The sequence below is a fragment of the Halomonas alimentaria genome (assembly GCF_009902005.1).
Taxonomy (GTDB): Bacteria; Pseudomonadota; Gammaproteobacteria; order Pseudomonadales; family Halomonadaceae; genus Halomonas; species Halomonas alimentaria.
Map to the genome: position 1 here is coordinate 316,167 of NZ_WUTT01000001.1, position 44,381 is coordinate 360,547.

The window sequence follows — 44,381 nt, forward strand, 5'->3', positions numbered from 1 at the left end:
GGCCCCATCGTCATCGGCCAGGCGTGCGAATTCGACTACTCCGGCGCCCAGGCCTGCAAGGCGCTGCGCGAGGAGGGCTACCGGGTCATCCTGGTCAACTCCAACCCGGCCACCATCATGACCGACCCGGCCATGGCCGATGCCACCTATATCGAGCCGATCACCTGGCAGGCGGTGGAGAAGATCATCGAGGCCGAGCGCCCCGACGTCATCCTGCCCACCATGGGCGGCCAGACCGCGCTCAACTGTGCGCTGGAGCTGGACAAGCACGGCGTGCTGGCCAAGTACGGCGTGGAGATGATCGGCGCCAACGCCGACGCCATCAACAAGGCCGAGGACCGCGACCTCTTCGACCAGGCCATGAAGCGCATCGGCCTGGAGTGCCCCAAGGCCGAGGTGGCCCACAGCATGGAAGAGGCCTGGCGCATCCAGGGGGATCTGGGCTTCCCGGTGATCATCCGCCCCTCCTACACCATGGGCGGTTCCGGCGGCGGCGTGGCCTACAACAAGGAGGAGTTCGAGGAGATCTGCCAGCGCGGCTTCGAGCTCTCCAACAACCACGAGCTGCTGATCGACGAGTCGCTGCTGGGCTGGAAGGAGTACGAGATGGAGGTCGTTCGTGACAGGAACGACAACTGCATCATCGTCTGCGCCATCGAGAACTTCGATCCCATGGGTGTGCACACCGGCGACTCCATCACCGTGGCCCCGGCCCAGACGCTGACCGACAAGGAATACCAGATCATGCGCGACGCCTCGCTGGCGGTGCTGCGCGAGATCGGCGTCGAGACCGGCGGCTCCAACGTGCAGTTCGGCATGGATCCGAAGACCGGGCGCATGGTGGTCATCGAGATGAACCCGCGGGTGTCGCGCTCCTCGGCGCTGGCCTCCAAGGCCACCGGCTTCCCGATCGCCAAGATCGCCGCCAAGCTGGCCGTGGGCTACACCCTGGACGAGCTTTCGAACGACATCACCGGCGGCCAGACCCCGGCCTCGTTCGAGCCCTCCATCGACTACGTGGTCACCAAGATTCCGCGCTTCACCTTCGAGAAGTTCCCCCAGGCCAACGACCGCCTGACTACCCAGATGAAGTCGGTGGGCGAGGTGATGGCGATCGGCCGCACCTTCCAGGAGTCGCTGCAGAAGGCGCTGCGCGGCCTGGAGACCGGCAACGATGGCCTGGACCCCAAGGTGACCCGCTTCGATGCCGATGGGATGGCCCATATCAAGGGTGAGCTGCAGGCCGCCGGGGCCGAGCGCATCTTCTTTATCGCCGATGCCATGCGCGCCGGCATGACGCGCGACGAGATCTTCGCGCTGACCAATATCGACCCCTGGTTCCTGGTGCAGCTCGAGGACCTGATCGCCACCGAGGGCGAGGTCGCCAAGCGCTCGCTCTCCGAACTCGACGCCCGCGAGCTGTTCCGCCTCAAGCGCAAGGGCTTCTCCGACGCCCGCCTGGCGTCGCTGCTCGGTGTCTCCGAGAAGGAGTTCCGCAAGACGCGTCAGAAGGCCGGTATCCGTCCGGTCTACAAGCGGGTCGACACCTGTGCCGCCGAGTTTGCCTCGGACACCGCCTACATGTACTCCACCTATGAGGAGGAGTGCGAGGCGGAGGTCTCCGACCGCCAGAAGATCATGGTGCTGGGCGGTGGGCCCAACCGCATCGGCCAGGGCATCGAGTTCGACTACTGCTGCGTCCACGCCGCCTTCGCCATGCACGATGACGGCTACGAGACCATTATGGTCAACTGCAACCCGGAGACCGTCTCCACCGACTACGACACCTCGGATCGCCTCTACTTCGAGCCGGTGACCCTGGAGGACGTGCTGGAGATCGCCGACAAGGAGCAGCCGGTCGGCGTGATCGTGCAGTTCGGCGGCCAGACCCCGCTGAAGCTGGCTCGCGAGCTGGAGGCCGCCGGCGTGCCGATCATCGGCACCACCCCGGATGCCATCGACCGCGCCGAGGATCGCGAGCGCTTCCAGCAGATGATCGACAAGCTGGGTCTCAAGCAGCCGCCCAATGCCACCGCGCGCAGCTTCGAGGAGGCCTTCGCCAAGGCCGAGACGATCGGCTACCCGCTGGTGGTGCGACCCAGCTATGTGCTGGGCGGGCGCGCCATGGAGATCGTCTACGACGCCTCCGAGCTCGAGAACTACATGACCCACGCGGTCAAGGTCTCCAACGACTCGCCGGTGCTGCTCGACCACTTCCTCAATGCCGCCGTCGAGATCGATATCGACGCGGTCAGCGACGGCCAGCAGGTGGTGATCGGCGGCATCATGCAGCACATCGAGCAGGCCGGCGTACACTCCGGTGACTCTGCCTGCTCGCTGCCGCCCTACTCGCTGCCCGCCGAGGTGCAGGACGCGATGCGCGAGCAGGTCCGCCAGATGGCGGTGGAGCTGGGCGTCAAGGGGCTGATGAACGTGCAGCTGGCCTGGCAGGACGGCGAGATCTACATCATCGAGGTCAACCCGCGCGCCTCGCGTACCGTGCCCTTCGTCTCCAAGTGCATCGGCACCTCGCTGGCCCAGATCGCCGCGCGCTGCATGGCCGGTACCACCCTCGCGGAGCAGGGCTTCACCCGCGAGATCGTGCCGCACTTCTTCAGCGTCAAGGAGGCGGTCTTCCCGTTCAACAAGTTCCCGGGGGTCGACCCGATCCTGTCGCCGGAGATGAAGTCCACCGGTGAGGTGATGGGCAGCGGAGACACCTTCGCCGAGGCCTTCTACAAGGCGCAGCTGGGGGCCGGCGAGGCGATTCCGCCGCTTTCCGGGCCGCGCAAGGCGTTCCTCTCGGTGCGTGAGCCGGACAAGGCGGGTGTTATCGGGGTGGCCCGTTCTCTGATAACATTGGGCTTTACACTGTGCGCGACCGGCGGTACCGCGGCGGCCCTGAAGGCCGAGGGTATCGACGTCGAGGTCGTGAACAAGGTCTTTGAAGGCCGCCCGCATATCGTCGATCTGCTCAAGAACGACGAGATCGCCTATATCGTCAATACCACCGAGGGTCGCCAGGCGATCAACGACTCCTCGGTGATCCGTCGCACCGCGCTTGCCCGCAAGGTTCCCTACGCCACCACGCTGGCGGGGGCGAACGCCGTTTGTCTGGCGCTCGAGTACGGCAACGAGATCACGGTGCGGCGGCTACAGGAATTGCATGCAGGAGCTGCGCAATGAACAAGGTCCCGATGACCGTCGCCGGAGAGTCGCGTCTGCGCGAGGAGCTCGAGCACCTCAAGGGCGAGGCGCGTCCCAGGGTGATCGCCGCCATCGCCGAGGCCCGCGAGCATGGTGATCTCAAGGAGAACGCCGAGTACCATGCGGCCCGCGAGCAGCAGGGCTTTATCGAGGGGCGTATCCAGGAGATCGAAGGCAAGCTCTCCAACGCCCAGGTGATCGATGTCACCAAGCTGCCCAGAACGGGCAAGGTGATCTTCGGCGTTACCGTGGAGCTGCTCAACCTCAACAACGACGAGGAGGTGACCTACCGGATCGTCGGCGAGGATGAGGCGGATATCAAGCAGGGCAGGATCTCCGTGACCTCGCCCATCGCCCGTGCCCTGATCGGCAAGGAGGAGGGTGATGCGGTGGTGGTCAAGACCCCGGGTGGCGACGTCGAGTATGAGATCTCGGGCGTGGAGCACCTCTAGCCCTTCGGGCAGCTGTAAGCCATAAGCTTTAAGCTATAAGAAGAACACCTCCAGCTCAGGTTTGAGCTGGAGGTGTTCTGGTTTTGACTTACGGCTTAAAGCTTACAGCTCTGAGCGGCAGCTCAGCGGCGGCCGTGGTGTCCCTCGTAGCGCTGCACGTTGGAGAGCTTCGGATTGGCCTGGGGGTTGCGCCGGTAGAGCAGCGCCATCTTGCCGATCTTCTGCACCAGCTCGGCGCCGCACGCCTCGATCAGCTCCTCGAGCATGGCGCTGCGTTCGTCGCGTTCCGGCAGGGCGAACTTCACCTTGATCAGCTCGTGGTCGTTGAGGGCCCGGTCGAGCTCCGCCAGCACTCCTTCGGAGATGCCGTTCTCGGAGATCATGACCACCGGGTTCAGGTGGTGACCGATGCTGCGAAATGCTTTCTTTTGTGCCTGTGACAAGCTCATGGTATCTTGCGTCTTCTCGGTTGCGCGCAGCCAGCCATGGTACGCGCAAATCGTCACGCCGAAAACGTCTTCGGTGAAAGCGCCGGACCAACCGGCCATTCTTCGGCGCTTCAGTACCGCATTCCGCTCCGCGCCAGTCACACCCCCGCTACATTCCAGGTGATGCCGTGGCTCGTTCCCGCACCCCATCTCCCGCCTCCAGCAAGCACTCCGCCAGCAAGACCAGCAAGGGCTGGCTGAAGGAGCACTTCGACGACCAGTACGTGCAGCGCTCCTGGCAGGAGGGCTACCGCTCGCGGGCCAGTTACAAGCTGTTCGAGCTCGACGAGAAGGACCGGCTCCTGGCGCCGGGCATGACTGTGATCGACCTGGGAGCGGCGCCCGGCGGCTGGAGCCAGGTAGCGGCCGAGAAGGTAGGCCCCGAGGGGGTGGTGATCGCCTCCGATATCCTCGAGATGGATGCCCTGGCCGGGGTCGACTTCATCCAGGGCGACTTCACCGAGGAGGCGGTCCTCGAGGCGATCCTCGCCACCCTGGGCAGCCGCCCGGTGGACCTGGTGATGTCGGATATGGCCCCCAACATGAGTGGCATGGCCGCCATCGACCAGCCTCAGGCGATGTACCTGGTGGAGCTGGCACTGGACCTGGCCGGCCAGACCCTGCGCCCCGGCGGCACCTTCCTGGCCAAGGTGTTCCAGGGCGAGGGCTTCGATGAATACCTGAAGGCGCTGCGCAGCGCCTTCACGCGGGTGGTGACCCGCAAGCCCGGCGCCTCACGGGCGCGCTCCCGTGAGGTCTACCTGCTGGCCCAGGGCTTTCGCGGCTGAGCCTGAGGAAACCAAGGGGCGCTGGGGGCAAGCCGTAGAGGAGGTCCTACGCCAGGGGTGAGGAGCATTGCTCCGAACGGGCTGGCCAAGGATGGCCAGCACCGGACCTGCAAGCGGAGCGGGACGCGAGAGCGCAGCAGGGCGTCGGTAGCGCCCATGGAGGGGTTCACAGCGCCTCCTCGAAGGCTTGTCGCCAGATCAGCCCCGGACGACAAGCTATCCGCGATAGCCCTGGCCTACCGGGGCGATTGCCGGACAGCGCAGCACAAAGTGTGTCACAGTGCCTGCTGCGGTGGACCGCCCGGCGGGCGGTGGCCGAACGCGGCCGGCTCCTGTAGTGTCCAAGGTGCCAGGTCCCTGCGGCCGACAGATTTCAGATATTGAGGGTAGTCCCTTGAACGATATGGCGAAGAACCTGATCCTGTGGTTGGTCATCGCGGCAGTCCTGCTGACGGTGTTCAACAACTTCAGTGTCGATAGTTCACCTCAGGCGATGAACTACTCCCAGTTCGTCCAGCAGGTGCAGAACGAGCAGGTGCGCAGTGTCACCATCGATGGCTATACCATCACCGGTGAGCGTACCGATGGGTCGCAGTTCCGGACCATCCGCCCCGCGGCGGAGGACCCCAAGCTGATGGACGATCTGCTCTCCAGCAATGTCACCGTGGTGGGCAAGGAGCCCGAACAGCAGAGCCTGTGGATGCGGCTGCTGATCGCCAGCTTCCCGATCCTGCTGATCCTGGCCATCTTCATGTTCTTCATGCGCCAGATGCAGGGCGGTGGTGCCGGCAAGGGCGGGCCCATGAGTTTCGGCAAGTCCAAGGCCAAACTGCTCTCCCAGGATCAGATCAAGACCACCTTCGCCGACGTCGCCGGCTGTGACGAGGCCAAGGAGGAGGTCGAGGAGCTGGTCGACTTCCTGCGCGATCCCACCAAGTTCCAGCGCCTGGGTGGCACCATTCCCCGCGGCGTGTTGATGGTGGGCCCGCCGGGTACCGGCAAGACGCTGCTCGCCAAGTCCATTGCCGGCGAGGCCAAGGTGCCGTTCTTCTCCATCTCTGGCTCCGACTTCGTCGAGATGTTCGTCGGCGTGGGTGCTTCCCGCGTGCGTGACATGTTCGAGCAGGCCAAGAAGCAGGCGCCCTGCATCATCTTTATCGACGAGATCGATGCCGTGGGCCGCTCCCGCGGTGTCGGCATGGGTGGCGGCAACGACGAGCGCGAGCAGACCCTCAACCAGCTGCTGGTGGAGATGGACGGTTTCGAGGCCAACGAGGGCATCATCGTCATCGCCGCCACCAACCGTCCCGACGTGCTCGACCCGGCGCTGATGCGTCCGGGCCGCTTCGACCGCCAGGTGGTCGTGCCGCTGCCCGATATCCGTGGCCGCGAGCACATCCTCAACGTGCACCTGCGCAAGGTGCCGCTGGCCGACGACGTCAAGCCGTCGCTGATCGCCCGCGGTACCCCCGGCTTCTCCGGCGCCGACCTGGCCAACCTGGTCAACGAGGCGGCCCTGTTCGCCGCGCGTCGCAACAAGCGCCTGGTGGGCATGGAGGAGCTGGAACTGGCCAAGGACAAGATCATGATGGGCGCCGAGCGCCGCTCCATGGTCATGACCGAGAAGGAGAAGCTCAACACCGCCTACCACGAGTCGGGCCACGCCATCATCGGCCTGGTGGTGCCGGAGCACGATCCGGTCTACAAGGTGACCATCATCCCCCGCGGCCGCGCCCTGGGCGTGACCATGTTCCTGCCCGAGCAGGACCGCTACAGCCTGTCGCGGCAGCAGATCATCAGCCAGATCTGCTCGCTGTTCGGCGGCCGTATCGCCGAGGAGATGACGCTAGGTCCGAATGGTGTCACCACGGGTGCCTCCAATGACATCAAGCGCGCCACCGAGCTGGCCCACAACATGGTCGCCAAGTGGGGTCTCTCCGAGGAGATGGGGCCGATCATGTACGACGAGGACGAGTCCCACCAGTTCCTCGGCGGCCCGGGCCAGGGCGGCGGCAAGATGAAGTCCGGCGAGACCATCTCCAAACTCGACAAGGAGGTGCGCAAGGTCATCGACGGCTGCTACGCCGAGGCCCAGCGCATCCTCGAGGAGAACCGCGACAAGCTCGACGCCATGGCCGAGGCGCTGATGAAGTACGAGACCATCGACGCCGACCAGCTCAAGGACATCATGGAGGGACGCACGCCGCGTCCGCCCAAGGACTGGGAGGACGGCGACTCCTCCGGCCCCGGTGCCCCGGTGACCGAGTCTCCCCAGGCCGAGGCTACCCCGGATGAGCCGGAACAGGTCGACGGCGACGAGGACGACGACGAGGAGCCGCGGCGGCGGCCCTCCGACCCGCTGGGCGGGCCGGCCGGCTCCTGAGCCCGCCGCGACACTGCCTGTCAGGCGCCCCCGCGGGGGCGCCTTTGCCTTTCTGGTCCACCCCCTTACCCCAGCTAGCCGAGAGAAGATGAACCCGACAGCCTCCCTGATGTGCGGCCGACACCGGCTCGACCTCTCCTATCCCCGCGTCATGGGGATCCTCAACGTCACCCCCGACTCCTTCTCCGACGGCGGCCGCCATGTGGCCCTGGACGACGCCCTGCGCCACGCCGAACGGATGCTGGCCGAGGGCGCGGCGATGATCGATGTCGGTGGCGAGTCGACCCGTCCGGGGGCCGATCCGGTCTCGCCCCAGGAGGAGCTCGAGCGCGTGGCGCCGGTGGTGGAGGCGCTGGTGCGCGAGCTCGACGCCCTGGTCTCGGTGGACACCAGCTGCCCCGAGGTGATGCGCGAGAGCGCGGCGCTGGGTGCGGGAATGATCAACGACGTGCGCTCGCTGGAGCGCGAAGGGGCGCTGGCCGCGGCCATCGGCAGCGGACTGCCGGTGTGCCTGATGCACCGCCAGGGCGAGCCTCGCGACATGCAGCAGGCGCCCCGCTATGATGTGCCTATCGAGGAGGCGGTGGCCGACTATCTTGCCGCCCGCGTCGCCGAGTGCGAGGCGGCCGGCCTGCGCCGGGAGCGCCTGCTGCTCGACCCGGGCTTCGGCTTCGGCAAGACGGTTGAGCATAACCTGCGCCTGCTCCACCGCATGGGTCGCCTCAGCGAGCTCGAACTGCCGCTGCTGGTGGGCATGTCGCGCAAGAGCATGATCGGCAAGGTGCTGGAGCGTCCGGTGGAGGAGCGCCTGCCCGGTGGCCTGGCGCTGTCGACCCTGGCGGTAGAGCGCGGTGCCCGCATCCTGCGTGTCCACGACGTGGCCCCCACCGTGGATGCGGTGAACATGACCTGGGCCGTACTCAAGGAGGGATGCTGATGGCTCGACGCTACTTCGGAACCGACGGGATTCGCGGCACGGTGGGCGAGCCGCCCATCACTGCCGACTTCATGCTCAAGCTGGGCTGGGCCACCGGCCGCGTGCTGGCCTCGCGCAACCCCAAGCGCCGCCACCGGGTGCTGATCGGCAAGGATACCCGTATCTCCGGCTACATGTTCGAGTCGGCCCTGGAGGCCGGGCTCTCTGCAGCGGGGGTGGACGTGGCCCTGCTCGGCCCCATGCCGACCCCGGGCATCGCCTACCTGACCCGCACCTTCCGTGCCGACGCCGGCATCGTCATCTCGGCGTCGCACAACCCCTTCGCCGACAACGGCATCAAGTTCTTCTCCACCGAGGGCGCCAAGCTCGGCGACGAGCTCGAGGCGGAGATCGAGGCGATGCTCGACGAGCCGTTGACCACCGTGGCCGCCGACCGGCTCGGCAAGGCCGCGCGCATCGACGATGCCGCCGGGCGCTATATCGAGTTCTGCAAGTCGACCATTCCCGATCGGGTCAGCCTCGCGGGGCTCAAGGTGGTGCTCGATTGCGCCCACGGCGCCACCTACCACATCGCCCCCAGCGTCTTTCGTGAGCTGGGCGCCGAGGTGAGTCTGATCGGTGCCGCCCCCGACGGCCTCAATATCAACCGCGAGGTGGGCTCCACGCACCCCGCGGCACTGCGTGCGGCGGTGATCCAGCAGGGCGCCGACCTGGGGGTGGCCTTCGACGGCGACGGCGACCGCGTGCTGCTGGTCGACAGCGACGGTCGCGAGATCGACGGCGACGACATCCTCTACCTGATCGCCCGGGACCGCCACGCTCGCGGCGAGCTGGGCGGTGGCGTGGTGGGGACCCTGATGACCAACTTCGGCCTCGCCGCGGCACTGGAGGCGATGGGCGTACCCTTCGAGCGCGCCAAGGTGGGTGACCGCTACGTGATGGAGCGCCTCGCCGCCAACGACTGGCAGCTGGGTGGCGAGTCCTCCGGCCATATCGTCTGCGGCCACGTGCAGACCACCGGCGATGGCATCGTCTCGGCGCTGCAGGTGCTGGCCTTCATGGTGCGCGAGGGCAAGTCGCTGCAACGCCTGCTGGATGGCCTGGAGAAGGCGCCCCAGGCTCTGGTCAATGTGCGCCTCACGCCGGGCAGCGATGCCCGGGCGGTGATGGCCATGCCGGCCCTCCAGGAGACGGTGAGCGAGGTCGAGGGTGAGCTGGGCGACGAGGGGCGGGTGCTGCTGCGACCCTCCGGTACCGAGCCGCTGATCCGGGTGATGGTGGAAGGGCGCCCGCACCTGGACGTGGACGGCCTGGCGCGGCGTCTCGCCGAGCGGGTCGAGGCACTGCTCGACGCCTGAGCGCGCAAGACCACCGGTTGTCTTGACAGGGCCTCTCCTATACCATTTCGCTCCACCTTGAAAGAGGACAGTCGATGCGCACGCCGCTGATTGCCGGCAACTGGAAGATGAATGGCTCGACCGAGCTGGTCGAGGCCTTCGGCCGGACCTTCTCCAGTGCCGCGCTGCCGAGTTCGCTGGAAGCGGCGATCTTTCCGCCCTATCCCTATCTGGAGGCGGCGCGGCGTGCCTTCGCCGAGACGCCATTGCGACTCGGCGCCCAGACGCTCAATCCGCTCCACTCCGGCGCCCATACCGGCGAGGTGAGCGGGCGCATGCTGCGCGAGTTCGGCGTCTGTTATGCGTTGGTGGGCCACTCCGAGCGACGCCAGCTCTACCGCGAGAGTGATGAGCAGGTGCACGACCGCCTGCTGGCCGCCCTCGGTGTCGACATCACGCCGGTGCTCTGTGTCGGCGAGACCCTCGAGGAGCGTGATGCCGGTCACACCATGCAGGTGGTGCTGCGCCAGGTCGGTTATGTGATGGCGCGGCTGGAGCCGGAGCAGCGTGAGCGCGTGATCATCGCCTATGAGCCGGTATGGGCCATCGGCACCGGCCGTACCGCGACGCCGGAGCAGGCTCAGGAGGTGATGGCCGGCATCCGCGACTACCAGGCCGGCTTCGATCGCGACCTGGCGGCCGCTCTGCGGCTGCTCTACGGCGGTAGCATGAACGCGGGCAATGCGGCGGAGCTGCTTGCCCAGCCCGATATCGACGGCGGCCTGGTGGGCGGTGCCTCGCTCAAGGTCGACGATTTCCTAGCCATCTGTCAGTCAGCAGGTTGATTCCATGCAAGTTGCCATTCTCATGATCCACGTGGCGATCGCCATCGCCCTGGTCGTCCTGATCCTGCTGCAGCAGGGCAAGGGGGCCGAGGCCGGTGCCGCCTTCGGTGGCGGTGCCTCCCAGACCGTGTTCGGCTCCCGCGGCAGCGGCGGCTTCCTGTCGAAGTTCACCGCCTTGCTGGCAGCGGCCTTCTTCGCCACCTCCCTGACTCTGGCCTGGTTCGCCAGCCAGGCCGGTGATGCCCCCGAGGCGGGAATTCCCGACTCGCGGCTGATCGAGCAGCAGAACAGTGTGCCGACCCTTGACGACGAGGGCTCGAGCATGGATAATGCTGCGCCAGTGCTGGAGGGCAGCGACGAGTAGCTCGCTGCGCAGTTTCCAGCCTCCCCTGATGCCGAAGTGGTGGAATTGGTAGACACGCTATCTTGAGGGGGTAGTGACCTTACGGTCGTGCGGGTTCAAGTCCCGCCTTCGGCACCATCTGATTCATCGCGACGCCCATGCAGTTTTCGAGCGTCGACGATCCTTCAGAAGCAGGATTGGCAACGCGGTGTGCGCCCCTTGACGGATTCGTCAGTGGCGTGTAATATCACCGACCTAGATTGATGCGGGGTGGAGCAGTCTGGTAGCTCGTCGGGCTCATAACCCGAAGGTCATCGGTTCAAATCCGGTCCCCGCTACCATCTTCCGGCAGGTGCCTGGCGAACAGTAGCATGTTCGTGTGAAGGGGCAGCTATATTACCGGAGTGGTCTACAGGTTTCTTGTGAAAGCCCCTTCCTGTGAAGGGGCTTTTTGTTAGCAGCTTGCCCAGGGCGCCAGGCGCCAGGGCACTGTTCCGGGCAATGCCAATCAGCCACCTGACTTCCCAGTTCACTCCCGGCCAGGTGCCTGATGCAACGGCTGTAGGAGTCTATTCCGTGGCTACCAAGGATGCAGCGCTACACGCATTGATCGACCCCGTGGTCACCGCCATGGGCTTCGAGCTGTGGGGCATCGACCATCTCTCCCAGGGCAAGCACTCGCGTCTGGTGATCTACATCGATCACGAAGACGGCATCAACGTCGACGACTGTGCGGATATCAGCCGCCAGGTCAGTGCCCTGCTCGATGTGGAGGATCCGATCCACGGCGAGTATCGCCTCGAGGTCTCCTCCCCGGGGATGGATCGCCCGCTGTTCACCCTCGATCAGTTTTCCCGCTATCGCGGCCACGAGGTGGCGCTGAAGTTGCGCGCACCCTTCGAGGGGCGTCGCAAGTTCCAGGGCCTGCTGGCCGGCGTGGAGGGCGATGAGGTGCTGCTGCAGGTCGATGGCGAGGAGTATTGTTTTCCCGTCGATGGCATCGATCAGGCCCGCGTGGTGCCCCGTTTCGAGGACTAGCCCGCGGTTCAAGGATTCGGCCTCCCCCGGGAGGCATGTTGAGCAACAGCTCGAGAACAGGTTTTCTGGCGAGGCAAAGGCATGAGTAAAGAGATTCTGGCGGTCGTCGATGCGATCTCCAACGAGAAGGGGGTTCCCCGCGAGGTGATCTTCGAGGCCGTCGAGGCGGCCCTGGCCAGCGCGTCGCGCAAGCGCTTCGAGGACGAGGAAGCCAGCGTACGGGTGCATATCGATCGCAGCACCGGCGATTATGAGACTTTCCGCCGTTGGGAAGTGGTCGAGGACGATGACTTCGACGGCCCCGATCACCAGATCAAGCTCACCTTCGCCGAACGTCGCGACCCGCCCCTGGGCTTGGGCGACGTGGTCGAGGAGAAGATCGAGAACGCCGACTTCGGCCGCATCGCCGCCCAGACTGCCAAGCAGGTGATTGTGCAGAAGGTCCGTGAGGCCGAACGCGCCGAAGTGGTGCGCCTCTACGCCGACCGCGAGGGCGAGCTGGTCTCGGGCATCGTCAAGAAGACCACCCGCGACGGGCTGATCATCGATCTGGGGGATAACGCCGAGGCGTTCCTACCGCGCAGCGAGATGATTCCCGGCGAGCGCTATCGCATGAACGAGCGGGTGCGTGCCCTGCTGATCAAGGTCGACGCGGAGGCTCGCGGTGCGCAGCTGATCCTGTCGCGTACCTGCCCCGAGCTGATCATCGAACTTTTCAGCATCGAGGTCCCGGAGATCGCCGAGCAGCTCATCGAGATCAAGGGTGCCGCCCGCGATCCGGGCTCGCGAGCCAAGATCGCCGTCAAGACCAACGACCGCCGCATCGATCCGGTGGGCGCCTGCGTCGGCATGCGCGGCTCGCGGGTCCAGGCGGTCTCCTCGGAGCTGCAGAACGAGCGTGTCGATATCGTGCTGTGGGACGACAATCCGGCCCAGCTGGTGATCAACGCCATGGCACCGGCGGATGTCGCCTCCATCCTGGTCGACGAGGATGCCCACGCCATGGATGTGGCCGTCGCCGAGGACAACCTGGCCCAGGCCATCGGCCGCAGCGGCCAGAACGTGCGCCTGGCCTCCGAACTCACCGGCTGGCGGATCAACGTCATGACCGAGGCCGAGGCGGAGGACAAGCGCGACCAGGAGATCGACAGCCTGGTGGAGCACTTCGTGCAGCACCTCGACATCGACGACGATGTGGCGCGCCTGCTGGTGGAGGAGGGCTTCACCACCCTGGAGGAGATCGCCTACGTCCCGGTCGAGGAGATGCTCGAGATCGAGGAGTTCGACGAGGAGACCATCGAGGAGCTGCGCGCTCGCGCCAAGGACGAGCTCCTCAACCTCGCCATCGCCTCCGAGGAGGAGCTGGACGGTGCCCAGCCGGCCGACGACCTGCTGGAGATGGAAGGCATGGAGCGCCACCTGGCCTTCATCCTGGCCAGCCGCGGGATCGTCAGCATGGAGGATCTGGCCGAGCAGTCCGTCGATGACTTGCTGGATATCGAGGGCATTGACGAGGAGCGTGCCGCGTCACTGATCATGACTGCCCGTGCGCCCTGGTTTGAGAACGAGTAGTTCGCATACGAACCGCTCGAAGGCGAATAGCGTGCAGACAAGGGTCCGATGCCCCGCGCTCGGACCGGCAGTATTCGAAGCGAACAGAATTGGGGTCACGGGCTCAGGAGGGTCTACATGTCAGACATGACCGTTAAGGATTTTGCAGCTAAGGTGGGACGCGACGTTCCCCGCCTGCTGGAACAGATGAAAGAAGCCGGGCTCAAGCACAAGTCCGAGGGTGATGCCGTGTCCGAGGAGGACAAGCGTCAGCTGCTCGACTACCTGACCAAGAGCCATGGCGGCGACGCCGAAAAGGCCGCGCCGAAGAACCGCATCACCCTGACGCGCAAGACGCGCAGTCGCATCAACACCGGTGAGCGTGGCAAGACCATCGAGGTGCAGGTGCGCAAGAAGCGCACCTACGTCAAGCGCGCCGAGGAAGAGAGCAAGCCGGAGCCGGTGGAGGACACCGGGCCGCGTCAGCTGGTCGGTGACATGGCCGACTCCCAGCAGGCCCAGGCCGCCAAGGAGGCCCGCGAGGCCGAGGAGGCCAAGGCAAAGGCCGCGGAGCAGGCCGCCCAGGAGGCTGCCGCCAAGCTCGAGGCCCAGAAGGCTGCCGAGGTTCCCGATATTCCGGTACCCGAGCTCGAGACTCCGGCACCCTCCGACGAGCCGCCGGCTCCCCCCAAGGAGGGTCGCTCCGATCGTCGCACCGCACCGCCCAAGAAGGCCGCGGCCAAGAAGGGTCGCCACGAGCGTGACGACGACGACCGCGAGGAGCGGCGTCGTGGCGGCGGCAAGAAGGCCAAGCGCGCCGAGCGCCGCGGCGGTCGCCGTGGTGGCAGCAGCCAGGGCGGTGGCAAGCACGGTTTCCAGAAGCCGACCCAGCCCATCGTTCGCGAGGTCTCGATCCCCGAGTCGATCAGCGTTGCCGACCTGGCCGACAAGATGTCGATCAAGGCCAACGAGGTCATCAAGACCATGTTCACCATGGGCGCGGCGGTGACCATCAACCAGACCATCGATCAGGACACCGCGGCCATCGTGGTCGAGGAGATGGGCCACAAGCCCAAGCTGGTCAAGGATGATGCGCTGGAAGAGGAAGTGCTGGAGAGCATCTCCTACGAGGGGGAAGAGCTCACTCGCGATCCGGTCGTCACCGTGATGGGTCACGTCGACCACGGCAAGACCTCGCTGCTCGATTACATTCGCCAGGCCAAGGTGGCCACCGGCGAGGCCGGCGGCATCACCCAGCATATCGGCGCCTACCACGTCGCTGCCGAGAAGGTGAACGGCTCTCACGGTGTGACCTTCCTGGATACCCCCGGACACGCGGCCTTCACCGCCATGCGTGCCCGCGGCGCCAAGGCCACCGACGTGGTCATCCTGGTGGTGGCCGCCGATGACGGCGTGATGCCCCAGACCATCGAGGCGGTCGAGCACTCCAAGGCTGCCGGCGTTCCCATGGTGGTCGCCGTCAACAAGATTGACAAGCCGGCCGCCGACCCGGACCGCGTCAAGAATGAGCTCTCCCAGCACGGCGTCATCTCCGAGGAGTGGGGTGGCGACACCCAGTTCGTGCACGTCTCCGCCAAGACCGGCGAAGGCATCGACGAGCTGCTCGAGGCGGTGCTGCTGGTCTCCGAGGTGCTCGAGCTCAAGGCCGTGCCCGAGGCGCCCGGCAAGGGCGTGGTGGTCGAGTCGCGCCTGGACAAGGGCCGCGGCCCGGTGGCCACCGTGCTGGTCCAGAACGGTACCCTGAAGAAGGGCGATATCGTGCTGGCCGGCCTGCACTACGGCCGCGTGCGTGCCCTGACCAACGAACTCGGCAAGCAGGTCGACGAGGTCGGCCCGGCGATGCCGGTGGAGATCCAGGGCCTCGACGGCACCCCCGAGGCGGGTGACGACTTCATGGTGCTGGCCGACGAGAAGAAGGCCCGTGAGGTCGCCAACTTCCGTCAGGGCAAGTACCGCGAGGTGCGCCTGGCGCGCCAGCAGAAGGCCAAGCTGGAGAACATGTTCAGCCAGATGGGCCAGGAGGTCGCCGCCAAGCTCAATATCGTGCTCAAGGCCGACGTCCAGGGCTCGCTGGAAGCGATCAAGGGGGCACTGGAAGAGCTCTCCACCGACGAGGTGGAAGTGGCCGTGGTCTCCTCCGGGGTGGGTGGCATCACCGGCACCGACGCCAACCTGGCGCTGGCCTCCGAGGCCATCGTGATCGGCTTCAACGTGCGTGCCGACGCCGCCGCCCGCGAGATCATCGAGCGCGAAGGCCTCGACCTGCGCTACTACAGCGTCATCTACCAGCTGATCGATGAGGTCAAGCAGGCGATGACCGGCATGCTGGCACCGGAGTGGAAGGAAGAGATCGTCGGTGTGGCCGAGGTCCGCGACGTCTTCCGTGCGCCCAAGATCGGCGCCATCGCCGGCTGCATGGTCATCGAGGGCAGCGTGCACCGCAACAAGAAGATCCGTGTGCTGCGCGACGACGTGGTCATCTACGAGGGCGAGCTCGAGTCGCTGCGCCGCTTCAAGGACGACGTCCAGGAAGTGCGCAACGGCATGGAGTGCGGCATCGGCGTGAAGAACTACAACGATGTCCAGGTCGGCGACAAGATCGAGGTCTTCGATCAGGTCAAGGTCGAGCGGACCCTCTAAGGGCTCGAGGAGTCGTACATGCGCGAGTTCAAGCGTACCGACCGGGTGGCCGACCAGCTCCAGAAGGAGCTGGCGGTACTCATCCAGCGCGAGGTCAAGGATCCGCGCCTGGGCATGGTCACCGTCAGCGGGGTCGAGGTCAGCCGTGACCTCGGCTATGCCGATGTCCATGTGACCCTGCTGGGTGAGGATACCCCGGAGCGCATCAAGGAGAACCTCAAGGTTCTCAAGCAGGCCGCCGGCTTCCTGCGCGGGCAGATCGCCCGGCGCATCAAGCTGCGCCACGTGCCGGAGCTGCGCTTTCACTATGACGAGAGCGTGGTCCGTGGCCAGCGCCTCTCCTCGCTGATCGACGAGGCGGTGGAGAGCGATCGCGTCCGTCACGGCGATGAGTCCTCCCCCGAGGACGAGGGCGAGCGCGGCTGATGGCGCGTCGACGTCGCGGCCTGCCGGTCAACGGGGTGTTGCTGTTGGACAAGCCTGCGGGCATGTCCAGCAACCATGCCCTGCAGCGGGCCAGGCGCCTGTTCCAGGCGCAGAAGGCGGGTCACACCGGAACGCTGGATCCGATGGCGACCGGCCTGTTGCCGGTGTGCTTCGGCGAGGCGACCAAGTTCTCCGCCCACCTGCTGGCGTCCGACAAGGTCTATCGCACCCGAGTGGAACTGGGCGTGGTCACCGACACCGGCGACGCCGAGGGTGAGGTGGTCGAACGTCTGGCGGTGCCGGCGCTGAACGCCACCGACGTGGAGTCGGTACTCGCGCGCTTCCAGGGCGAGATCGAGCAGGTGCCGCCGATGTACTCGGCGCTCAAGCACCAGGGCCGCAAGCTCTACGAGCTGGCCCGCGAGGGCAAGTCGATCGAGCGTGCAGCACGCCGCGTGACGGTGTATGATGCGCGGCTCGTTGCCTTCGAGGGCAGCGCCTTCGAGCTCGAGGTAAAGGTCAGCAAGGGCACCTATGTGCGCACCCTGGCCGAGGATATCGGTCGCGCTCTGGGCAGCGGCGCGCATATCAGTGTGCTGCGTCGCCTGGCCACCGGTCCCTTCGGCGCCGAGGGCATGCTGACCCTCGAGGCGCTGACGGCACTGCCCGACCAGGACGCCCGGGAAGCGACGCTGCTGCCGGTGGACATCCTGGCCGCGCACTTGCCGCGGCTCGAGGTCGACGCCGACGCGGCCCGGCGACTGACCCACGGTCAGTCGGCCCGGGCGGACACCGGCGGCCTCGCCGTCGGCGATACGGCAAGACTCTACTGTGACGAGGCCTTCCTGGGTCTCGGCGCGGTAACGACGCCACAGGAGGTGGCGCCGAAACGGTTGCTGAGCACCGCAACCGACTAGGGAGCAACGCGGAGACTGCAAATATGCGTGGTCTCACACATTCATCATTCAGGCATATTGCTTACTGGAGAGACAGATGGCACTCACAGCCGAACAGAAGGCCTCAATCGTCAACGAATTCGGTCGTGGCGATAACGATACCGGTTCCCCCGAAGTGCAGGTTGCCCTGCTGAGCGCCAACATCGATGGCCTGCAGGACCACTTCAAGACCAACAAGCAGGATCACCACTCCCGTCGTGGCCTGATCCGCATGGTCAACCAGCGCCGCAAGCTGCTGGACTACCTGAAGCGCAAGGACTTCGAGCGCTATCAGGCTCTGATCCAGCGTCTGGGCCTGCGTCGCTAAGCGACGTACCTCACGCGGCAGAGAAACGGGCGGCCTTCGGGTTGCCCGTTTTGCGTTGGTAAGTCCGCGATTTCACTTAGTTATCGGAGTCATACACAGCGAGGGACGCTGGGGGCAAGCCGAAGAGGAGGTCCTACGCCAGGGATGGCGTCGGTAGCGTACAGGGAGGTATTCACAGCGCCTCCTCGCAGGCTTGCCGCCAGGTCAGGCCCGAGCGATGCATGGTGATGCAATACCCAGGAAATGTCGCTATCCGGTGGCCGCGGGACGCGTCAACCCCTAAAATGGTCGGCGAGTCGAAACGACCCAAACACAGAAAAGTAACGTTGAAGGAAGTCGCCGTGAATCCGGTCAAGAAGACATTTCAGTACGGTCGCAGCACCGTCACCCTGGAAACCGGGCGCATCGCCCGCCAGGCCACCGGTGCCGTGATGGTCACCATGGACGATACCGTGGTGCTGTGCACCGTGGTCGCCAAGAAGGAGGCCAATCCTGCCCAGCCCTTCTTCCCGCTGGGGGTGTTCTACCAGGAGAAGACCTACGCGGTCGGCAAGATCCCCGGCGGCTTCTTCAAGCGCGAGGGGCGTCCCACCGAGAAGGAGACCCTCACCTCGCGGCTGATCGACCGCCCGATACGCCCGCTGTTCCCCAAGGGCTTCATGAACGAGGTGCAGGTCGTCTGTACCGTGCTCTCCACCGACCGCAACCATGACCCGGATATCGCGGCGCTGCTGGGTACCTCCGCGGCCCTGGCCATCTCCGGCGTGCCCTTCAATGGCCCCATCGGTGCGGCCCGCGTCGGCTTCGACGAGGAGAAGGGCTACTTCCTCAACCCCACCGTGGAGGAGCTCGCCAGCTCCGAACTGGACATGGTCGTTGCCGGTACCGAGAAGGCGGTACTGATGGTGGAGTCCGAGGCCGATGAGCTGCTCGAGGACGAGATGCTCGGCGCCGTGCTCTATGGCCACCAGGAGATGCAGGTGGCGATCCAGGCCATCAACGAGCTGGTCGCCGAGGCCGGCAAGCCGAAGTGGGACTGGCAGCCACCGGCGGAGAACACCGCCCTCAAGGCCGCCGTGGCCGAGGCCTTCGAGGCCCGCGTGGGCGAGGCCTATCGCATCACCGACAAGATGGCCCGTCAGGACGCCCTCTCCGCCCTCAAGGCCGAGGCGGTCGAGCAGCTGGCCGGCGAGGAAGAGGGCAAGTTCGACAGCGATGAGGTCAAGGGTGCCTTCGCGAGCCTGGAGAAGCGCGTGGTGCGCCATCGCGTGGTCAAGGGCGAGCCGCGTATCGACGGCCGCGACCACAAGACCGTGCGTCCGCTGGATATCGAGGTCGGCAGCCTGCCCAAGACCCACGGTTCGGCGATCTTCACCCGTGGCGAGACCCAGGCCATCGTGGTCGCCACCCTGGGCACCCTGCGCGACTCCCAGCTGATCGAGTCGCTGGAGGGCGAGCGCAAGGACCGCTTCCTGCTGCACTACAACTTCCCTCCCTACAGCGTGGGCGAGGCCGGCTTCATGGGCGGCCCCAAGCGTCGCGAGATCGGCCATGGCCGCCTGGCGCGTCGCGGCGTGCAGGCGATGCTGCCCGACGAGGCGGACTTCCCCTACACCATCCGCGTGGTCTCCGAGATCACCGAGTCTAACGGCTCCAGCTCCATGGCTTCCGTATGCGGCTCCTCGCTGGCCCTGATGGACGCCGGCGTGCCGATGAAGGCCCCGGTGGCGGGTATCGCCATGGGCCTGGTCAAGGACGCCGATGGCTTCGCCGTGCTGACCGATATCCTCGGTGACGAGGACCACCTCGGCGACATGGACTTCAAGGTGGCCGGCTCCGCGGATGGCGTCACCGCCCTGCAGATGGACATCAAGATCGAGGGCATCAACGAGGAGATCATGGAGCAGGCGCTGCAGCAGGCGCTGGAAGCGCGCCTCGGCATCCTTGAGCAGATGAATGCGGTGATCGCCCAGAGCCGCGCCGAGGTCTCCGAGAACGCCCCCTCCATGGCGACCATCAAGATCGCCCCGGACAAGATCCGCGATGTCATCGGCAAGGGCGGCGCCACCATCCGCAAGATCTGCGAGGACACCGGCGCCTCCATCGACCTGGACGACGACGGCACCGTGCGCATCTACGCCGAGGACAAGTCGGCGGCCAAGGCGGCCATCGATACCGTGCTGGCGATCACCGCCGAGCCCGAGATCGGCAAACTCTACCGCGGCAAGGTGGTGCGTATCGCCGACTTCGGTGCCTTCGTCAACATCATGCCCGGCACCGACGGCCTGGTGCACATCTCCCAGATCGTGCCGGAGCGAGTCAACGACGTGCGTGACTTCCTCAACGAGGGCGACGAGCCCATCGTCAAGGTGCTCGATATCGACAACCGCAACCGGGTGAAGCTCACCATCAAGGAGATCACCCCGGAAGAGAAGGCGGCATTCGAGGCAGAAGCGGCCGCCGAGCCCGAGCTGTAAGAACCGCCTTCGGCGAGCTGAAAGCTGTAAGCTGTAAGCCTGAAGCTGGAAGAAAACCGCCCCCGCAGCCTGGCTGCGGGGGCGGTTCTTTATTTCTGGCTTATAGGAGGCGCTGATTCATGTCGCGAGCGATGAGAGGCTGATCGCCGCCGGAGCGCAGGAACCGGAGTGTAGCTCGCTACATGAGGATTCCGAGCACCGCCGGCGGTCAGGATATCGAGCGCAGCAATGAATCAGTGTTTCCTCAGCGCTCGATGGCGAGCGCCACGCCCTGCCCACCGCCGATGCACAGGGTGGCCAGGCCCTTCTTGGCGTCGCGGGCGATCATCTCGTGGACCAGCGTCACCAGGATGCGGCAGCCGGAGGCACCGATGGGGTGACCGATGGCGATGGCACCGCCGTTGACGTTGATCTTGCTGGCATCCCAGCCCAGCTCCTTGTTGACGGAGAGTGCCTGGGCGGCGAAGGCCTCGTTGGCCTCGATCAGGTCGAGGTCGTCGATACTCCAGCCGGCCTTCTCCAGGCAGCGGCGGGTGGCCGGGGCCGGGCCGATGCCCATGATGGCGGGGTCGACGCCAGCATTGCTGTAGGCCTTGATGCGGGCCAGCGGCTCGAGGCCCAGGGCCTTGGCCTTCTCAGCGCTGCACAGCATCACCACGGCGGCGCCGTCGTTGATGGAGGAGGCGTTGCCGGCGGTAACGGTGCCATCCTTCTTGAACGCCGGACGCATGCCGGCGAGCTTCTCGGCTGTCACGTCGCGTGGGCCCTCGTCGGTGTCGAAGACGACCGGGTCACCCTTGCGCTGGGGGATCTCCACCGGGACGATCTGCCCCTTGAACTTGCCCTCGCGAATGGCGGCGGCGGCCTTCTGCTGGGAGCCGGCGGCGAACTCGTCCATCTCCTCGCGGGTGATGCCGTACTTCTCGGCCAGGTTCTCGGCGGTGATGCCCATATGGTAGTTGTTGAAGGCGTCCCACAGGCCGTCATGCACCATGCTGTCCACCGCCTTCCAGTCGCCCATGCGCTGGCCGTTGCGCGAGTTAGGCAGCACGTGGGGCGAGGCGGACATGTTCTCCTGGCCGCCGGCGATGATCAGCTCGGCGTCACCGCAGCGGATCGCCTGGGTGGCCAGGTGCAGCGCCTTGAGGCCTGAGCCGCACACCTTGTTGATGGTCATGGCCGGCACGGCCTCGGGCAGGCCGGCCTTGATGGCCGCCTGGCGTGCGGGGTTCTGGCCGACACCGGCGGTCAGTACCTGGCCGAGCAGCACCTCGTCCACCTGATCGCCGGCCACACCGGTGGTGGCCAGAAGGTCCTTGATGACCACGGCGCCCAGGTCGCTGGCAGGGATGCCGGCCAGGGAGCCGCCGAAGGAACCGACGGCGGTACGGCGGGCGGCAACGATAACCACTTCTTGCATGTGAGCACTCTCCTCGCTGGAAAGACGGGCTTGCGGCCTTGTCGCGACAGCCTGACACGACCGGGACTTTCAGCATAGGGGAGTCTTGTGCGGCGCCGCAATGTTTGCATGGCGGCAATTGGTGGTAGGCGAGCGCCCAGGAGAGGATTCGGGCGGCAACCCGGCTTGCACCGGCGGGTTACCGCCCCGGGGCTCAGGCCATCTGGACGGGGATGGCGTGGCTGGTGTGGCTGACGTGGTTGCCTTCCTGCAGGTAGACCAGGGCGGGCTGGTGGCTCTCGAGCTCGGCGTCACTGTAGTGGGCATAGCTGCAGATGATCACCCGCTGACCTTCGCTTGCCAGGTGGGCGGCAGCGCCGTTCACCGAGATCACCTTCGAGCCCTCCTCGGCACGGATGGCGTAGGTGGTGAAGCGCTGGCCATTCTCGACGTTGTAGATCTGGATCTGCTCATTCTCACGGATGCCGGCCATGTCGAGCAGCTCACCGTCGATGGCGCAGGAGCCCTCGTAGTTGAGCACGGCGTGGGTGACGCGGGCCATGTGCAGCTTGGCCTTGAGCATGATGGTGTACATGGAAACAGGGTCCTCCAGAGGGCTGCCTCAGCGGGGCAGGGTCAGGGTCAGGTTATCGATCAGCCGGGTGGTGCCCAGCCGGGCGGCGGCGAGCAGCACCGCCTCGCGGGTGGCGGTGGTGGCCGGCCCGAGATCGGCGGCGCGCAGCTCCAGGTAGTCGGGCTCGAAGCCGGCCTCTTCCAGGCGTGTCCGGCCCTGCTCGAGGAGCGCGGACGGGGCGCTTCCGGCCTCCAGGCCCTCGCGCAGTTCGCACAGGGTGGCGTAGAGGCGCGGGGCGATGGCTCGCTGCTCGGGGCTCAGGTAGCCGTTGCGTGAGGAGAGTGCCAGGCCGTCCTCGGCGCGCACGATGGGCACGCCGACGATCTCGATCGGGAAGTGCAGGTCGGCGACCATGCGGCGGATCACCGCCAGCTGCTGGTAGTCCTTCTCGCCGAAGCAGGCGAGGTCGGGCTGCACCAGGTTGAAGATCATGCCGACAACCGTAGAGACGCCATCGAAGTGGCCGGGGCGCGAGGCGCCGCACAGCCCTTCGCTGACCTCGGGGACCACGATGCGGGTCTGGGCTTCCAGGCCGCGGGGATAGAGAGTGGTGGTATCCGGGGCGAACAGCAGGTCGCAACCGGCCGCCTCGAGTCGCGCCTGATCCTCTTCGAGGGTGCGCGGGTAGGCCTCGAGGTCCTCGCCGGCGCCGAACTGCAGCGGGTTGACGAAGATGGTGGCGATCACTACATCCGCCCGCTCGCGGGCGGCGGCGACCAGTGCCAGGTGGCCGTCGTGGAGGTTGCCCATGGTGGGGACCAGGGCGATGCGCTCGCCGCGACGACGGGCGTCGCCCAGCGTCTCGCGCAGGGCGGATATCTCTCTCAGGGTTCGCATGACAACCTTCCGGCTAGAAGCGGTACTCGAGACCGTGTTGAAAAACCGTCATTAAAAGCAGTGCTCCTCGGCGGGGAAGCGCCGCGCCTTGACGTCCTCGTGATAGCGACGGAAGGCGCCGTGGATGTCCTCGGCCTCGGCCATGAAGTTCTTGACGAAGCGCGGCTTGCGGCCAGGAGTGACGTCCAGCATGTCGTGCATGACGAGTATCTGGCCATCGGTGTCGGGGCCGGCACCGATGCCGATCACCGGCACATCGAGGGCTTCGGTGATGGCGCGCCCCAGGCTCGCCGGCACGCACTCGAGCAGGATGACCGAGGCGCCGGCCTCGACCAGGGTGCGGGCGTCCTCGAGGATCTGGCTGGCGCGATCGGCATCGCGTCCCTGCACCTTGTAGCCGCCCAGCTGGTAGACGGTCTGTGGCGTCAGGCCCAGGTGGGCGCACACCGGCACGCCACGGCGGGTCAGCTCACGGATACCGTCGGCCATCCACGCCTCGCCCTCCACCTTGACCAGCTCGGCCCCGGCGCGCATCAGCTCGCCGGCGTTCTCCAGCAGGCGCTCGGTGCTGGCATTGCCCATGAAGGGCAGGTCGACCATCAGCAGGCTGGCGCCCTTGCCACGGGCCACGCAGCGGGTGTGGTAGCAGATCTCCTCCAGGGTGACCGGCAGGGTGCTGGCGTGGCCCTGCAGGACCATGCCCAGGGAGTCGCCCACCAGCAGCACCTCGATGCCGGCATCGCTGGCGGCCCTGGCGAAGGAGGCGTCGTAGGCGGTCAGGGAGCTGAAGGTGTCACCGGCGCGCTTGTAGGCCTGCAGCGTGCTCAGGGTGATGGGTTTCATGGCGTGCTCTCTCGTTTGTGACGTCGGGTCGCGGCGCGGGGACCGGCCCGTGTAACCCGCGATTGTTACCTGAAAGGCCGCGTTGTGTCGATGGGTAACACTTATCGTCCATTGAACCCGCTGGGTAACACTCGCAGTGTCGCTGCGTCGGCATGAGCGGCCTCCAGGTCGGCCAGCCGCCGGCCATCCGGCAGCCGCATCCGCGGCTCCACCGCCAGCAGCGGCACCAGCACAAAGGCGCGCCGGGCCATCTCCGGGTGCGGCACCGTCAGGCGCGGCAGGCAGAGGGTGCTGTCATCGAACAGTAGCAGATCCAGGTCGAGGGTGCGGGGCCCCCAGCGGCGGCTGCGGATCCGGCGGTGGCGCTGCTCCAGGGCTTGCAGCTGGTCGAGCAATGCCAGCGGCGAGAGACGGGTCTCCACGCAGGCTACGGCATTGATGAAGTCGGGCTGATCCTGGGGACCGACGGGGCGACTGGCATACAGCTTTGATGCGGCGATGCGACGCGTCAGGGGCAACCGGTCGAGTGCCTCGAGGGCCCGGGCGACCTGCGCCTCGGGATCCTCGAGGTTGCTGCCCAGGCCGATCCAGGCGCGCTGCATGCTCATGCCTCGGGGCTACCACCATCGTTATCGCGGCGTGGCTTGCGCCGGCGGCGGCGCTTCTTGCGGCCGGGTTTGCCGCTACCGGCGGGGTTGGCGCCGGCCTTGTCGAGCAGGCGGGCCTGCTCGTGTTCATCAGCTTTCTGGAAGGCGGTCCACCAGTCGCCGAGGCCGGGCTGGAGTTCGCCGGCCGCCTCGCGCAGCAGCAACAGGTCATAGGCGGCGCGGAAACGCGGGTGCTCCCGGGTTTGGAATACCCGGCGACCGCGGCGCAGCGGCAGGCGTTGCTGGAGGTCCCAGATGTCGCGCATGGGCAGGCTGAAACGCTTGGGGATCGACACGTGCTGGAGCTGGCGCGAGACCACCTGCTGGGAGGCGGCCTGCAGCGCCGGGATCGGCGGCAGGCCCCTGGCCTCCTGTTCGGCCTGACGCTGCACCACCGGCCCCCACAGCATGGCCGCAAACAGGAAGGCGGGGGTCACCGGACGCTCCTCGAGGATGCGTCGATCGGTGCTGGCCAGGGCCTCCTCGACCAGGCGCTCGGCCCAGGGCAGCTCATCCATGGCCTCGGCGGCCTCGGGGAAGAGCATCTCGAACAGGCCGTAGTGTCGCAGCAGTCGGAACGTCTCGACGCCGTGACCGGCCATGAACAGCTTGAGCACCTCGTCGAACAGACGCGCCGGGGGGATCTGCAGCATCAGGGGGGCGAGCTCGCGGATCGGCGCCTCGCTGTCTGGGGCCAACTGGAAGTCGAGCTTGGCTGCAAAGCGCACAGCACGCAGCATGCGCACCGGGTCCTCGCGATAGCGGGTCGCCGGGTCGCCGATCAGCCGCAGGGTGCGCGCCTCGATGTCGCGAACGCCGTTGGCGAAGTCGTGGATCGAGAAGTCGGCGATGCTGTAATAGAGGGCGTTGATGGTGAAGTCGCGGCGCAGGGCATCTTCCTGGATGTTGCCCCAGACGTTGTCGCGCAGCAGCAGGCCGTCGTCGGACTGCTGGGCGATATGGTCGGCGTGGTCGTCGCCGGGCTTGCCGCGGAAGGTGGTGACCTCGATCACCTCGCGGCCAAAGCGCACGTGGACGATGCGAAAGCGGCGACCGATGATCCGCGAATTGCGGAACAGCCCCTTGACCTCCTCCGGCGTCGCGTCGGTGGCGACATCGAAGTCCTTGGGCATGCGTCCCAGCAGGGAGTCGCGGATGCAGCCGCCGACCAGATAGGCCTCGAAGCCGGCGTTATGCAGCCGATAGAGGACCTTGAGGGCGGCATCGCTGAAGTGCTGGCGCGATACCGGGTGCTCCTCGCGGGGAATGACGCGCACCTCGGGCACGCCGGCGGCGGCCTCGGTACCGAACAGCGACTTCAGGCTCTCGCCGGGGCTCTGCAGAAAACGGGTAAATCCTTTGAACATGCGGCGATATCGACTCGCAAGGCGGAGAAAGCTCGTGGAAAGCGTATAAAAGCGTTGAGTGTAGCGGACCCCCGTAAGCTTGCATAGCGCAGGACGCCTGCCGAGCGGCCACACGTAGAAGGGGGAGGCCGATGGCCTCCCCCTCAAGCAACGGTGCAGCATCCCTGCTGCTGGTTCTTCTTCGTGATGGCACATCGCCTTGAATACGCACCACAGTCACCAAGGAGTACAGGCAAGCAGTGTTGTTATCCTTGTTGGCGCTCCCGGGGGTAACCGCCTCGTATTCAAAACAATAATCCAACCACGACGGCAGAAAATCTGCCTTCCCCCGGCGTCTTGGTATTGTTCCCGGGGGTGCGCCTCGCTTGCCCATTGTTCTTGTTGTGGGCGTGGCTGGCGCGTCGCGTCCTGAGTCTTCCGGTGCCTCGGGTTGCTGTTGTTGTTGGGGCCGAGGGGCCGGGCACGTCATTCAGTTGTTCTTGTTGGTCTCGTGCCTGTAGCGGCACTCGCCCACGCTGTTGGCATTGTTGTGGTGGGCGTCTGTCATCCGGGCTGCACTGTTGTTGTTGTGGCGGGCAGCGGATGACGCCGGAACTTGTTTTTCTTGCCCTGTTATATAGCAGGCGGCATGCCAGGCTATGTTTTTTTTATTTTATTCATAGAGTTACTGGTGTCGATGAAAAGGGCGTCGTCGGATGCGGGCGTGAGTGTTACCCGGATGGCACCGTGTTGGGGCCCTGTCTGTGTGGGACGGTAACAAATGGTGCGTGGCTGGCCCGGAAGCTGCCCCCGGGCGTCGACAGGAGGCGAGGAGAGAGCTCTTGCACCTTGGTCGAAGGTGCCTCGCTTCGAGCACGCCCTGGCCGGGCGAAGGGTGGTCGCGGCCTGGTCAGCAGGGGGGGCAGGAATCAGTCGGCCCTGCGGCGGGGGCTCTTCTTGCGGGGAATGCCGAGGCGCTGGCGCCGTTCCCAGAGCGACTTGCGGCTGATGCCGAGCTTCTGGGCCAGCTCGGTCTCGCTCATCTGGTCCTGATGCTCCAGCACGAAGTGCTGGAAGTAGTCCTCCAGGGAGAGGTCGTCCTCGGGTGCGCTCTCCTCCTTGTCGTCCGCGGGTGCCTCCGGGGGTGGGGTAGGGCGTCGGGCCATCGCCGGGGCCCCGCCGGCCGCGGAGAGGCCCAGGTCATCGGGGTGGATCAGATGGCCCTCGGCGAGGATCACGCCGCGCTCCAGGGCGTTCTCCAGCTCACGCACATTGCCGGGCCAGGGGTAGTGGCGAATCTCGTCGCGTGCGGCCCGGGAGAGGCGCAGCCCCTCGCGCTCATGGCGCCGGCAGGCCTTCTCCAGCAGGGCGTCGGCGATCAGCAGCACATCATCCTCGCGCTCGCGCAGGGGCGGCAGGTCGATCTGCATCACGTTGAGGCGATAGTAGAGGTCGAGGCGAAATTCGCCGGTCTTCGACAGCGACTGGAGGTCACGGTGGGTGGCGGCGATCAGGCGCACATCGACGTGACGGGTCTCCACCGAGCCGATCTTGCGGATCTCGCCCTCCTGCAGCACGCGCAGCAGCCGCGCCTGGGCGTCCAGGGGCAGCTCGCCGATCTCGTCGAGGAACAGGGTGCCGCCGTCGGCGGCCTCCACCAGGCCGGTACGGGCCGCACTGGCCCCGGTAAAGGCGCCCTTCTCGTGGCCGAACAGTTCCGACTCGATCAGCGTCTCGGGAATCGCCGCGCAGTTGACGCAGATCAGCGGCGCCTGGGCGCGCTTGCTCTGCTGGTGCAGGGCGCGGGCCACCAGCTCCTTGCCGGTACCGGACTCCCCCTGGATCAGCACGGTGACATCGGCCGGGGCCGTCTTGCGGATCCGCGAATAGACTCGCTGCATCGCCTCGCAGTGACCGATCATCGGCCGCGCCTGGCCATCGGGTTCGGCGACGTCGGGGGGCTCGGCACGCAGGCTGCCCTGCTGGTGGAGCACCCGGGCCACGGTCTCGAGCAGTTCATCGTGGTCGAAGGGCTTGGCCACATAGTCCACGGCACCCAGCTTGAGCGCGTCCACGGCCGAGCGCATGCTGGCATAGCTGGTCATGATCAGCACCGGCACCGGAGCAGCGCGGGCGATCAGCTCGGTACCGGGCTCACCCGGCAGGCGCAGGTCGCTGATCACCAGGTCGAAGCGCTGCGGATCCAGGGCCATGGCATCGGCGACCGAGCCTGCCTCGTCGACCCGGTAGTCGTGGCGCTCGAGCAGCCGGCGCAGCGCGCGGCGGATAATGGCTTCGTCTTCTACGATCAGGATCCGGCTCATCGGGGTGTTTCACCCTCCTTCTGGTGGCGCGGCAGCCACAGGCTGATGCGGGTGCCGCGCTCGCGTCCCGGTGGTGGAGATTCGACCTCCAGGTTGCCGTGGTGCTCGGCGACGATGCTGTAGACCAGCGGCAGGCCGAGGCCGGTGCCTTCGCCAGGGGGCTTGGTGGTGGTGAAGGGCTCGAAGAGGTGGTCGCGCACGCTGGGGTCGATACCTGCCCCCTCGTCGGTGACGCTGATCCTCAGCCCCGCGCCCTCCGGGACCGCCTCGATGGTCACGCCATCCCCCGGCTCGCTGGCATCGCGGGCGTTGCCCAGCAGATTGACCATCACCTGGAGCAGGCGCTGGGCGTCGCCCTCGACCCGCTCCGCCGCCGGGCAACGGTTGTCGAAGCGCACATCCTCCCTCGAGCGGGCGAGATGGATCAAGTGGATGGCCTCGTCGACCACCTTGGCGATGCCAACCGGGGCGAGTTCGCGGCCGGCCAGGTGACGCCCGCCATGGGCGAAGCCCACCAGCGAGGAGACGATGCGCGAGACGCGGTCGGTGAGCTGCTGGATCTGCTCGGTGGTCTCCAGCACCTCGGGGTCATCGGTCTCGTAGCGCAGGTTCTGGGCCAGCGAGGAGATGCCGGTGATGGGGTTGCCGATCTCGTGGGCGACCCCGGCGGCCAGCTGGCCGATGGAGGCCAGGCGGGCGGCGTGGACCAGCTCGTCTTCCAGCCACTTCATCTCGCTGTGGTCCTCGACCAGGATCACCATGCCGCCGGGCTCGTTGTCGCTGCCCTCCAGGGCGGCCTTGTGCAGGCTCAGGTAGCGTGTGGTGCCGTCCAGGCTGACAGGCTGCTTGTAGAGGTGGCTGCCGGGCTCCGCGATGATGCGTCCCAGCAGTTCGCCCCAGGGGGCAGGCAGGCTCTCGCGCCGTGCGCCGACCACACCGCCGCCCTCGATGCCCGAGAGCCGGGCCAGGGCATCGTTCCACATCAGCAGCTCACCATCCTCGCCGAAGGCGCACAGCCCCACCGGTAGCCGGGTCAGGGTGCGGCGGTGGTAGCGGCGCAGGCCGTCGAGCTCCCGGGCGAGACCGGTGAGCCGCGAGCGGTAGGCTTCCAGGCGGCTCTCCACGAAGTGGATGTCCTCGGTGGCGCCGGGACCATCCTGGCGGTAGGGCAGGTAGCGGTCGACGATGTCCTGGGCCACCGAGGGACCCATCAGCCCCGAGAGGTTGGCCTGCAGGCGGTCGCGCAGCCGGCGCAGTGCATAGGGGCGGCCGTCCAGTGGTGACAGGCCCAGGTCATCCAGGGCGCGATCCACCTCGCGGGCCGCCACCGACTCGCCCAGGGCGCGTGCCAGGTACGACTTGAACTCCTCGCCGTTGGCGGCCTCCAGCGGCAGCCGCTTGGGGCGGATCACTGCGTCCACCGAGCAGGCCTCGGCGGCGGCGCGCTCCCCCTCGGAGGTCGGGGTGGCCAGGGAGACCACGATGAACACCAGGGCGTTGCTCGCCAGCGAGACCAGAGTCACCGCATACCAGGCGGGCTCGCCGGCCAGCGCCTCGAGTCCCGGAGGAATGATCACCAGGGCGGGCAGTCCGGTCAGCAGCGGCAGCCACAGCCCGGCGAGCCACACCAGGATGCCGCTGGCCAGCCCGGCCAGCATGCCCCGCCGGTTGGCGCCCGGCCAGTAGAGCAGGGCCAGCAGGCCGGGCAGGCACTGCGCCATGCCCACGAAGGCGGCAAGCCCCAGGCTGGTCAGGTCGTGGTGCACGCCGACGATGCGATAGAACAGCCAGCCACCGAGCACCACGGCGGCGACCAGGCCGCGGCGCAGCCAGCGCAACCAGCGGTAGAGGTCGTGGTGGGCCTCGGGAGGGTGCGCCACCAGGAAGACATGGTTGACCAGCATGCCCGACAGCGCCAGGGCGATCAGCAGCGTGGTAGCACTGGTGGCGGCCAGGCCGGCGAGGAAGGCCAGGGCCTGGAGTGCCACCGACTCGGAGAGGCCGAACGCCAGATAGGCGGTACCCAGGGGACCATCGGCGCCCAGCCGCTGGCCCGCCCACAGGATCAGCGGCACCGGCAGCGCCATCAGCAGCAGGAACAGCGGCAGTGCCCAACTGGCCTGCAGCAGGGTGTGGCGCGAGCGGGTCTCGGTGAACACCAGGTGGAAGATGTGCGGCATCAACAGGCCGGCGAAGAACAGCAGCAGCAGCGAGCGCCAGTGCGCCGGGTCGGTCTGGACCACGCTGGCCTGGAAGGCCTGGCCAGGACCCTCGAGCCACGCCTGGACGTCGGCGGGACCCTCGAACACGGCGAACAGCGCGAAGGCACCCAGGCCCAGCATGGCGGAAAGCTTGATCAGCGAGGAGAGTGCCATCACCGCCAGCAGGCTGTCGTGCTGGCCGTCGATGCGCCGTCGACCCACGAAGGTCATGTCGAACAGCGCCAGCAGCACGCAGAAGACCAGCGCCAGCGTTGCCGGCGAGGCCGCGCCGGTCATCAGGTAGATGGCGTTGCCCATGGTCTGCACCTGCAGCGCCAGCAGCGGCAGTACCGCCAGCAGGCTGACCAGGGTGATCAGGGTGCCGACCCAGCGCGAGCGATAACGGAAGGCGAAGAGGTCGGCCAGCGAGGCCAGCTGATGGGTGCGTACCATGCGCTGGATCGGCACCAGCAGCACCGGTGCCAGCAGGAAGGCGCCGGCCACCCCCAGGTAGTAGGTCAGGTAGCCGTAGCCGGAGGTGGCGGCCAGCTCCAGGCTGCCATAGATCGCCCAGGCGCTGGCGTAGACTCCCAGCGCCAGGGCGTAGACCAGCGGGTGGCGGGTGATGCGCGTGGGGATCCAGCCGCGATCCACGGCCAGGGCGCAGAGCCACAGCAGCAGCAGGAAGCCGGCCCCCACGCCGAGCATGGTCGCCAGGCTAGCGTTCATCGAGCTTCCTCTTCTGCTCAAGCCACACGGTCAGGGCGATCAGCACGCCCCAGATGACGAAGGGACGGTACCAGGCGACGCCGGGAGTGGCCCAGCCGCTCATGATCAGTGGCGAGAGCAGGTAGCCACCGAGCACCAGGAACAGCATCAGCCGATAGACGTACATGGAGCCTCCTTCTCTTTCAGCGCGCCGCTACCCCGGCGTGTCGGTGAGCGGGCGCTCGGCCTGCGGGCGGATGCGTGCCACCGACCAAGCCTCCAGGCCCCAGGCAAGCTGCTCGGCCACCGGGGCGGTGGCCAGGGCGTCCGGTGGGGCCTGGTCCAGCGCTGCCAGGGCGGCGTGCAGCAGCGGGCGCACGCTGGCATCGTCGGCGGGCAGGGCCGGTGCCAGGTTCTGCTTGGAGAGCTTCTGGCCGCCTTCGCCGGTGATCAGCGGCAGGTGCAGGTAGCGCGGCTCGGGATAGCCCAGGGCGTGCTGCAGCTGGCGCTGCCAGGGGGTATTGTCGAGCAGGTCGAAGCCGCGCACCACGTCGCTGATGCCCTGGTCGGCGTCGTCCACCACCACGGCGAGCTGATAGGCCCACAGGCCATCCTTGCGCTTGAGCACCACGTCGCCGAGCTCGGCCGGGTCGAAGCACTGTTCGCCGAACAGGCGGTCCTGCCATACCACCGGGCGCAGCCCCAGGTCGCTGCGCAGCCGCCAGGCCACCGGCTTGTCGGGTTCGCGCACGCCGTCGCGGCACCAGCCGGGATAGATGGGGAAGTCGCGCCACTGCTTGCGTGAACAGCTGCAGGGGTAGGCGAGGCCCAGTGCGGTCAGCCGCTCGAGGGCGGCCTGGTAGGCGTCGCCGCGATTGTGCTGCCAGAGCACCGGGCCGTCCCAGTGCAGGCCGAAGGCCTCCAGCTGGCGCAGGATCGCGTCGGCGGCGCCGGACGGGCAGCGCGGCGGATCGATATCCTCGATGCGCAGCAGCCACTCGCCCCCGGCGCGGCGGGCATCCAGGTAGCTGGCCAGGGCCGCCACCAGCGAGCCGAAGTGCAGCGGCCCGGAGGGGGTCGGGGCGAAGCGTCCGCGGTAGTGGCTCATGGGCGGCTCCGGGTAGCGGATACGCGGACGGGCACCCAGGGGTGCCCGTCACGGAGGGTCGGCCAGGCCATCGGCATGCCCGGATCAGCCGCCCAGCTGCTTTTCCTTGAGCTCGGCCAGCGTCTTGCAGTCCACGCACAGGGTGGCCGTGGGACGGGCCTCCAGCCGGCGAATGCCGATCTCGACGCCACAGGCCTCGCAGAAGCCGTAGTCGTCCTCGTCGATCTTCTCGAGGGTCTCGTTGATCTTCTTTAGCAGCTTGCGTTCGCGATCCCGGGTGCGCAGCTCCAGGCTGAAGCCCTCCTCCTGGGTGGCGCGATCGGCCGGGTCGGCGTAGTTGTTCGCCTCCTCCTGCAGGTGGCGCACGGTACGGTCGACCTCCTCCATGAGCTCCTGCTTCCAGCCCAGCAGGATCTGCCGGAAATGCTCCAGCTGCGCCTCGTTCATGTACTCTTCACCCGCCGCAGGTTCGTAGGGGGTGAACTTCTTGGGCGCTTCCGTTTTCTTGTCGGCTACTGGCATGGGACTGCCTCATTACTTGAGTGACTGCTGATCAATACCCGCTGCGATGCAAGGTATCTCACGCCAAAGGCATGCTTGTTTAGCCGAAAAGGCGCGGGGTTGCAACCTCGGGCACGCCATTGGCTGCGATCCTGCCACCAAAGTCGCTACACTAGGGCCTTCGATGACACGATCTTTTGACCACGCCGCGGGGTCCCTGGCTCCCCGGCGTACTGGCCTACCGACAGGAGTCCTGCCATGGCGTGGAGCCCGCGCATCGACCAGGTTGCCCCCTTCCGGGTGATGAGCCTGCTGGAAACCGCCCAGGCCCGCGAGGCGGCCGGCCACGACGTGATCCACCTGGAGGTGGGCGAGCCGGACTTCGCGACCCCGGAGCCGGTTGTCGCCGCCGGACAGGCGGCGCTGGCGGCGGGACACACTCGCTACACGCCGGCGGCCGGGCTGCCCGCCCTGCGCGAGGCGATCGCCGGCCAGTATGCCGAGCACTTCGGTGCCGCCGTCGACCCCCGCCGTATCCTGGTCACCCCCGGTGCCTCCGGGGCGCTGCTGCTCGCCAGCCAGCTGCTGGCCGGCCCCGGCGACCGGGTGCTGATGGCGGACCCCAACTACCCCTGCAACCGCCACTTCATGGCCCTGGCCGGGGCCGAGGTGGATGCCGTGCCTGTGGGGCCGGCGAGCGGTTGGCAGCTGGACGCCGAGCTGGTAGCAGCGCACTGGCACGACGCCACCCGCCTGGCGATGCTCGCCACGCCCTCCAACCCCACCGGCCATATGCTGGATGCGGGGCAGCTGGCGGCGGTGGCCGAGACGGTGGCAGCGCGGGGTGGCCACCTGCTGGTGGACGAGATCTACCAGGGGCTCTGCTATGACCTCGAGCCACTCTCGGTGGCGTCGATCACGCCGGACGCCTTCGTGGTCAACAGCTTCTCCAAGTACTTCGGCATGACCGGCTGGCGCCTGGGCTGGCTGCTGGCGCCGGAAGAGGCGGTGGAGCCGCTGACGCGGCTGGCCCAGAATGTCTTCCTGGCCGCCCCGACCCCGGCCCAGCACGCCGCCCTGGCCGCCTTCACCACGCAGACTCGGGGCATTCTCGAGGAGCGTCGGGCCGAGCTGGGCCGGCGCCGCGATGCCCTGCTGGCCGGGCTGGCGCGGCTCGGCCTGGCGCCCTCGCTGCCGCCCCAGGGGGCCTTCTACCTGTGGCTCGACATCTCCCGCTACAGCGACGACAGCCAGGCCTTCTGCCGGCGCCTGCTGGAGGAGGAGAACGTGGCCATTACTCCGGGGATCGACTTCGCCCTGCAGGGTGGTGAGCACCATGTGCGCATCGCCTTCACCACCGGGGTCGAGCGCCTGGAGGAGGCGGTGAGTCGCCTCGAGCGCTTCCTGGCGCGCCAGTAAGGAGCCACATGGACTATCCCGAACTGCTGCCCGGCACCCTGCTGCGTCGCTACAAGCGCTTCCTGGCTGATGTGCGCCTCGACGATGGCCGCGAGGTGGTGGCCCACTGCCCCAATACCGGCTCCATGCGAGGGGTGAACGTGCCGGGCTGCCGGGTGTGGCTGTCACCCAGCGATAACCCGAAGCGCAAGCTGGCCTGGACCTGGGAGCTGATCGAGCTGCCCCAGCCCGACGGCCGCCTGGCCATGGCCTCGGTACAGACGGGGCGCGCCAACCGCATCGTCGAGGAGGCGCTGCGCGCCGACAGGGTGCCATCGTTGACCGGCTATGCCGAGCTGCGACGGGAGGCGCCGGTGGCCTGTGCGGGGGAGAAGGCCTCGCGACTCGATTTTCGCCTCGACGACCCCGAGCGTGGCACGGCCTTCGTGGAGGTCAAGCAGGTGACCCTCAGGGAGCCCGACGGGCACGGCTACTTCCCCGACGCGGTGAGCGAACGCGGCAGGAAGCATCTGGAGGTGCTGATGGACCTGGCCGAGGCGGGGCAGCGTGCGGTACTGCTGTTCTGCGTGGCCCACGAGGGGATCGATGCCGTGGCGCCGGCCGAACACCTGGATCCCGCCTATGCTCGAGCGCTGCGCGAGGCAGCAACACGCGGTGTGGAGGTGCTGGCGCAGCGCTGCGAGATCCGGCGCGAGGGCAAGCGTCCGGTGGCGATCCATCTGGGCGAGGGGCTGCCGGTGGACCTGGAGCGGCGCTTCACCGCGTAAGGCGTGCTAGCGGTCGATATAGAAGCGCTGGATGAAGCGCACGCGGGCCGGCTCGGCGTTGCGGTCGTGGTACACCTCCAGGTCGAAGCGCATCGGCTCGTCATCGTCGATGCGGAACACCGCTACCTGGGAGGGAGTGTCGCCGATGCGCAGGGTGCGGAAGCTCAGTGGGCTGCCGTCGTCATCCTCGGCCACTCCGCCGACCCGGCCATCGACCCGGGCGGGCACGCTGCGGGTGGTGCCGTCCTCGCGCTCCTCGAGCACGCTGACATTGAGCAGCGCCATCGCCGGACTGCGCTGGATCTGGTGTTCGCGGGCCACCGCTTCGGGCAGGAAGCTGGTGGTCACCGCGCTGTAGTGGATCTGGACGTCGCCTACCTGCTCGAACTGCTGGGCGGCGGCCTGGCCTGCCAGCAGCGTCAGTGCGCCCGTCAGCAGCGCGCTCAGGATGCCTCGCTTCATCGTCTTCCCTCTCTTTCCGTCAATTACCGCGTCAGCCACCGGTCGTTTCCGGATCAGCCGCGGGTGACCCGGAAGATCGCGATCTCGCCGAACAGGTTGGGCCACCAGCGCGAGGTCCAGTGCCCCTCGTGATCGCCGATGCCCACTGCCCGGTCGACGATGATCAGACCCTTGTCGCGGCAGAGTTGTTCAAAGTCGTTGAAGGTCGACAGGTGGATGTTGGGGGTGTCGTACCAGGCGTGGGGCAGCGACTTGGAGACCGGCATGTAGCCGCGGATGCCCAGGTGGACCCGATGCCGCCAGTAGGCGAAGTTGGGGAAGGTGATGATCGCCTCGCCGGCAACCCGCAGCATCTCGTCCAGGGCACGGTCGGGGCGGCGCAGGGCCTGGAGGGCCTGGGTCATCACCACCAGGTCGCAGGCGCCGTCGTCGAAGTTGGCCAGCCCGTCATCGAGGTTCTGCTCGATGACATTGACGCCCCGGGCGATGCAGGCGGTGATGCCGTCGGGGTCGATCTCCAGGCCGTAGCCGGTGACCCCCTTGTCGCGGGCCAGGGCATCGAGCAGGGTGCCGTCGCCGCAGGCCAGGTCGAGGATATGGGCGCCGGCCGGCACCCACTCGTGGATCCGCTTGAAGTCCGGGCGGTTCATGGGCGTTCCTCCAGGCCCAGGTCCCGAGCCACCCGCGACATGAAGGCGGCAAACACCGCCTGGTAGCGCGGCTCGGGCATCAGGAAAGCGTCGTGGCCGTGGCTCGAGTCGATGTTGGCATAGCTGACCGGCTTGCCGGCGCGGATCAGGGCGTCGACCAGCTCCCGGGAGCGCGAGGGCGGGAAGCGCCAGTCGGTGGTGAAGCTGACCACCAGGAAGGGACACTGCGCCGGGGCCAGGGCGCGGGCCAGGTCGCCGCCATGAATCGAGGCCGGGTCGAAGTAGTCCAGCGCCTTGGTCATCAGCAGGTAGGTGTTGGCGTCGAAGGAGGTCGAGAAGGTGTCGCCCTGGTAGCGCAGGTAGGACTCCACCTGGAACTCCACGTCGAAGCCGAAGTTGAGGTCGTCGCTGCGCAGGTCGCGGCCGAACTTGTGGCCCATGGCGTCTTCGGAGAGGTAGGTGATATGCCCCACCATGCGTGCCAGCTTGAGCCCGCGCCGGGGGATGGCGTCGTGCTCGGCGTACCAGCCGTCATGGAACTCGGAGTCGGAGCGGATCGCCTGGCGCGCCACCTCGTTGAAGGCGATGTTCTGGGCCGAGAGCTTGGGGGTGGCGGCGATCACCGCGGCGCTGGCGACCCGCTCCGGGTAGCTCAGGGTCCACTGCAGGGCCTGCATGCCACCGAGGCTGCCGCCGATCACCGCGGCGAAACGCTCTATCCCCAGGCGGTCGGCCAGGCGGGCCTGGCTGTGCACCCAGTCGCCCACGGTCATCATCGGGAACTCGGGGCCCCACAGACGCCCGGTCTCCGGGTTGGTGCTGGCCGGGCCGGTGCTGCCATGGCAGCCGCCCAGGTTGTTGAGCGAGACCACGAAGAAGCGCTCGGTGTCGATGGACTTGCCCGGCCCGATATGGGCGTCCCACCAGCCCGGCTTGCGCTCCTCGGCGGTGTGGTAGCCGGCCGCGTGGTGGTGGCCCGAGAGGGCATGGCAGATCAGCACGGCGTTGGAGCGCTCGGCGTTGAGGGTGCCGTAGGTCTCGTAGACGAGGTCGTAGGCCGGCAGCGTCATGCCGCAGGCCAGGTCCAGGGGGTCGTCGAAGTGCGCCGTCTGGGGCGTCACCAGTCCGACCGAGTCGCGTGCGATCTCGGGCATCAGTCCTTCCGTGTCCAGTCGTTGCGGAGGTGGTTCGCTGCGGTCCTCAGAGCCCCACCAGGGCCCCGGCCACCCCGGCGGCACGGGTCAGCGAGGTCACCACGATACCATCGATCAGGCTGATGGCGATGAAGACGAAGATCGGTGACAGGTCGATCATGCCCAGGGGCGGGATCACCTTGCGTACCGGTGCCATGATCGGTTCCAGCAGCTGCATGACCAGCAGCGCCCCGGGATGGCTGGCGTTGGGCGCCACCCAGCTGAGGATGATCATCACGATCAGGGCGAAGAAGTAGATCTTGAGGATGGCGTTGGCCAGCGCCGCCACGGCAGCGATGGCGACTCCCGCGATGGAGGGGATGCCGAAGCCGGCGATCTGCAGGATGATCACGATGCTGACCGCCTTGATCACCAGGCCGGTGGCCAGGGTGGCCAGGTCGAAGCGCCCCATCACCGGCCCCAGGAAGCTCTGGAAGGGGCGCACCGCCGGCTGGGTGACCTTGACCACCGATTGGCTGATGGGGTTGAAGTAGTCGGCCCGGGATGCCTGCAGCAGGAAACGCAGCATCAGCAGGAAGATATAGATATTGATCAGGGTGTTGACCAGCATCAGGCCGGCGCTGCCCAGTTGGCTGCCCATAAGGGCCCTCCTCAGGATTTGCTTGAAGTTGCGCAGCGCATGGCTGCACCTTTGCTCAGTTCTTGCCGAGTTCGTCGGCCATCTCGCGGGCACGCGCCGCACAGGCGTCCATGGCCTCGGCCAGGGTGGTGCGCAGTCCGGCCTGCTCGAGGTGCTCGATGGCGCGCTCGGTGGTGCCGCCGGGCGACATCACGTTGCGCTTGAGTTCGGCCGGCGACTTGTCGCTGGCCATGGCCATCTTCGCCGCGCCGAGGGCGGTCTGCATGGCCAGGCGGCGCGCGGTGTCGGCGGGCAGGCCGAGCCTGGCACCGGCCTCCTCCATGGCCTCGAACATCAGGAAGAAGTAGGCGGGCGCACTGCCGGAGACGGCGGTGACGGCCTCCAGCAGGCCCTCGTCGTCGACCCACTCCACCAGCCCCACGGCCTCCATCAGCTCGGTGGCCAGGTGTCGCTGTGCCTCGCTGACCTTGGCATTGGCGTAGAGCCCGGCGGCGCCGGCGCCGACCAGCGAGGGAGTGTTGGGCATGCAGCGCACCAGCGGCAGGTCGCCCCCCAGCCAGCGCACCAGGGTCTCGGCGGGCAGGCCGGCGGCCACCGAGACGACCAGCGGGCGGCGTGCCTGGACGGCGTCGCGCATGCCCTCGCACACCTGGCGCATGATCTGCGGCTTGACCGCCAGCACGACCACATCGGCCTCGGCCACTGCCGCGGCGTTGTCGGTGCTGGTTTGGATGCCGAGGCGCTCGCGCAGCGGGGCCAGCATGCTGTCATCGGGGGAGGTGGCGGTGATGGCGTCGGCGCTGAAGCCGCTGTCGATCATGCCGCCGATGATGGCGCCGGCCATGTTGCCGGCGCCGATGAAGGTGACTCGGTTTGCCATGGGAATGTCCTGTGTCACTCGCTTGAGGGGGCCGCCGCTGGCGGCCGCGGCGTTGGGTCACTCGTGTCGCTGTCTGGCTCCGAAGATGGCGGTACCCAGGCGTACCAGGGTGGCACCCTCCAGCACGGCGGCCTCCAGATCGTCGCTCATGCCCATGGAGAGGGTATCCAGCGGCGCCTCGGGGAAGCGCTCGCGGAGCCCCTCGAGGGCCTGGCGCAGCCGAGCAAGGGGGGCGCGCTGGGCATCCAGCCCCTCGGCCGGGGCGGGTATCGCCATCAATCCGCGCAGCCGCAGCCGCGGCATGGCCAGCACCGCCTCGGCCAGAGCCGGAAGCTCGTCGAGGCTCACCCCGGACTTCGAGGCCTCGGCGCTGATATTGACCTGCAGGCAGACCTGAAGGGGCGGCAGCGCCTCGGGGCGTTGATCGTTGAGGCGTCGGGCGATCTTCACGCGGTCTACGCTATGTACCCAGGCGAAGCGCTCGGCCACCTCGCGGGTCTTGTTGGATTGCAGCGGGCCGATGAAATGCCACACGATGCCCGCGAGGTCGGCCAACTCGTCCTGCTTGTCCAGCGCTTCCTGGACATAGTTCTCGCCGAAGTCGCGCTGGCCGAGGTGCCAGGCCTCACGGATCATGGCGGCGGGCTTGGTCTTGCTTACTGCCAGCAGGCGCGCATCGGCCAGCGGGCGGCCAGCCTGCTGCAGGGCATCGGCCAGGCGCTGCCGGGCGGCGGCAAGGGATTCGGAGATCACCGGCTCCGTCATGTCTCAAGCTCTGTCATACTGGACCTCACAAGACGCACCACATCGGGAGCAGGGAAAACGCATGGATATTACCGAACTGCTGGCGTTCTCGGCAAAGCAGAACGCCTCCGACCTCCATCTATCGGCTGGCCTGCCGCCGATGATTCGCGTGGATGGCGATATCCGCCGGCTCAACGTGCCGGCCATGGAGGATCGCGAGGTCCGCAAGCTGATCTACGACATCATGGCGGATCGGCAGCGCCGCGACTACGAGGAGTTCTTCGAGACCGACTTCTCCTTCGAGGTGCCGGGCATCTCGCGCTTTCGTGTCAACGTCTTCAACCAGGCCCGCGGTGCGGGAGCGGTTTTCCGTACCATCCCCACCGAGGTGTTGACCCTCGAGGACCTGGGGATGGGGCAGACCTTCCGCCAGCTCTCCATGCTGCCGCGTGGCCTGGTCCTGGTCACGGGCCCCACCGGCTCGGGCAAGAGCACCACCCTGGCGGCGATGATCGATTACATCAACGACAACCGCTACGAGCATATCCTGACCATCGAGGACCCGGTGGAGTTCGTCCACCGCAGCAAGCGCTGCCTGGTCAACCAGCGCGAGGTGCACCGCGACACCCATGGCTTCGCCCCGGCGCTGCGCAGTGCCCTGCGTGAGGACCCGGACATCATCCTGGTCGGTGAGCTGCGTGACCTGGAAACCATCCGCCTGGCGCTCACCGCGGCCGAGACCGGCCACCTGGTGTTCGGCACCCTGCATACCACCTCCGCCGCCAAGACCATCGACCGGATCATCGACGTCTTTCCCGGCGACGAGAAGTCCATGGTGCGCTCGATGCTCTCGGAGTCGCTGCAGGCGGTGATCTCCCAGACGCTGCTCAAGCGCATGGGTGGGGGGCGGGTGGCGGCCCACGAGATCCTGGTTGCCACCGCGGCGGTGCGTAACCTGATTCGCGAGGACAAGGTGGCGCAGATCTACTCGGCCATCCAGACCGGCGGCAATCTGGGCATGCAGACCCTCGATGCCGCCCTGGCCAAGCTGGTGACGGACAATGTGGTGGCCCGTGACGAGGCCCAGGCCAAGGCCAAGGGCATGCTCTGAGCGAGGCGGGGACAGCACATAACGACACTACAGGCAGAGGGAGCAGGGACATGACGGCTCAAGAGTGGCTCAACCAGTTGCTGGACATCATGGTGCAGAAGGACGCCTCGGATCTGTTGATCTCGGTGGGGGCGCCACCGACCATCAAGATGGCCGGCAAGCTCACCCCCATGGGCGAGCAGGGGCTCAGCGTTCAGCAGGTCAACGAGCTGGTGGCTGCGTCGATCCCGGAGATGCTCCGCGAGCGCTTTGCGGTGGAGCACGAGGCCAACTTCGCCCTCAGTTTGTCGGGCAAGGGGCGCTTCCGCGTCAGCGCCTTTCAGCAGCGCAACCAGAAGGCCATGGTGATCCGGCGCATCGGCTTCGAGATTCCCCATCTGGAGGAGCTGTCGCTGCCCTCCACGCTCGGTGACCTGGCCAACAACAAGCGCGGTCTGGTGTTCGTGGTGGGCGGCACCGGCACCGGCAAGTCGACCACCCTGGCGTCGATGATCCAGCAGCGCAACGAGACCCTGGGCGGGCATATCATCAGCGTCGAGGATCCCATCGAATATGTGCATCCGCACAAGAAGGCGATCATCAACCAGCGCGAGGTGGGCATCGATACCGAATCCTTCGAGGTGGCGCTCAAGAACACCCTGCGCCAGGCGCCGGACGTGATCCTGATCGGTGAGGTGCGGACTCGCGAGACCATGGAGCACGCCCTGACCTTCGCCGAGACCGGCCACCTCTGCCTGGCCACGCTGCACGCCAACAACGCCAACCAGGCGCTGGATCGCATCATCAACTTCTTCCCCATCGAACGGCACGCCCAGGTGTGGCTCGACCTGTCTCTCAACCTGCGTGCCATCGTCGCCCAGCAGCTGCTGCCCACCTTGGATGGCGGGCGCTGTCCGGCTATCGAGATCATGCTCAAGTCGCCGCTGATCGGTGACCTGGTGCGCAAGGGGGAGGTCTCCGAGATCAAGAACGTCATGTCGCGCTCTCGGGATCTCGGCATGCAGACCTTCGACCAGGCCCTCTATGACCTGTTCAAGGCGGGCAAGATCTCCGAGGAGGTGGCGCTGGTGCACGCCGACTCGGCCAACGACCTGCGCATGATGATCAAGTATGGCGGTGGGGAAGGTAGCGAGGGGATCGGTCAGGCCAAGGAGGCCGCCAGTCAGCTTTCACTGAAGCGTGACGACGACTTCTGAACCGCTGCCGAAGGGCGGCGATCAGGCGGCGTAGACCCCTCCCAGTACCCGGGGGCCGGCGGCACCGGTTACGCTGGGCAGGTTGCCCGGGAGTCCGGCCAGTCGTCGCCAGGCCAGCCAGGCGAAGGCGCCGGCCTCCAGCCAGTCGGCCGGCCAGCCCCACTCGGCGCTGTCGCCGAGGGTCGCCTCGGGCAGGCGGCGGGCCAGCCGCCCCAGCAGGTCGCGATTGTGGGCGCCGCCGCCACAGGGGATCAGCCGGGCCGCGGGCGGGGCATCGAACCGCTCCCGGGCCATCTCCACGGCCAGCGCGACGCTCGCCGCAGTCAGCTCGGCGAGGGTTGCCTGCACATCTTCGGGGCGCTCCTCTCCGCCCAGCCGCTTCTCCAGCCAGTCGAGATGGAAGAGCTCGCGACCGGTGCTGCGCGGTGGTGGCAGATGGAAGAAGGGCTCCTCCAGCAGGCGTGCCAGCAACGTCTCGTCGACCCGTCCCGAGGCGGCCCAGGCGCCGTCCGCGTCGAAGGCGCCGCCGCGGTGGCGGGCGTGCCAGGCGTCCAGCAGGGCGTTGGCCGGCCCCGAGTCGAATCCCAGGGGGGCGCGTTCGTCTTCACCGGGGGGCAGCAGCGTCAGGTTGGCGAAGCCACCCAGATTGAGCACCAGCCGCCACTCGTGGCGATCGCGGAACAGCGCCTCATGGAAGGCCGGTGCCAATGGAGCCGCCTGGCCACCCGCCGCCAGGTCGCGACGCCGGAAGTCGGCCACCACGGCGATCCCGGTGAGTTCGGCCAGCCGGCTGGGGTTGTCGAGCTGCAGGGTGTAGGCGGGGCCATTGGCATGGCTCCCATCGGGATGTCCATAAGGGGCGTGCTCGATGGTCTGGCCATGGCTACCGATGGCCACTACCGCCTCACGCGCTGTTCCGCTGGTGGCCAACAGGGCGGTCACGGCCTCTGCCTGGAGCCGACAGAAGGCTTCCTCTGCCGCCGCCAGTTCGGCGAATCCGACGCGCTCGGCGTGGCAGAGCTCCCAGAGCCGCGACCGCAGCGCTGCCGGCATCGGCTCGGCATGGCTGGCGAGCAGGCGGGGGTGGCCCCCGGCTGGCCTGTCATCGATCTCCACCAGGGCGGCATCGATGCCGTCCAGGCTGGTGCCGGACATCAGGCCGATATATAGGGGCATGGCGGTCTCCCGGGGCAGTGTGGCGTCAGCGCAGAGCGTCGACTCATGCTACCATCCTGCCCCATTCGATGGCCTCACCGGGCCGGGCAACCTGATACGTGGAGTAGGAGACGATGAGCGATGTGGCGAGCGCGCTGGCGCTGCTGAAGCGGGGAACCCAGGAGATCCTGCTGGAGGAGGAGCTGGTCAAGAAGCTGGAGTCCGGGCGCAAGCTGCGCATCAAGGCGGGCTTCGATCCGACCGCCCCGGACCTGCACCTGGGACACAGCGTGCTGCTGACCAAGATGCGCCAGTTCCAGGACCTGGGGCACGAGATCATCTTCCTGATCGGCGACTTCACCGGTCGCATCGGCGACCCCACCGGCAAGAACGTCACCCGCAAGCCCCTTACCGAGGAGGAGGTCAAGGCCAACGCCCAGACCTACAAGGAGCAGGTGTTCAAGATCCTCGACGCCGACAAGACCGAGGTGCGCTTCAACTCCGAGTGGTTCACCGCCATGAGTGCCGCCGACATGATCGAGCTGGCCGGGCAGAGCACGGTGGCTCGCATGCTCGAGCGGGACGACTTCGAGAAGCGCTACAAGGGGGGGCAGTCGATCTCCATCCACGAGTTCCTCTATCCGCTGGTCCAGGGCTACGACTCGGTGGCCCTGAAGGCGGATATCGAGCTGGGCGGCACCGACCAGAAGTTCAACCTGCTGATGGGGCGCGAGATCCAGAAGCACTTCGGCATGGAGCCCCAGGTGGTGATCACCATGCCGCTGCTGGAAGGGCTCGACGGCGTGCAGAAGATGTCCAAGTCGCTGGGCAACTACGTGGGTGTCGACGAGGCGCCGGGGGCGATGTTCAACAAGCTGGTGTCGATGCCCGACAGCCTGATGTGGCGCTACTTCGAGCTGCTCTCCCTCAAGCCCAACGAGGAGATCGAGGCGCTCAAGCGCGACGTGGAGGCGGGCGCCAACCCACGCGACATCAAGATGGTCCTGGCGCGTGAGCTGATCGCTCGCTACCACGGTGAGGAAGCCGCGGCCAACGCCCACCGCTCCGCCGGCAACCAGCTGGCCGAGGGCGAGCTTCCCGAGGACCTCCCCGAGATCGAGGTGGACTTCGAGGGCGGTGCCCAGGCCCCGATCGCTGCCGTGCTCAACCGCTCCGGGCTGACAAGGAACAGTGCCCAAGCCAAGGACATGCTCGGCAATGGCCGGGTCAAGGTCGATGGCGAGGCGGTGGCGCGTGATCACATGCTGGAGACCGGCCGCAGCTATGTGATCCAGGCGGGCAAGAAGCGGTATGCCCGGGTCGTGCTCAAGTAGGGAGTGTCATGCTCCCGAAACTTTTTATCCGAAGGTCTTGCACGGCGTCGGGGAAAGCCGTAAAGTACGCATCCGCTGCCGGCGACGGGCACACGTTGCAGGCGGTGGAGGTGGCAGAAGTGATT

At 67.1% G+C, this 44,381-nt stretch carries 39 protein-coding genes and 2 tRNA genes (1 of these 41 only partly in view); 22 read left to right on the forward strand and 19 right to left on the reverse strand.

Annotated elements, in window-relative coordinates:
- Together carB and greA are read left to right on the forward strand one after the other, a co-directional pair.
- Positions 1–3,186, forward strand: partial view of a carbamoyl-phosphate synthase large subunit gene (gene carB / locus GRB96_RS01490; RefSeq protein ID WP_161430125.1) — the 3' portion only. Its footprint begins 45 nt before the window's first position; only the last 3,186 of its 3,231 coding nucleotides appear in the window; its start codon lies off the left edge, out of view; it ends in the stop codon at positions 3,184–3,186.
- Positions 3,183–3,659 (forward strand): transcription elongation factor GreA, encoded by a 477-nt coding sequence (greA, locus tag GRB96_RS01495; RefSeq protein WP_161430126.1) that lies wholly within the window; start codon positions 3,183–3,185, stop codon positions 3,657–3,659. Before carB ends, greA begins: the two co-directional genes overlap by 4 nt.
- 122 nt (positions 3,660–3,781) lie before the next feature.
- Here greA and yhbY read toward each other — a convergent pair whose 3' ends face one another.
- Entirely contained in the window at positions 3,782–4,108 is a 327-nt protein-coding gene (yhbY, locus tag GRB96_RS01500; protein ID WP_161430127.1) for a ribosome assembly RNA-binding protein YhbY, read from the reverse strand.
- A gap of 167 nt (positions 4,109–4,275) precedes the next feature.
- On the opposite strand from yhbY, the gene rlmE reads away from it, so the two are divergent.
- The 15 genes from rlmE (at position 4,276) to pnp (ending at position 20,196) form a co-directional block, all read left to right on the forward strand.
- Complete coding sequence (gene rlmE / locus GRB96_RS01505; protein WP_161430128.1) at positions 4,276–4,935, forward strand: 23S rRNA (uridine(2552)-2'-O)-methyltransferase RlmE; 660 nt, start codon at positions 4,276–4,278, stop codon at positions 4,933–4,935.
- Between the two features lie 394 nt (positions 4,936–5,329).
- On the forward strand, positions 5,330–7,318 hold the full coding sequence (gene ftsH / locus GRB96_RS01510) for an ATP-dependent zinc metalloprotease FtsH (RefSeq protein ID WP_161430129.1): 1,989 nt from the start codon (positions 5,330–5,332) through the stop codon (positions 7,316–7,318).
- An 88-nt stretch (positions 7,319–7,406) separates the two neighbouring features.
- On the forward strand, positions 7,407–8,255 hold the full coding sequence (folP, locus tag GRB96_RS01515) for a dihydropteroate synthase (protein WP_240894111.1): 849 nt from the start codon (positions 7,407–7,409) through the stop codon (positions 8,253–8,255).
- Complete coding sequence (gene glmM, locus GRB96_RS01520) at positions 8,255–9,613, forward strand: phosphoglucosamine mutase (protein WP_161430130.1); 1,359 nt, start codon at positions 8,255–8,257, stop codon at positions 9,611–9,613. The genes folP and glmM overlap by 1 nt, the downstream gene beginning before the upstream one ends.
- A 74-nt stretch (positions 9,614–9,687) precedes the next feature.
- Positions 9,688–10,437, forward strand: coding sequence for a triose-phosphate isomerase (gene tpiA / locus GRB96_RS01525; RefSeq protein WP_161430131.1), 750 nt, complete (start codon positions 9,688–9,690; stop codon positions 10,435–10,437).
- 4 nt (positions 10,438–10,441) lie between these two features.
- Positions 10,442–10,801, forward strand: coding sequence for a preprotein translocase subunit SecG (gene secG, locus GRB96_RS01530; protein ID WP_161430132.1), 360 nt, complete (start codon positions 10,442–10,444; stop codon positions 10,799–10,801).
- A gap of 30 nt (positions 10,802–10,831) precedes the next feature.
- A tRNA-Leu gene (locus tag GRB96_RS01535) sits at positions 10,832–10,918 on the forward strand.
- A 126-nt stretch (positions 10,919–11,044) separates the two neighbouring features.
- Positions 11,045–11,121 (forward strand) — tRNA-Met (locus tag GRB96_RS01540).
- Between the two features lie 235 nt (positions 11,122–11,356).
- A complete protein-coding gene (rimP, locus tag GRB96_RS01545) occupies positions 11,357–11,818 on the forward strand; it encodes a ribosome maturation factor RimP (RefSeq protein WP_161430133.1) in 462 nt (153 codons plus the stop codon).
- 81 nt (positions 11,819–11,899) lie between these two features.
- A complete protein-coding gene (nusA, locus tag GRB96_RS01550) occupies positions 11,900–13,390 on the forward strand; it encodes a transcription termination factor NusA (RefSeq protein ID WP_161430134.1) in 1,491 nt (496 codons plus the stop codon).
- 117 nt (positions 13,391–13,507) lie between these two features.
- Complete coding sequence (infB, locus tag GRB96_RS01555) at positions 13,508–16,030, forward strand: translation initiation factor IF-2 (protein ID WP_161430135.1); 2,523 nt, start codon at positions 13,508–13,510, stop codon at positions 16,028–16,030.
- A gap of 18 nt (positions 16,031–16,048) precedes the next feature.
- Positions 16,049–16,456, forward strand: coding sequence for a 30S ribosome-binding factor RbfA (gene rbfA, locus GRB96_RS01560; protein WP_161430136.1), 408 nt, complete (start codon positions 16,049–16,051; stop codon positions 16,454–16,456).
- A complete protein-coding gene (gene truB, locus GRB96_RS01565) occupies positions 16,456–17,373 on the forward strand; it encodes a tRNA pseudouridine(55) synthase TruB (protein ID WP_161430137.1) in 918 nt (305 codons plus the stop codon). Before rbfA ends, truB begins: the two co-directional genes overlap by 1 nt.
- A 76-nt stretch (positions 17,374–17,449) precedes the next feature.
- The gene (gene rpsO / locus GRB96_RS01570; RefSeq protein ID WP_161430138.1) at positions 17,450–17,719 is read left to right on the forward strand and encodes a 30S ribosomal protein S15; all 270 of its coding nucleotides are present in this window, start codon (positions 17,450–17,452) and stop codon (positions 17,717–17,719) included.
- Positions 17,720–18,060: 341 nt separating this feature from the next.
- Positions 18,061–20,196, forward strand: a complete 2,136-nt coding sequence (gene pnp, locus GRB96_RS01575) for a polyribonucleotide nucleotidyltransferase (protein ID WP_338073997.1) — start codon at positions 18,061–18,063, stop codon at positions 20,194–20,196.
- Between the two features lie 244 nt (positions 20,197–20,440).
- On the opposite strand, the gene GRB96_RS01580 is transcribed toward pnp, so the two are convergent.
- From GRB96_RS01580 to dksA, 11 genes are all read right to left on the reverse strand, one after another.
- Positions 20,441–21,616: an acetyl-CoA C-acetyltransferase gene (locus GRB96_RS01580; RefSeq protein WP_161430140.1), complete on the reverse strand. Its 1,176-nt coding sequence runs from the start codon at positions 21,614–21,616 to the stop codon at positions 20,441–20,443.
- A 193-nt stretch (positions 21,617–21,809) separates the two neighbouring features.
- A complete protein-coding gene (panD, locus tag GRB96_RS01585) occupies positions 21,810–22,190 on the reverse strand; it encodes an aspartate 1-decarboxylase (protein WP_161430141.1) in 381 nt (126 codons plus the stop codon).
- A gap of 27 nt (positions 22,191–22,217) precedes the next feature.
- Complete coding sequence (panC, locus tag GRB96_RS01590) at positions 22,218–23,066, reverse strand: pantoate--beta-alanine ligase (RefSeq protein ID WP_161430142.1); 849 nt, start codon at positions 23,064–23,066, stop codon at positions 22,218–22,220.
- Positions 23,067–23,117: 51 nt separating this feature from the next.
- Complete coding sequence (gene panB, locus GRB96_RS01595; protein ID WP_161430143.1) at positions 23,118–23,909, reverse strand: 3-methyl-2-oxobutanoate hydroxymethyltransferase; 792 nt, start codon at positions 23,907–23,909, stop codon at positions 23,118–23,120.
- Positions 23,910–24,010: 101 nt separating this feature from the next.
- Positions 24,011–24,511, reverse strand: a complete 501-nt coding sequence (folK, locus tag GRB96_RS01600; protein ID WP_205743566.1) for a 2-amino-4-hydroxy-6-hydroxymethyldihydropteridine diphosphokinase — start codon at positions 24,509–24,511, stop codon at positions 24,011–24,013.
- Positions 24,512–24,513: 2 nt separating this feature from the next.
- Complete coding sequence (gene pcnB, locus GRB96_RS01605; protein ID WP_161430145.1) at positions 24,514–25,923, reverse strand: polynucleotide adenylyltransferase PcnB; 1,410 nt, start codon at positions 25,921–25,923, stop codon at positions 24,514–24,516.
- A 908-nt stretch (positions 25,924–26,831) separates the two neighbouring features.
- Entirely contained in the window at positions 26,832–28,226 is a 1,395-nt protein-coding gene (locus GRB96_RS01610) for a sigma-54-dependent transcriptional regulator (protein ID WP_161430146.1), read from the reverse strand.
- Complete coding sequence (locus GRB96_RS01615) at positions 28,223–31,156, reverse strand: ATP-binding protein (protein WP_161430147.1); 2,934 nt, start codon at positions 31,154–31,156, stop codon at positions 28,223–28,225. The genes GRB96_RS01610 and GRB96_RS01615 overlap by 4 nt, the downstream gene beginning before the upstream one ends.
- A complete protein-coding gene (locus tag GRB96_RS15505; protein WP_170293762.1) occupies positions 31,146–31,322 on the reverse strand; it encodes a hypothetical protein in 177 nt (58 codons plus the stop codon). The genes GRB96_RS01615 and GRB96_RS15505 overlap by 11 nt, the downstream gene beginning before the upstream one ends.
- 27 nt (positions 31,323–31,349) lie before the next feature.
- Positions 31,350–32,243 (reverse strand): tRNA glutamyl-Q(34) synthetase GluQRS, encoded by an 894-nt coding sequence (gluQRS, locus tag GRB96_RS01620; RefSeq protein ID WP_161430148.1) that lies wholly within the window; start codon positions 32,241–32,243, stop codon positions 31,350–31,352.
- A gap of 84 nt (positions 32,244–32,327) precedes the next feature.
- The gene (gene dksA, locus GRB96_RS01625) at positions 32,328–32,765 is read right to left on the reverse strand and encodes an RNA polymerase-binding protein DksA (protein ID WP_161430149.1); all 438 of its coding nucleotides are present in this window, start codon (positions 32,763–32,765) and stop codon (positions 32,328–32,330) included.
- Between the two features lie 237 nt (positions 32,766–33,002).
- Here dksA and GRB96_RS01630 point away from each other — a divergent pair, with 237 nt between their 5' ends.
- Positions 33,003–34,163: a pyridoxal phosphate-dependent aminotransferase gene (locus tag GRB96_RS01630; protein WP_161430150.1), complete on the forward strand. Its 1,161-nt coding sequence runs from the start codon at positions 33,003–33,005 to the stop codon at positions 34,161–34,163.
- A gap of 8 nt (positions 34,164–34,171) precedes the next feature.
- Positions 34,172–34,930, forward strand: a complete 759-nt coding sequence (gene sfsA / locus GRB96_RS01635; RefSeq protein WP_161430151.1) for a DNA/RNA nuclease SfsA — start codon at positions 34,172–34,174, stop codon at positions 34,928–34,930.
- Positions 34,931–34,936: 6 nt separating this feature from the next.
- Here sfsA and GRB96_RS01640 read toward each other — a convergent pair whose 3' ends face one another.
- From GRB96_RS01640 to GRB96_RS01665, 6 genes are read right to left on the reverse strand one after another with little or no spacing between them, the layout of a single operon-like run.
- Positions 34,937–35,392 carry a DUF4426 domain-containing protein gene (locus GRB96_RS01640; protein WP_161430152.1) on the reverse strand — a complete coding sequence of 152 codons (456 nt, stop codon included), beginning with the start codon at positions 35,390–35,392 and terminating at the stop codon, positions 34,937–34,939.
- 53 nt (positions 35,393–35,445) lie between these two features.
- Positions 35,446–36,042 carry a methionine biosynthesis protein MetW gene (metW, locus tag GRB96_RS01645; RefSeq protein WP_161430153.1) on the reverse strand — a complete coding sequence of 199 codons (597 nt, stop codon included), beginning with the start codon at positions 36,040–36,042 and terminating at the stop codon, positions 35,446–35,448.
- Positions 36,039–37,196, reverse strand: a complete 1,158-nt coding sequence (gene metX, locus GRB96_RS01650; RefSeq protein WP_161430154.1) for a homoserine O-succinyltransferase MetX — start codon at positions 37,194–37,196, stop codon at positions 36,039–36,041. Before metX ends, metW begins: the two co-directional genes overlap by 4 nt.
- Positions 37,197–37,242: 46 nt before the next feature.
- On the reverse strand, positions 37,243–37,836 hold the full coding sequence (locus GRB96_RS01655; protein ID WP_161430155.1) for a YggT family protein: 594 nt from the start codon (positions 37,834–37,836) through the stop codon (positions 37,243–37,245).
- 55 nt (positions 37,837–37,891) lie between these two features.
- Positions 37,892–38,716 carry a pyrroline-5-carboxylate reductase gene (proC, locus tag GRB96_RS01660; protein ID WP_161430156.1) on the reverse strand — a complete coding sequence of 275 codons (825 nt, stop codon included), beginning with the start codon at positions 38,714–38,716 and terminating at the stop codon, positions 37,892–37,894.
- A gap of 57 nt (positions 38,717–38,773) precedes the next feature.
- On the reverse strand, positions 38,774–39,481 hold the full coding sequence (locus GRB96_RS01665) for a YggS family pyridoxal phosphate-dependent enzyme (protein ID WP_161430157.1): 708 nt from the start codon (positions 39,479–39,481) through the stop codon (positions 38,774–38,776).
- Between the two features lie 61 nt (positions 39,482–39,542).
- Between GRB96_RS01665 and GRB96_RS01670 the strand changes: the two genes are divergently transcribed.
- Together GRB96_RS01670 and GRB96_RS01675 are read left to right on the forward strand one after the other, a co-directional pair.
- Entirely contained in the window at positions 39,543–40,571 is a 1,029-nt protein-coding gene (locus GRB96_RS01670; RefSeq protein ID WP_161430158.1) for a type IV pilus twitching motility protein PilT, read from the forward strand.
- Positions 40,572–40,621: 50 nt separating this feature from the next.
- Positions 40,622–41,767 (forward strand): PilT/PilU family type 4a pilus ATPase, encoded by a 1,146-nt coding sequence (locus tag GRB96_RS01675; protein ID WP_161430159.1) that lies wholly within the window; start codon positions 40,622–40,624, stop codon positions 41,765–41,767.
- Positions 41,768–41,788: 21 nt separating this feature from the next.
- Here the strand turns inward: GRB96_RS01675 and GRB96_RS01680 are convergent, their stop codons facing one another.
- Positions 41,789–42,943 (reverse strand): anhydro-N-acetylmuramic acid kinase, encoded by a 1,155-nt coding sequence (locus tag GRB96_RS01680; RefSeq protein ID WP_161430160.1) that lies wholly within the window; start codon positions 42,941–42,943, stop codon positions 41,789–41,791.
- 113 nt (positions 42,944–43,056) lie between these two features.
- On the opposite strand from GRB96_RS01680, the gene tyrS reads away from it, so the two are divergent.
- Positions 43,057–44,256, forward strand: a complete 1,200-nt coding sequence (tyrS, locus tag GRB96_RS01685; protein WP_161430161.1) for a tyrosine--tRNA ligase — start codon at positions 43,057–43,059, stop codon at positions 44,254–44,256.
- The last annotated feature ends 125 nt before the right edge of the window (positions 44,257–44,381 follow it).

Excerpts from the sequence above, each read along its gene's own strand:
- greA (WP_161430126.1), top strand. The coding sequence starts at position 3,183 with ATGAACAAGGTCCCGATGACCGTCGCCGGAGAGTCGCGTCTGCGCGAG.
- yhbY (WP_161430127.1), bottom strand. The coding sequence starts at position 4,108 with ATGAGCTTGTCACAGGCACAAAAGAAAGCATTTCGCAGCATCGGTCAC.
- folP (WP_240894111.1), top strand. The coding sequence starts at position 7,407 with ATGAACCCGACAGCCTCCCTGATGTGCGGCCGACACCGGCTCGACCTC.
- glmM (WP_161430130.1), top strand. The coding sequence starts at position 8,255 with ATGGCTCGACGCTACTTCGGAACCGACGGGATTCGCGGCACGGTGGGC.
- tpiA (WP_161430131.1), top strand. The coding sequence starts at position 9,688 with ATGCGCACGCCGCTGATTGCCGGCAACTGGAAGATGAATGGCTCGACC.
- secG (WP_161430132.1), top strand. The coding sequence starts at position 10,442 with ATGCAAGTTGCCATTCTCATGATCCACGTGGCGATCGCCATCGCCCTG.
- nusA (WP_161430134.1), top strand. The coding sequence starts at position 11,900 with ATGAGTAAAGAGATTCTGGCGGTCGTCGATGCGATCTCCAACGAGAAG.
- infB (WP_161430135.1), top strand. The coding sequence starts at position 13,508 with ATGTCAGACATGACCGTTAAGGATTTTGCAGCTAAGGTGGGACGCGAC.
- rbfA (WP_161430136.1), top strand. The coding sequence starts at position 16,049 with ATGCGCGAGTTCAAGCGTACCGACCGGGTGGCCGACCAGCTCCAGAAG.
- truB (WP_161430137.1), top strand. The coding sequence starts at position 16,456 with ATGGCGCGTCGACGTCGCGGCCTGCCGGTCAACGGGGTGTTGCTGTTG.
- rpsO (WP_161430138.1), top strand. The coding sequence starts at position 17,450 with ATGGCACTCACAGCCGAACAGAAGGCCTCAATCGTCAACGAATTCGGT.
- GRB96_RS01580 (WP_161430140.1), bottom strand. The coding sequence starts at position 21,616 with ATGCAAGAAGTGGTTATCGTTGCCGCCCGCCGTACCGCCGTCGGTTCC.
- panD (WP_161430141.1), bottom strand. The coding sequence starts at position 22,190 with ATGTACACCATCATGCTCAAGGCCAAGCTGCACATGGCCCGCGTCACC.
- panC (WP_161430142.1), bottom strand. The coding sequence starts at position 23,066 with ATGCGAACCCTGAGAGAGATATCCGCCCTGCGCGAGACGCTGGGCGAC.
- panB (WP_161430143.1), bottom strand. The coding sequence starts at position 23,909 with ATGAAACCCATCACCCTGAGCACGCTGCAGGCCTACAAGCGCGCCGGT.
- folK (WP_205743566.1), bottom strand. The coding sequence starts at position 24,511 with ATGCAGCGCGCCTGGATCGGCCTGGGCAGCAACCTCGAGGATCCCGAG.
- pcnB (WP_161430145.1), bottom strand. The coding sequence starts at position 25,923 with ATGTTCAAAGGATTTACCCGTTTTCTGCAGAGCCCCGGCGAGAGCCTG.
- GRB96_RS01610 (WP_161430146.1), bottom strand. The coding sequence starts at position 28,226 with ATGAGCCGGATCCTGATCGTAGAAGACGAAGCCATTATCCGCCGCGCG.
- GRB96_RS01615 (WP_161430147.1), bottom strand. The coding sequence starts at position 31,156 with ATGAACGCTAGCCTGGCGACCATGCTCGGCGTGGGGGCCGGCTTCCTG.
- GRB96_RS15505 (WP_170293762.1), bottom strand. The coding sequence starts at position 31,322 with ATGTACGTCTATCGGCTGATGCTGTTCCTGGTGCTCGGTGGCTACCTG.
- gluQRS (WP_161430148.1), bottom strand. The coding sequence starts at position 32,243 with ATGAGCCACTACCGCGGACGCTTCGCCCCGACCCCCTCCGGGCCGCTG.
- dksA (WP_161430149.1), bottom strand. The coding sequence starts at position 32,765 with ATGCCAGTAGCCGACAAGAAAACGGAAGCGCCCAAGAAGTTCACCCCC.
- GRB96_RS01630 (WP_161430150.1), top strand. The coding sequence starts at position 33,003 with ATGGCGTGGAGCCCGCGCATCGACCAGGTTGCCCCCTTCCGGGTGATG.
- sfsA (WP_161430151.1), top strand. The coding sequence starts at position 34,172 with ATGGACTATCCCGAACTGCTGCCCGGCACCCTGCTGCGTCGCTACAAG.
- GRB96_RS01640 (WP_161430152.1), bottom strand. The coding sequence starts at position 35,392 with ATGAAGCGAGGCATCCTGAGCGCGCTGCTGACGGGCGCACTGACGCTG.
- metW (WP_161430153.1), bottom strand. The coding sequence starts at position 36,042 with ATGAACCGCCCGGACTTCAAGCGGATCCACGAGTGGGTGCCGGCCGGC.
- metX (WP_161430154.1), bottom strand. The coding sequence starts at position 37,196 with ATGCCCGAGATCGCACGCGACTCGGTCGGACTGGTGACGCCCCAGACG.
- GRB96_RS01655 (WP_161430155.1), bottom strand. The coding sequence starts at position 37,836 with ATGGGCAGCCAACTGGGCAGCGCCGGCCTGATGCTGGTCAACACCCTG.
- proC (WP_161430156.1), bottom strand. The coding sequence starts at position 38,716 with ATGGCAAACCGAGTCACCTTCATCGGCGCCGGCAACATGGCCGGCGCC.
- GRB96_RS01665 (WP_161430157.1), bottom strand. The coding sequence starts at position 39,481 with ATGACGGAGCCGGTGATCTCCGAATCCCTTGCCGCCGCCCGGCAGCGC.
- GRB96_RS01670 (WP_161430158.1), top strand. The coding sequence starts at position 39,543 with ATGGATATTACCGAACTGCTGGCGTTCTCGGCAAAGCAGAACGCCTCC.
- GRB96_RS01675 (WP_161430159.1), top strand. The coding sequence starts at position 40,622 with ATGACGGCTCAAGAGTGGCTCAACCAGTTGCTGGACATCATGGTGCAG.
- GRB96_RS01680 (WP_161430160.1), bottom strand. The coding sequence starts at position 42,943 with ATGCCCCTATATATCGGCCTGATGTCCGGCACCAGCCTGGACGGCATC.
- tyrS (WP_161430161.1), top strand. The coding sequence starts at position 43,057 with ATGAGCGATGTGGCGAGCGCGCTGGCGCTGCTGAAGCGGGGAACCCAG.